The following is a 57,671-nucleotide window of genomic DNA, read 5'->3' on the forward strand; positions in this document are numbered from 1 at the left end:
CAGCAACAGTGCAAATAAACTGGGAAGGAAAAGACGTGTACAAGCTTAAGGATTCAAAACGACCTACGGGGCAATTTACGTTTGGATACCTTTACGATGGAACAATTGTATATCAATACCAACAAAATGGTACATGGACATTCACCACTGACCCTTATACACCACAGCCAAACCAACACGGTATTGATACAAAAACCATTTTAGACTATTATAATGGTATTCCTATCTATCAATTTGGAAATGGAACGAGACCTGATGGGGTGTTCGGATATCTTGAGGATGGGACGTACGTATATGAAAGATGGATAAATGAAGGTACTCCAGAGGAAAAGAAAGAGTATTATTGGTAATGAATAAAGATAATACAGATGATTCTCAGCTGTAAGAAAATCAGAATATAATAGACTTTATCACGGTTTATTTGATATAGGACAAAATTGTAATCATCATCGATTTCTAGAGATATACAAATACCTCAAATTTTGCTAATTTGCGATTTTACCTATCCAAATGGACTGTATTTTCTGTAGGTATCATGGCTGATTAAACCTACTAAGTATAAACCGTGATAAAGTCTAATATAAGATTGAAGTTATTCTAGTAATATTCTAATCTTTTCTATATGTTGTTCAGATTCTTTTTTGGGATTAATATGTAGGTAATAAACACCACGAGGTAGATTTTTGACATCAAGCTGTAATTTGCTACCATCACTAGACGAATCTATATTGTATAATTCTTGATTTGAGATTGACTTTAATACTTTGCCAGAACTTTCCTGATATAAATCTATATTTTCAATTTGTTCATTCAAATTTTTAGAGTTTTCAAATTGTATTGTAAGCTGATCACTAGCAGGGTTTGGATATACTTTGTAATAAGAGCAAGGATAAGAGTAATATGGTCCCGAAGGATAATTACCGGGTACTACGGGAGAGAGAGGAGAAACCCCACAGCCATTTTCGACAGAGACACGCAAATAATGAGACTGTCCACAACTACCTCCCGGAATACCTGTACCGTATGGCGTTGTTCCCGTTTTTACTAAATTATTATCTACATACCATCTGTAGATTGAACCGTTTAGGGGACTTGCATTGGCATCTATAGCTCCATAAGGAGCAACTCCTATAATTGTTAAGGAAGCGTTTGCTAAGCCAACCTCAAAATTGTTTGTACGCCTAGTTGAAACAGTATTTGAGCAAGGTGTACTAACTTGCACTTCTACCCACCCAATACCAGAGTTACTTCCTTGTTGTTGTACCGTTATTTGATTAGTTCCTTGTCCTGCAATGATAGATAGAGTACTACTGGTTATCCAATTATATGTGGCTCCAGAAATATTTTGCATACTAAATGTTCTTGACCCCGAACATAGTAAAGACAAAGACCCCGATATATTAGTTGACACATAATACTTGAGATTACTTGTTCCGTAAGGAGTATAATTCCATGCATGCCTCATGAGGGGATATCTGTTCCATTTTGATTGGAACACCCCTGAAGAGGATGTCGTGATAGCAGAATGGTCTCCAGAACCCCAAGAAACTTTACCAGGATATGTCTCATTGCAAACTTGCACATAACTTCCATCACTCATATAAATATCTTCGTCAGTGGTGTAATTATATCCTATCCAGAGTTCTGAACCACCTTCTACTATATTCCAAGCATAACCATGACAATTATACTTTCTCGATGAACTAAGTAATGGAGAACCACTCTTGATCTGTGTTGCGTTAGGGTATGCCAGTGCATAATAATCATCAATAGCTTGTCTGTCAGCATCAGATTCCTGTGCCATATTGTATGCAGTAACCGAAGAACCTTTGGGTGTATATATTACAGTTTGTGTATCTTGTGCATTGCAGAAAGCACATCCGAACAAAATTCCAATTGTAAAAATAAAATGTTTTTTCATATCTTAATATTTCCAAATAATTATATCTTTTCTTAAACTATTTATAAAGTTTTGATTTTCCTCAAAGTCCTTAAATTTCACATAAGTGCCATCACATTCCCTAACTTCACACAAAACACAATTATCAGGAAAATTCTCTACAACGAGAATATCACGTGATTTATATTTTTCCAAATACATCACACACCTACTACAATCTCCATAATCACCTTTTTGCATTTTCTCAGTAAACTCCTTTAACCAAGGAAGGTTTGTTACAGGGTTTATAACCCCGCACACAGTATCGTTGACAATATCTTGCTTTGAACAAGCAAATGATATCAATATTAATAGAGTGAACACTAATAATCTTCTAATTTTCATAGCTATGTTTGGTTATGATTTAACAGGTGAACCTTCGAATTTCTGTCAATAATTATGCCGTACTCGTTGGAGAAATTCCAACAAGTCTCGTATTAGCAACAAGCCGAGTAATGAGGGCATAAATTAGTTAGTTTGTGGCTGGCGCACAGTTGTTGGAGACAACTCCAACAAAGGCTGTAATAATTATGCCATACTCGTTGGAGTTTCTCCAACGAGTCTAGCGTTAGCAACAAGCAGAGTAGTGAGAGTATAAATTCTGCCATCGTTGGAGTTATCTCCAACGAGTCTAACGTTAGCAACAAGCCGAGTAATGAGGGCATAAATTAGCTGACTTGTGGCTGGCGCACAGTTGTTGGAGACAACTCCAACAAAGGCTGTAATACTAATATTTCAGACCGCTACAGATGTATATAATGGCATTTCGATAACCGATATATTAGACTTCAGCAGCAATTTTCTGGGGTCAAAACTATCTTTTATGGGTTTATACAAGCCAGTAGGTGGTAAACAAATACAATTAATCGTATAAATTTCCAGAAAATTCTTCATGGCTTGCACGGTGTTTCCGTGAAATACTTCTACATGAATTTTTGCTAAAGTCTTTGAATAGGTTTGACGAAGCTCAGAAATAGAAGCTTTGAAATCGGTCGTAAATACTTCGTCAAGGAAGGGTTTGGGTCTATACAAAATCATTTCCGTTATCGAATATTCCATTTCACGAGCCAATAGTAAGACTATTTCTACAGGATTTTCATCAAAAACCGATAGCGCCCACTCAATGGTCTGAAGAGTAGCATTGGTAAAATCTACAGGAATAAGGAGTCTGATATGTTTTTGCATAAACTTCAAGATTGTTTATGCAAACTTCCTCAAACAGTATTAGTGCTAGTTAAGAGTCGTATTAGAAAGGGATTAAAGAAACGTGGACGATTGTGGATTTCGGATGTTTGATTGATGGGCTTTAGGCTGTAAGCCGTAGGCATTAAGCAAAAATCTTTCAATTATTTCATGAGAAATGCTATTTAATTTTTGGCCTACGGCATAAAGCCTCGAGCTTAATGCAGGCAAAATTCCTAAAGTTTAACCTGTTAACTTTATCAAACACTTATCGTCTTTTTAGCTAAAATATGGGGAAAACGAATCGTAAACGTAGTCCCAACACCCACCTGAGAATCGACCTTTATTTGTCCATTATGCATTTTGATAACGTTTTTAGAAAGTGGTAAACCAATGCCGTATCCTTCAAAAAGTTGGGTATTTGAAGCTCGGAAGAAAGGGTTAAAAATCTGAGAAATTTCTTCTTCAGGAATACCTATGCCTTGGTCTTTTATTACCATAATCACCTCCGAATCAGTGGCTTTTATAGAAATCGTTACGGGCTTGTAATGGGAATATTTGCAGGCGTTTCCAATAATATTGGAAAATGCCACCAATAATAATTGCCTATTACCCATTATTTTCAGCCTTTTAGGGTCGTCAGGGACTTCGTTTAGGTCAACGATAATATGATTTTTGGGCGAAAGTTTATCAAATGTTTCTTTGACATCCCACAACAATTGATCAGTACGAACGATTTCACGAGTTGGTTTATCGCCCTGATAACCGCTTTGCGCCAAAAACAATAACGATTTGGTGATATGGTCTAAACGCTCGGCTTGCGCTAAAATATTTTGTATTGCTTCTTGATAAACCTCAGATGAACGCTCCTTTCTTAAAGCTAAATCAGCCTCGCCAATTATAACCGTGAGGGGCGTTCCTAGCTCATGTGAAGCATTACTGATAAAGTTTTTTTGGATTTCAAAAGCCGTTTCTAATCTATCGAGTAACTGATTAAAAGTACTAGCCAACTCCCCAATCTCATGGTTATTGGTAGGTTCTTCGAGTCGCAAATGAATATTATCGGTACTTATTTGGCGAACTTTGTCAGTGATTTTTTTTACTGGGTCAAAAATGTGTGTTGAAAAATAAATGGACACATAGAGTGTCAGCAACGTACCTAACCCAATGGCTATCAACAATACATTTCGTAGATACGCTAAATGGTGTGCAGTAAAATAATTTTCGGCAGAAACTACAACGATAGAAGTTTTATCACCTTGGCTATATTTTAGACCAGAGTACACCACATCGCCGTCCCTTAACGTAGCTTTTCCTTTTACATTTATCTGAATTAATAGCTCTTCAGGCAAATGGTATTTTGAAGCATAAAAGTCAAAACTTTTGTTGGACTCTAGCTGCATCACCATTTCCTTTTCTTTGTGCAGTTTTTCAAAAAACTGCTCTCGAATCATTTTATAAGCCTCCGACTTATTGGTATCTTTTTCTAAATAATATTTGCTGGCAATAATGGCACGGGTTTGTACACGTTTATCAAAATCAACATGGGAATATTTGTCAAAAGAATAGTACACCGCAGTCCCCAACAATAAGATGATAAGCAAGCAACTTGTAAAGAAGATGCTCGCCATTTTGGTACGTGTTTTCATGACTTGATTTTTAGAACATATCCCATTCCTACAACAGTATGAATAAGCTTGTTTGGTGACTGAGCATCAATCTTTTTCCTTAAATAATTGATATAGACATCCACCAGATTTGTCCCCAAATCGAAGTTTATGTCCCATGCACTTTCCAATAAATCCAAACGAGATAGCACTTTTCCTCGGTTACGTATTAGCGCCAATAGCAATCGATACTCAGTAGCGGTAAGCGTAATATTTTCGCTATTTCGAGTCACCACTTTTGAGTCATCATTAATTACCAAATCGTCGATTTGATAGATATGTTGAGGCGCTTGCGAATCATCAGAGCCACTTTGTTCGTTGCGACGAATTAAAGCATTGATACGCGCGTGAAGTTCTATAAACTTAAAAGGTTTTACCAAATAATCATCTGCTCCTGCATTGAGCCCAATAACAACATTCTCGGTTGTTCCTAACGCAGTCAGGAAAAGTATAGGCGTTTTTACATTATTTTGACGAATGGATTTACATACTTCCAAGCCATTTTTGTCGGGCAACATGATGTCAAGAATAATCAAATCGTATTGAAATGACGATGCCATCTGAAATCCTACTTCGCCAGTGAGCGAAACCGAAACTTCATATCCTTCTTCTGTAAGCCCTTTTTTAATAAATGTAACAACGCTGATTTCGTCTTCAATCAGCAAAATACGTTTCATAATTTTTGTTTTTGTATGTGGTGTTTGGCACTAACTAGGTAAAAGAAGTTATTAGTTAATCGTATATCTGTTAATATATTTTATTCATAATCAACAAGATACTATCAAAATTTATCACCGATATACAGGTACTATACGCACTCTTGTCACTAAAATATAGCTATTGGGTATCCATTTTTCTAGCTAAAACCCTAAAAATACCAAAGCACAAAGATAAGTTTATGCAAACGCAAAGCAAATAGTCTTCAATTATGCTTGCTGGAGATGCTCCAAACAAACTGTTTTTAACAGATAAGTCCAAGACTTAATATTGACTGAGTAATTTTTTTCAAAAAAAATTATCCCTTCACCCAACCATTTTATTCGCTATTCCATCTAGGTATAAAGTATTGGTTTGTGACTTGTGATAACGATGGCTCATTTGCAAATTGGTTGTATAGACAGAAATTAGAATTCATCAGAATTTGTAGATAAAATCAAAGACGCTAAGTACATTTACAAAATAATTATGATAAAAAAGCTGTCAAGATTTTAGCACATCCTAACTACAATGAACATTATTAGAAATATTTTTAACACACTTACTTCTACTAGAGCTGCTGGTGCATATCTATTACTTTTTGCGATTGCCATTGGTGTGGGTACTTTTATAGAAAATGATTTTGGAACAAGTTCTGCTCAAGCACTTATTTACAGAAGTCTTTGGTTTGAAATTTTGTTATTCTTGTTCAGTGCTTCTATTCTTGCCAACATTCAGCGCTACAGGCTGATACAGCTCAAAAAATGGGGCTCGCTTACTTTTCACTTGGCCATTATTGTGATTTTGATTGGGGCTGGTATTACTCGTTATTTTGGCACGGAGGGCATGATGCATATTCGTGAGGGACAAACTTCGAATACCTATTTGTCTGCCGAAACGTTCTTGATTTTTAAAGTTCAACAAAATGACAAATCATATTCTTTTGACGAGCCTGTCTTTTTCTCTTCTTTAGGAAATAACTCATTTAGTAATTCTTATCAAATTGGAAGTAATTTGGTAGAAGTCAATCTTGATAAATTTATTCCAAATCCTGTTCAAAAAGCCATAGATAGTCCCAACGGTAAAGCCATGATAAAAGTAGTGGTAGCTGGCGCTGGCGGTCGTGAGGAATATTTTGTAAAACAAGGTGAGCAAATGCAAATCAATGGCGTTGATTTCAATTTCACCAATCAGGTTTTACCAAATGCCTTTAATGTTTTCTTAGAAGCAGATACATTATCTTTTTCTGTTAATCAAACAGTAAGTCAAACTGTTATGGCAACCCAAAAGCAAGATACCTTACAAGCTGGCGGGAAATATCCTTTGCGTTTGCGCTCCTTGTATAGTGTGGGTGGAAGCAATTTTGTGATTGGAGATTTTGTCTCAAAAGGTATCGTTTCTATTGAATCTTCTTCGAAAAAAATCAAAAACGAAAGCATGGTTGGGCTAAATATGACCGTAAAAGTCAACGGACAAGCCCAAAGAGTGATGGTTACTGGTCGTAAGGGAGAAGCTGGTAAGCCACAGGTTTTGACATTTGGAAACACCAATGTGTCAATTAGTTACGGCTCAAAACAGGAAGTACTTCCCTTTTCGTTATTGTGTAAAGATTTTGAGCTAGAAAAATACCCTGGCACCGAAAACCCTTCTTCGTATGCTAGTGAAGTAAAGCTTATCGACCAAGCTAACCATGTGAATCAAGACACCAGAATTTACATGAATCATATTTTGGATTATGACGGCTATCGTTTTTTCCAATCTTCGTATGATAATGATAAGTTAGGAACTTATCTAAGCGTAAACCACGATTATTGGGGCACGCTATTCTCTTATTTGGGTTATTTCTTACTAACAATTGGAATGGTGATGACCTTCTTTATGAAGAATAGCCGTTTTGCGCAATTGATTAAAAAACTTCAAGAATATCAGAAATCTCTCATCATATTCTGCTTACTTTCCTTGAGTTCAGTTGGAGCCGTTTATGCTGATACTACTTCGCCAATTCCTGCCGATCATGCTACAGAATTTGGAAAACTATTTGTGCAAGATTTCAATGGTCGTATCAAACCAATGAATACGCATAGCAGTGAAATCTTACGAAAAGTTGCTAAAAAATCATCTATTGGCGATTTAAGCTCTGATCAGGTTTTGTTATCGATGTTGCTTTTTCCTGGACAATGGGAAAAGGAAAGTATCATTCAAGTACCTGACCATCCAGAACTTAAAAAAATATTGAAAACCGATGCCAGCACACTTAGTTATGTATCATTCTTTTCGGCAGATGGAAAATACTTACTGGAAGATGCTGTAAGACAGGCACAGGCTATGATGCCAAAAGATCAAGGAACTTTTGAAAAAGCGGTCATCAAACTAGATGAAAAGGTCAATATCATGAATATGGTCTTTTCGGGAACGTTAATCAGAATTTTTCCTCAAAAACAAGATAGCACCAATACTTGGTTGTCGCTGCCTGATATTATGCATATCGGACAAAATTCACCCAATAAAGTTACTGAAGCGCAACAACTATTGACTACCTATTTTCAAGCGCTCAATGAAGGTATTAATCGTAACGACTTTGGACAGGCGACAGGAATTTTGTTAAAAATAAGGGAATTTCAAAAAGTGAATGGTGGCGACTTGGTTCCTTCTGAAACCAAGCTCGAATCCGAATTATTGCTGAATAAACTAGATGTTTTTAACCGACTTCGAAATTTCTACGGAATTCTAAGTTTGGTTCTAACCTTTACCTTTTTATTTGTAACCGTAAAAAAAGTTAAAATACAGTCAAAAATCACTTCTATTTCATTTTGGATTGTATTCGTTGGGCTATTTTTTCATACTTTAGGACTTGGTTTACGCTGGTATATCTCTGGACGAGCACCTTGGAGTAATGGGTACGAATCTATGATTTATATTGGTTGGACTACGACTTTGGCAGGTATTTTATTTTCCAGAAAATCATTGGGAGGATTGGCCGCCACAACCACTTTAGCTGCCACCATCTTATTGGTAGCAAGCATGAGCTGGCTCGACCCCGAAATTACGCCATTGGTACCTGTTCTTAAATCCTATTGGTTGACCATCCACGTATCACTCGAAGCAGGAAGCTACGGATTCTTGTTATTAGGTGCTGTGGTAGGAATGCTCAATTTGCTATTAATGATTTTTGCCAACTCAAATAATAAAGAAAATATCCTCAAAACCATCAAAGAATTAACCGTTATCAGCGAAATTATTTTGCTGAGTGGATTAGCCATGATTAGCATAGGAACTTATTTGGGAGGTGTGTGGGCCAACGAATCGTGGGGACGCTATTGGGGTTGGGATGCCAAAGAAACTTGGGCACTCGTTACCATTTTGGTGTACTCATTCATCTTGCACATGCGATTTATTCCAAAATTACAGGGTTTATATGCTTTTAATTTTGCGGCTTTGTTTGGTTTTGGTACAGTAATTATGACGTATTTGGGTGTTAACTACTATTTGTCTGGCCTTCATTCTTATGCAGCAGGTGACCCTGTCCCTATTCCTCCTTCAGTCTATTACACAGTGATAGTACTGACCCTTTTAAGCATATTTTCTTACCTAAAATATCAAAAACTTTTTGGTAAAAAGTAGGTAGGACAAAACAACCAAAAATAGAAATCATCCCGAATTTAAGTATCCAAAACTTACCTTCGGGATGATTTCTATTTTGTGCAAAAGCATGTAAGATTCTTACGCCGTTTGAGCAACTGTATTACTGAATGATTCTTGTAATACTGCCGACATCAAACGCTCAAGCTCGGCTTGTTGGGCTTTGTTTTCAGCTTCTAAAGCACTTACCTTTTCTAATAAACCTTCCACCTTGGCTACAATGGCTTGTTGCTCGGAAAGAGGGGGAAGGGAAATTAGAGTAAACAATACCGTGTTTCTATCTATTGCAGCCCATAAAGCTATTTTAGATTTTTTGTCACGGGTGAATAAATAATTCACCCGCTAATTGAAACCGTTATTTAAGACACAATCCTATTGTTAACTATGGCGCTAAATTGGTGTTTAGGTTCACCTTAAGCATCTTGTCTAACCAGTCTTTTATACGAACTCTACTCCTCTTCAACCTTTGTTTTGGCTAAATAAGCCTTCTGACTTATTTCCATGATTAATTCATCAAGTTCATGGGCAGAAGTAATGATATGTTCAAAAAACATTCGCTTTTCGATTTCTGGCATCAATTTATTGTGTTCAAACATCTGAATAATTCCCATGATTCGTGCTAAGGGGGCTCGTACCAAATGTGACTGAATCCATGCTATCTCACTAAGATTTCTATTCTGTAACTCGATAGACTCGATGTATTTGATTTTTTCGGTAATATCGTTGGCTAATACTACCCGTGCTTTTCGACCTTTATAATTAATTGGGTTGGCTCGGATTTCGACTAAAATAATTTCACCATTTTTTTTGAGATGCTTAAATACTCCAACTGCAAAATACGGATTTACGACGCGTGTTTCTTTTACTTCTTCCATCAAAACAGGTATTTCCTCTGAAGGACGAATATCTGATATTTTCATTGATAAAAATTCTGAACGATTATAGCCATAATGTTTGATAGCGGCTAGATTGACATCCATAAAATCGAGCGTTTCCAAATCAAAAACCCACATGGGTTGCGGACTAAAGTCAAAAAGCTCGTTGTAGCGCTGTTCTGAATCGAGTAATTCTTGGCGCTTTTTACGGCGCTCAATACAATAAATGATACTTTTATATAGGGTGGTAGGACGTAAATCGTCTTTTATGAGATAATCATCAACACCCGAAGCGATTGATTTTACACTAAATGCTAAATCGGAGTTGCCAGATAAGATGATCACTGGAAAATCTTTGGAAATCAATAAAACAGCATCAATTAACGATTGACCACTTTTATCGGGCAAATACAAATCGAGCAGAATCATATCAAACTTTTCTTCAGGCTTTTGCAAAACTACTTGTGCCTGTCTGAAAGTTTGACAATGCGTGATTTGCGGCTCACGCATCATATCGTGGAGATAATCCTTAATAAGGATAAAATCTCCCATATTATCTTCAATGATAAGTACTTTGTAGGGAAATGGGTCTCTATGCATGATAACTTGGCGGTAATTGGACTAAGGATAGCCAAAAGTTCTCAATTTGGTTTACAGTTATTTGAAACGATTTTACATCTACAGGCTTAGTAATGTAGCAGTTAGCATGGTTTTCGTAAGCCATACTAACATCTTTGGGCGTCGACGAAGTCGTAAACATCACTACGGGAATATGCTTAATATGTTCAGTATTTTTGATAAATCGTAATACTTCATGTCCATTCTTCTTGGGAATATTTACATCCAATAGTACAAAATCTGGTAGAACTTCATGAACATATTTTCCTTTTTTTGTTAAAAAATCCATCGCTTCTTTTCCGTTTCGAACAACGCTCAATTTATCGACGAGGGATGAATGCTCAAAGGCTTCTTTAGTAAGAAGAATATCTCCTTCATTATCTTCAACTAATAGGATGTGTCCTTTTTTCATAGTGTTGCGTGTGGGTTATTTTTTTATTGAAAAGTAAAATGTACTTCCGTGGTGTTCGATAGATTCTACCCAGACTTTTCCGCCCAGCATTTCAATGATTTTTTTGACGATAGCCAAACCAATGCCTGTGCCAGGGTATTCTTCACGGGTGTGTAGACGTTGAAATATGATAAAAATGGTCTGAAAATATTCTTCTTCAATACCTATGCCATTATCTTTTACCGAAAAAATCCAATGAGTAAGCGTTTCGCTGGCTTCTATTTCTATGACAGGATTGATATCGGGTTTTCGGTATTTGAGCGCATTGCTAATCAAATTCTGAAAGATTTGTTCGATGCGAAATTTACTCGAAAAAATAACGGGCATCGAGCCAATCGTAATCTGTGCTTCATTATGTACAATCTCATGATGAAGTACACTTAAGGTATGGTTCAGCACTTCATTGATGTCGACCAACTGTTTTTTTTCTTCTATTCGCCCAACCCTCGAAAAGTCCAGCAAATCCAAGATAATCTGTCGCATACGCTTAGCGCCGTCTATGGCATACCAAATGTATTGCTTTCCTCGCTCGTCGAGAACTGCCTCGTATCTATGTTCAATCTGAGAAAGGAAATTGGTAATCATTCGGAGCGGCTCCTGCAAATCGTGCGAAGCCACATACGCAAATTGTTCTAATTCGGTATTAGACACTTCCAACTGTTTGATATATTCTTCTAGCTCAAGATTAAGTTTTTTTAGTTCTAATTCTTGTTGCTTTTGAATCGTTATATCACGCCCAATCCCTAAGACACCCATAATATCACCTTTTTCATTCTTAACGGGCACTTTGGTCGACTCTAACCACAAATCTGGTTTCCCTGGGGTCTGATGCAACTGTCCATAATTAAACAGTGATTCACCAGTTTGAAGAATATGTAAATCATGGTCATATCCGATTTTGCCTAGTTCGTTATCAAACAACTCCAAATCAGTTTTTCCCAAAACCTCTTGTTCGTTTTCTGCTCCCAAGAATAAATAATCTACGCGATTACTGATTACTTTTCGAGCCTTAGTATCTTTGAAATAAACTGTCTCGGGCAAATTATCTATTAGTGTGCGCAATAGTTTGCGTTCCTCTTTGATGAGCTGATGAGCATTTTTTTGCACAGTAATATCGCGGGCATATACGCTCATAATGTCTTGGGTAGGAAAACAACGAATCTCCACCCATTTGTTAATAGGTTCATAGAAAGACTCAAAGGTCACAGGTGTAAGATTTTTGCGAGCATATTCAAGATTGGTAAAAATCTCAGTTTCGATACTTCCAGCGAAAACATCCCATATTACCTTACCTACGACTTGCTCTTTTGAGATACCTGTAAGTTTGGTAGCCTGCGCATTCCAATAAGTCACAACCCACTCTTGGTTGAGCATCAAAAAGGTATCCCCTGTTGTTTCGAGAATATCATTTTTCTGAATAATCACCTCTTGGAGAGCTAATTCGTTGATTTTTGAATGATTTATATCTTGAATACTTCCATAAAGGCGCTCGCATTTACCGTTGATAAAGTCGGTTTCGCCAATAATTCTAGCCCAACGCTCGGTGCCATTTGGTAATATTATAATAAATTCTCCGTCCCATGGTTGTCCAGTTTGTATAGCTCTGTCGATACAGAAAAAGGCGCGTTCTCGATGTTCCCCCTCTTGATAAACTTCAACGAGTTTGTTGAGTGTGGTCAGTTTAAAATCATCTTGTGAATAGCCAAACACATCATGAATCGTATCTGATACAAATATGTATTGAGATTGTAAGTTAATCTCCCAGCTTACTATCTTAGACATCAAACTAGTTTTTCTCAACAATTGTTGGAGCTTTCGTTCCTCCGTAATATCACGACCAATGGCTAGTAAATGTTTTCCATCCATGCGCATGGTCGAGCGCCAAGCAATATTCAAAATTGCTCCTGATTTGGTCAAATATCGATTTTCAAAAGAGTACACTTTCGAGAAATCCTTTTCTGACCTAAAAGCTTCAAGCGTGGGATTTTGGTCTCCTTGAAAGATAAATTCATAGAATTTTTTGCTCAATAGCTCTTGCTCTGTATAACCCAACAATTCGCTAAATGCAGGATTAACTCTCTTGAAAAACCCATCCAAGCCCAATACACAAATCATATCAGGGGCAAAGTCGAATATATGTTTCAATTCTTCTTCAACTTGCTTCCGCTCTATTTCATTAATCAAAAGCTCCCCTAGCTTTTTGAACCAATCTAACTCAAATTCTGAAACTAAGCCTTTGGGCATTCCTAATGTTAGCACTCCCCAAAGTCCTTTAGGAGTTTGCATCACAATACCTATGACTTTTTTATCAGGTAGTTCAAAGGTTTCGCACATTTCTTCCTTTGAAGCAAATGCTTTCATAGCAAAATCTGCACCTGCTTTGGCATCGGGGAATATATAGTTTTGTTGACTCCCAAAGCGTATCATGTCATGAGTAAAACTATTGAGCCATATCTCAACATTTTTCAAGCCTAACTCATGGGTAATCAAAAGACTCAGTTCTGAAAGGATAAAATTGAGATTTTGGGGTTGTCTAAATAACGTTCGAACTTTTTCTTTGAACGCCTTTCTCAGTTCTTCATTTTTATAAATTGTTATATCACGTCCTATTGACAGCCATTGAATCAAATTGCCTGATTTGTCATAAATTGGTGTTACAGAAATACTTAACCAAAACTTTTCACCAGATTTTCTATAATTTAAAAGTGACAGTTGTATTGGCTGGCAATTTTCCGATGAGGTACGTAAACGATCGATTTGCTCACGATCTGTTTCTGCTCCAGTAAACATCATTGGGCTATTGCCCAGAATTTCGCTCAAAGAATATCCTACAAGGTCACAAAACGCCTTATTAGCAAATAAAATTTTAGGTTCGGAGCCTTCTTTGAAGGTATCCATGATAAGAATAGTATCGGTGGTATGTGCCACCACCGTCTCAAAAAGCTCAGGAAGATAGATACTGCTTTTCTCGGCAATAGTAATGATATGCAATATGTACTGAGTCTGGTTTTCTTCGAAGTAACTATTTTGAATTTCGACCTCAGTATTATTCAAACTTATATACACAGTATGGGTAGCCTTAGTAGAGACTGCCTCTTTCAAAGAGTACAAAGTTTCACTGAAATACATCTCGTTTTGAGAAAATAGAGGCTGTAATTCCTCAAAATTCTGTTGACGAATTTGTATTTCGGTTAATCCTCCTGTGTAGTTCAAATAAGCTATGTTTAGCTCTACAACCACAAAGTTATTTTGCTCAACTTTGAAAAGTAGGTAGGGTTTTGAAATATGCTTTATTATATCCAACATTCTGTGTCTATTTTAGTATAACCAATATTGTCCAGCCTCAATTTTAGAGAGATGGGTAATTTATTATTGAATACACTCAGGCAAATTTTCTTTCTACTAAAGCAAAATAGAATATATTACCTACTTTAAAAATGATTTTCGACAGAAAATTTTCTAAAATTTAAACAGCTTAAATATGATAACTATATTTTGTATATCACCTTAGCACTTTATTCTTCAATTCTTGTATAAAAGTTCATGAACTCTGATAACATCATACAATCTCTTGTAAAAATATAGAATTTTTTAAAGGAGTATTAGAATTAATTTTGACTTTCTTCCAATGTTTCTGTATCAAATTAGTTTGCGACAAAGACATCGGAAAGATTGTTATCTTGAATCTAATTGTATTTTCATGAAATATCTTACCTTTTCTCGGCTGGTATTAGCTTTTGTACCATTTACCTCTTTGGCTCAACTAGTTGATAAAACTCCTGCTCCTGTACCAGTTGTTCCTAGTGTTTACCAAGCCCAACCTTACGAAGACCCTCTGATAAATGGCATTAATCGAGAGCCCTCACGTGCCACAGCTTACTCGTATGCTACGGTCGACGATGCAATCCAAAAACCTCGTGAGCAAAGTGGTCGTTATATGTCACTCAATGGTGATTGGGACTTTGCTTTTGCTCTAAAACCTGGCGACGAACCTCAGGATTTTTACCAACAAAAAGTACAAGGTTGGAAAAAAATACCAGTACCTTCTTCTTGGGAAATGCAGGGTTATGACAAACCTATTTATAAAAGTGCCGTATATCCATTTCGTCCTGTCAACCCACCTTTTGTACCCAAAGACTATAATGGTGTAGGCTGTTACCAGCGAAGTTTTACTGTTCCTGCTTCTTGGAAGGGGCAAACGATCAATCTACATTTTGGAGGAGTAAGTTCGGCCTATAAAGTTTGGCTCAATGGCAAGTTTGTAGGATATGCCGAAGATTCATTTCTCTCTTCTGAATTCAACATTACTCCCTACTTGAAAGAAGGGGAAAATATTCTTTCCGTTTGGGTAATACGCTGGAGCGATGGCTCTTTCCTGGAAGATCAAGACCAATGGCGTATGAGTGGTATTCATCGTGAAGTTTTTTTACACGCCGAACCAAGCCTTCGTACTGCCGATTTCTTTTATCAAACCAAATTAGGGAAAGACTCCAAAGAAGCTCTTTTTAGTCTTCGTCCTCGTATTGATAATTTTACAGGAAAACCTATTTCGAAAAAGACGCTCATCAAAGCACAACTTTATGATAAAAAAAATGCACCAGTCTGGACAGATCCACTTTCTTGTACTGTCGAAAGTATTGTCAATGAAGTATATCCACGTTTGGACAATGCCAAATTTGGTATTTTGGAAAGTAAAGTAAACCAACCTCATCTTTGGAGTGACGAAGATCCCTATCTCTATACTTTAGTGATGTCGCTGGAGGATAGTACAGGTGCGATTTTGGAGGCGAAAAGTTGTAAAGTAGGATTTCGCTCAATTGATTTTTCTCCTAAAAATAGCAAATTATTAATCAATGGTCGTGAAACCTATTTATATGGTGTAAACCGACCAGACCACCATCCTACGAAAGGGAAAGCCCTATCAAGAGAAGACATACTAGCTGACATTCAGACTATTAAGAAATTTAATTTCAATTGTATTCGTGCTAGTCACTACCCTAGCGACCCGTATCTGTATGAACTTTGTGACGAATATGGCATTTTTGTGATTGACGAAGCCAATCTAGAAACACATGGTTTGGGTGGTAAACTCAGCAATGACCCTGCTTGGACTGGTGCGTATCTGGAGCGAAGTAATCGCATGGCAATGCGCGACAAAAATCACCCTTCTATAATTTTCTGGAGTTTAGGAAACGAAGCTGGTCGTGGTCCCAACCATGCAGCGATGGCAGCTTGGTTGCATGATTTTGATATTACTCGCCCTGTGCACTATGAGCCAGCTATGGGAAGTCCCAAATTGGAAGGCTATATGGATCCGAAAGACCCACGTTACCTCAAACCCAACGATCACTCGCATCGAACACAAAACCCTCTTGACCAGTATTATGTAGATATGGTCAGTCGAATGTACCCAGGCATCTACACACCAGAACTTTTGGCAAATCAGCCTAATGGCGATACACGACCAATTTTCTTTTGTGAGTATGCACATGCGATGGGAAATAGTGCTGGTAATTTACAGGAATTTTGGGATGTATTCCGTAAAACCCCTCGTGTGATTGGTGGCTGTATCTGGGAGTTTAAAGACCAAGGACTCGTAAAAACGGATTCTTTAGGTAAGCCTTATTATGCTTATGGTGGAGATTTTGGAGAAAAATATTTCGATAATTTTACGATAAAAGGTGTAGTAAATGCCGATGGAAGCCCCAAATCTGCCATGTTTGAGGCGAAAAGAGTTTTTCAGGGAATAGAAGTAACTTGGCGTAATTTGAAGGAAAAGCAAATTCAAATTCTTAATCGACACGCCAGTCGAAATGCATCCTATTATGATATGCAGTTACAAGTTTTTGAAGATGGTTATTTAGTAAAAACGGTGGCATTGTCAAAGTTAAATCTAGAAGCAGGTAGTTCTTCTCAAATGAATATCGCTCCGTATTTGCCATCCTTAAAACCTGAGACAGAATATCATATTCAGATTTCATTCTTATTGCCAGAAACCTTGCCTTGGGCTACTAAGGGTTATGTAGTCGCTAGTAATCAACTAGAAATCAAAGCTACTACAAAAAATATTGCTTCGAGCAACTCAAAAGCCAATCTCAAAATAGAAGAGAATTCCCAACAAATAATTGTTTCAGATAAGAGCTATAAAATCAGTTTCTCAAAAGAATCTGGTGCCTTAAATTCCTATTTACTCAATGGGAAAGAGCAAATTTTCGCCCCACTACTCCCCCATTTCTCTCGTCCATTAACCGACAATGACCGTCGTGGTTGGAAACCTCAGCGTAAAATGAAAGAATGGTATAACGTCCAATTGAAGGTAAAAGACCTAAAAACTGAAAAGTCGGATAAAGGCGTTTTAGTCACAACAAACTACAGTCTTGTAGGAGATAGTGCGAGTGTCAACATTCAATATCTCATTAACGCACAAGGTGTTATAAAAGTAACTTATCACTTTACTCCTCGTTACAAATTACCAAATCTACCAAAAGTTGGTATGCAAATGGGGGTTCGTCGTGAGTTTGAGCAAATTACATGGTTTGGTCGTGGCCCTATGGAAAACTATACCGATAAGCGCCAAGGGATGGATGTGGGTATCTATTCTCAACCTATTCAGGAGTTCATGGAAAATTATGTGGTACCGCAAGAAAATGGCAATCGTACCGATGTAAGATGGATGTTTTTGGGAAATAAGCAACAAACGGGTCTGTTGGTTACTGCCGACAGCCTGTTGAGTATGAGTGCTTGGCCATACACCGAAGCCAATATTCAAGCAGCTAAGCATACCTACAAATTGCAAGATGCAGGCTATATTACGCTCAACATCGACCTTGTGCAAATGGGTGTAGGAGGCAACGATTCATGGAGTGACGTCGCTGCTCCGCTGGAACAGCATCAGATTCCATCCAAAAATTATAGCTATTCATTCTATCTAAAACCAATGAGCTTGGGTAAAGAAAGTATTACGAATGTAAAAAAGAAGATAGTTTTTTAATGCAAACAATTTAACTGATGCAGTTAGAAAACTGAGGAAAAAATTAGTCCACGACTGAGTCTTGAACTAGTGATTGCATGGCAAGTCATTTTTTATTTTCCCTATAGATAAAAACTAAAAATTGCGAGATTATCGGATAATCTCGCAATTTTTAGTATTCAAATAATATTGATGCTAGTTTTGCCTTATGGATTCTATCTCCTACCACGAAAAAACTCGAAAATTTGGTCGGCTCGTCAGCGGTGAAAATGACCAAGGTATCGAGCTAATAATCAGTAAAAGTGCGATGCCAAACCAAAAGAACATAGTACTATGTTTTCTATAATCGCCGTCTTGCTTTTTGACTTTCGACGAACCAATTGTTAGTATAATTACAGCCGAAATCATGACTGTAATGTGTTCCATTCCAAAAAAGCGAATCTGTCGCTCATGCACTGCCTTTCCAAAATTATTCCAGAAATAACTAACAATCGGGCTTACGGCATACAAAACTACGCCGATTGTTAGTTGAATATGTGCTGAGATTACAGTTAATAGCCGAAGTTGATCATCTTTTCTTGAAAAAACCAGTTTGTCTTTTTTTCCAATATACGTACGAAAAACACTAGTTATTAAAGTTACTAGCACCACCCATCTCCAAAACGAATGAAAAGCCAAAAGAAAGGAATAAAGCATAATTTGAGCATTTATAAATATTAATAAAGTACAAAATTCGAAGAAAAATATTGAACATAACTAATAAGAATCAGGGTTTATTCCCAGATATATCAGTATATCCATTTGCTAGATTAAAAATGCTGGATTATCTTTGTCCAGAAAATTTAGACCAAAATTTTGAAGAAACAATACAACATAGCGGCTTTGCTTCTTGCTATTCTCCTGTTTATCAGGATGATGGCAGTACCATTGGTGTATGTTGATTACAATCTTCGTAAAGACTACATTATCAAAAATCTTTGTGAGAATCGTTTTAGACCCGACATGCACTGTGATGGTAAATGTTATTTGGCTAAACGTGTGGCAGCTGCTGACCAAAAAGAGACTTCAGAAAAAGGAATGGCTTTTGCCAGAATTCTCCTTGAAATTCCATGTATTGTACCTATAATTAATCATAATTTAGTACTCACAAATGATATTATTGAGATAAAAAAGAAACACTCTTTTCCTATCTACAGCAATAATTACACTTCTATCTATTTCAATTTTCTCCTCAAACCACCGACCGTGGCTTAATTCCTCATTTTATTGGATTTTCGGTAGTACTGCATGGCATCAATCTATGGAGTGATAGTACTGTATGAAGGATTTTCTGCTATTTCAGATTTGGGATTGCGGATTTCGGAAATAAGGTTAATTACCTTTATTTTTTAAGAAATGTAAAAGATTACACTTCCGAAATCCAACTTCCGAAATCCGAAATAAACGGTATCTGTTTTCGGAAAAATATGCCCCTCGTGCTATTGATCTTTCCAAATAAAAATCAGGTAAGATAAAATCCTACCTGATTCAACTTTCCATTTTCATACTAAGACATTTCGTTGCATTTGCTGAAAAACCAGCAAATAGGCACGAGTATGCCTTTAGTACTTTTTTCCAATTTTAAAGTTAAAACATTATTATGTATTTTTTACGTATCCTGTCGGTTATGCTATTCAGCACAATCGCATTCATCACTAATGCCCAAATCACAGGGAAAGTTTTTGACAGCGTTACTCATGAACCTTTAATCGGTGCTAATATTGAAGCAAATGGTGCTGGCACAGTTACTAATCAACAAGGTCAGTTTAGTTTAAAAAGTAGTCCAGCTAGTGTAACTGTATCTTTTGTTGGTTATAAAAAAACAACGATTTCCACGGCTAATCAAAAGAATATATCAGTTTCGCTAGAACAAGAAATACATGACTTACAACAAGTTATAGTTACTGCAAACCGTGAGGCAAGTTTACGAACCGAAGCCCCTATTGCCATTAGCAAATTAACACCGAAGCAAATAGAGGAAGCAAAACCTACGGCGATTTATGAAGTGGTGAACAAAACGCCAGGTGTTTTGATGGTAAACTTAGGTAATGAACAACATTCTATGTCGATTCGCCAGCCTATGACTACTAACGCCTATTATTTGTACATGGAGGATGGTGTTCCTATTCGTCCAATGGGTGTCTTTAATCATAACTCACTGTTGGAAATGAACCAGTTTACAGTAAGTTCAATCGAAGTCGTAAAAGGCCCTGTATCTTCTATATACGGACCAGAGGCTGTTGGTGGAGCTGTAAATTTTATCTCACAAAGACCTACTGCAGTACCAACCGCACGTGCTGGCCTTCAGTTTGACCAATGGGGATTCCGACGTGTACAATACGGTGCTGGCGCAACAATTGGCAAGTTGGGTGTGTACATAGGAGGATTGGTATCAGACCAAACTAACTCTTGGATGACAAGCTCTGACTACACTAAAAATGCCCAATACGCTCGTTTGGAATATCAAATCAATCCGAAAGCTCGCTTGATTTATACTTTATCGTATGCCAAATATAATTCGCAAACGAGCGGCAGTGTCGATAGTGTAGCGTTCTATAATCGCCAATATGTAAGTACTACAGATTTTACCTATCGTAAAGCGTACTCACTACGCACTAGATTGACTTTTGAAAAAGATTGGGCAAAAGGTTCTCAAACATACATAACCGTTTTTGGGAGAGACAATGAACATGGTCAAAATCCAAGTTATGGTATTCGCTGGACTTCGGGAGCTACTACCGCAAGAGGCGAAATCAACTCTAATAATTTTAGAAGTTTGGGCTTGATTACGCAACACACTCAGAAATTTGATTTTCTTAATTCAAAACTAATCGCAGGAGCAAGTATCGACTATTCTCCAAATGACTACTGGTCATATCAAATCGACTTAGCAGCCAAATTGAGAGCAGATGGAAAATCAGTAGAGAAATATACCATTACAAAGGAGCGTCCAGATATTAAAATTGCAGATTATAACGCAAAAATCTATAATACAGCGGCCTACTTACAATATGACTTTGAACCAATTCAAAAATTGCATGTGTCGGCAGGATTGCGCTATGACAATATGACCTTTGATTACGTAAACAATTTGGACATCGATAAAACCACTGGCTTAGGCATTGGGGGTGGTAAAACCTATACCAATGTAACGCCTAAATTGGGATTAACTTATGACCTTGGCAATAGCAAAGGAGTTTATTTCAACTACTCGCAAGGCTTTGCACCTTCTGGCTTAACGGCTATTTTCCGCAAAAGACCAACTCCTGCTGCAAACGGCGATTTGTTTTACTACAACCTTATTCCTGCAACATTCACCAATACTGAAGTTGGTGGTTGGGCTTCGTTGTTCAAAAACAAAGTATATATCGACGCCTCGATTTACCAAATGGACGGACGCAACGAATTGTTGAGTATTCGTCAACCTGATAATTCAACTGACTATCAGGCAGCAGGTAAAACCGAACACAAAGGAATAGAATTGGGTATCACCTACCGCCCTAGCAAAGACTTATCTATTCGTGGTGGTGGAACTTACTCCATGCACCGCTTTATCGAATTTACGTTGAGCCAAAAAGCTACAGATGCGATCAAAGATGTAAACGGAATGGATATGCCTTCGGCACCCCGTTGGATGTGGAATACCGAGGTTAGTTACTATCCTACGTGGTTTAAGGGCTTAAGAACCGCTTTAGAATGGCAACATGTTGGACAATGGTATCAAAACCAAATCAATACCGTGACTTACGGTGGATATGATTTAGTCAACTTCCGTGTTGGTTATCGTTGGAAAGGCTTTGAGGTATTCACCAACATCATGAATGCCACTGATGCACTTTATGCCACCAATGCTACAAGAGGTAACGCTTCTACCGACCGTACTACCTTCACTCCTGCGGCACCACGTACTTTTGTGATGGGAATTCAATACAGTTTTATCGGAAAATAATTCATAAAGTGTTTGGTTACAGCGGATAAACTTGTAACCAAACATTTTCTCAATCTAAGAAAAAATGTCACAATCAATAACTTCAGATTTTGAGGGTAAAAACTCAAAAAGTCAAAAGACTGGATTCAAAAAATGGATTCAACGCAATATGTACCGTTGGCATCGTATTATTGGAATCATAGCGCTTGTTCCAACCATATTTTGGACAGCTTCGGGCGTAATGCATCCGTTTATGTCTCATTGGTTTAAAACCAAAATTGCCAATGAATTTTACAAAGCTGAAACTACTAAACAAGACGAGGTAAAACTAACCGCTGGACAAGCTCTCACACAAAACCAAATTACTTCTTTCAAAAATATTCGTTTCGTCAAGTTTAATCAGAAAAGTTATTATCAAGTAAAGAATTTAAAAGGTAATTTATTGTATTTCAATACAATAAATGGAAAGTCATTGCCAAATGGCGATATATTATTTGCAGAGCAGATTGCACGTTTTATGTTGGCAGACTCTACAAGCAAAATAAAAAGTATTGAAAAACTAACGGAGTTTACCGAAGAATACCCTTACGTAAACCGAATTTTACCAGCCTACAAAGTATCCTTTGATAGACCAGACAAAATGGATCTTTATGTAGAAACGGAACAAAGTCGCTTTATCGTTTTTAACGATGCTAAAAGAAAAGTTTTTATCAAAATCTTCGATATTTTCCACAACTGGGATTTTCTGAATGCTATTAGTAACAATACCATTCGAATCATTGTGATGATGATTTTTTTAACAATAATCATTGCGTCAGCTGTAGGTGGTTTGGTAATTTATGGCTTTATGTGGGGTAAATTTAAGCCAGCAAAAAAGGAAAATCAGGTAAGTATATTTAGAAAATACCACCGTTCTATTGGACTCTGGACTAGTTTTGTCACTTTTACTTTCGCCTTTTCAGGAATCTATCATGCAACAAGGAAATTTACACCCGATGAAAGACTGAAATACGTAAGCGAACCAATCATGCAGACAAAAGCGATAGCCCAAGATTCATTAGTGAACTTAAAAGGCGTCAGTAATATCTCTTTGGTAAAAATGAATGAACAGATTTATTGGCAACTCATCAAAAAGAACTGGGAGACCAAAGAAACGAGCTTTGAATATCTCACCGTTAATGAGCATAAACCATTGAAGGATGGTTTTAAAGTCTATGCCGAATATCTTGCTAATCAATTCTCAAATCGTGAGGCAAAAGGTGGTGAAGAATGCTGTGAAATGATGGATAACAAATCGTCTATGTCCTTGAGCGAGGCAGGTTTGAAGGAGGTCAAAATTATCACTAAATTTGCAGGGGAATACGGCTTTGTCAACAAAAGATTACCTGTTGTAAAATTAGCATACAACACGCCAGAGCACACCACTTATTATATTGAACCTGCCACCAATCGTTTAGCAGCCAAAGTGACCGATGCTGACCGCCGTGAAGGATTTTCATTTGCTTTCTTACACAAATACAATGGTTTAGAAAGCCTAGGAAAAGATATTAGAGATGGCGTTATGACTTTAGCAGCCTTTGGAGTACTGGTGGTAAGTATTTTTGGTCTTGCCATTTTTATTAAAACTAAATAATTTTCATTTATCGGCTATCTGTTGACTGGTAGCCGATTTTTATGGACATCAACAATCATGCGTATTTATCGAAATATTTATAGTGTTCACAAATGGTTTGGCTTAGTAACTGGTATTTTCTTATTACTCTTAGGCGTAAGTGGCTCACTATTAGTCTTCAAAGACGAGCTAGAGCACTTTCTAGATCATGAATCTACAAAGGTAGTTCCTACAGGTAAACCTCTTTCTTTAGATACTCTTTATCAGATAATTGTCAAAGAATATCCTCGATTAGATGGGGCGTCATGGATAAACCCTGTGGCTTCGCCAGATGAATCGTATAAGTTTCGTTTATATCTGAACGATGCCAAATTGATGACTTATGATTTGGGAGGACTGAATATCAACCAATACACGGGAAAAATCATCCGAACAGGGCGAAGCGATACTTTTGTAACAGGGTTGATGGATTGGCTATTTCAATTTCATTTTTCTTTCCATTTAGGAATGCCAGGAGCAGCGCTAACAGCCATTATGGGGATTTGTATGCTTATTTCGATTATTACGGGCTTGATTGTTTACCGAAAATTTATTTGGAAAGTACTCACTTTCAAAGTGCAAATCAAAACCAAAAACTGGCGTACTATTTCCTCGGATTTACATCGAATTGTGGGCGTTTGGGCCTTGCTTTTCAATATAGTCGTGTTTTTCACAGGCTTTTGGATGAATTTATTTGCTTTTGAAACAGAAAAGTGGAAGGTAGAAAAGGAATTAGCTCCCGAAAATACCCTTGTAAAAGTTTCAATCGACAAGATGTATCATGAAGCCCGACTAAAAATGCCAGATTTAGTCCCTAATTATGTGTATTTCCCAACACAACCCGAAAAGAAATTTAATGTTAGAGGAAATATCGCTGGGCAAAATGCCTTATTTGCTGGTGGTAATTTTATAAAATTTGACGCTCAAACAGGTCAATTTAGTAGTATGGGACGGTTTGAAGAGATGGAATTTTGGGACAAAATCGAAGCACTATTTTATCCACTCCATGTAGGCAACTACGGAGGTATTTTACTCAAAATACTTTATGTTATTCTAGGACTCAGCCCCGCCCTATTGTCAATTACAGGATTTTTGCTGTGGTGGAGAAAGATGAAAATGTGATTAGCTTTATTTTCGAAAACCATCGAACATAGCTCTTAGAATTACCAATATTATGGAAATTAACAAACCAATAAAAACTGAAGAAGAGTATGAGTCTGCATTAAAAAAAATGGAGACTATTTTTCACGCTAAGCCTAATACAAAGGAGGGGGATTTACTTGAGTTATTATCAATTTTAGTGCATGAATACGAGCTAAAGCATCATAAAATTGAAGCACTATCTCCTATAGAAGCGCTAAAATTCGAAATGGAGGAAAAAGGGTTAAATCAAATCAGCTTAGCAAAGCAAATAGGAATGAGTAAAAGTAGTATATCCGAAATACTTAATGGTAAGAAGCCAATGAGTGTACGATTTATGAAATACCTCCATCAACATCTTGGTATTCCAGCACATATCTTACTCTCCTAGAGTGAGATGAGTAAATTGAGATTGATTGGATAAGTGATTGTATTAGCATTGCGTCTCTACGGAAAAAATACATATTAAACCACTCATCCACTCAATCATAACTCACTAAATCTTAACCGTCAAAGACAGTTGTACATTACGTCCATCCGAAGGCCAAATGCCTGGACCAGGATAGAATAGCGGTCTTTTAGTAAAATAATGCTCGTTTGTAATATTATTGATATTCATCTTCAACTGAATCATGTCGCTTAGTCTCAAAGCTGCATTCAAATCAAGAATTCCATACGATGGGACCAAACCAATAGCTCCACTTGCATTTGGCGTGCGGGTATTTAGGGCATCGGCGAATGTCTCAGAAGTATAGCTATACAAAAGCGTTGAGCTAATAGCCCCTATGTTGAAAGTTAGACCATTGCGTGTAATTACCGTAGGAACACTCTCAATCTTATTGCCTACCACAGAAATATTTGTATTACCCGTTTTCACCTCTCCCGAAACATATTTTCCATCCATGAATGAGGTCGAAGTGAAGATTGAGAGAGACGATTTTTTACTCAAATTCCAATCCCCTTGAATAAAAATCTCCAAGCCTTTTGTCTCAGAATTTCCAATATTAGTTCGATAAGTAATAAATGTACCTGTCTCATCTGTTATTCCTAGCGTTCCAAAACGATTATCATATCTCAACAAAAATCCTGTCACATCCCATCTCAAAAAGCCTTTTCTACCTCTATAGCCCAACTCCACATTATACCCTTTGGCATCCTTGATATTTTGATCGACTTTCTCATAAATAGAACTTGGTACCAGGTCTTTAAAAATCATTGGTCTGTACATTTGCGAGAATCCTCCATATACTTCACCTAATAAACTTGGCTTGTAGCTAAAGCTTGCTCCCAGCAAAGGATATTGGTGCTTGATAGATACAGGAATTTTATTTTCTGGATAATAGGTAATCGTACCACTCATACGGCTCTCTCCCATTTCAACCCGTGCCCCTGCATTCACTTTCAGATTTTTCAGAACATAAAAACTATTTTCTGCATAAATAGCTATGTTATTGGTAGCAAAATGCAAGTCTCTTCCCCAAACGGGATCAACTAAAGTTAAGTCATAATCATCGCCAGTTGTGCCCTTGCCCAATTGCGTACGATGCAAATCGTTGGTCATTACCTGAACACCACTTGCCAAATTGCTTTCCATTTGACCTATTTTGTAATGACTCAATACACGCAACTCATTGGTAAAACTATTAAAACGGTCAATATCTACCTGACGATTAGCGTATTGTAGAGTCGCACGGTTTAGTGTATCCTGAATGGTCGCTAGTTTATCAAACATCACGCTATTTCTCGTTCCAATAACTGCCGAAGAAGTAAACTCTACAGTGGTATTAGCACTCAAACGATAAGTTGCTCTAAACGACGGGACATTAATTGTAGGGCTAAAATAGTTGCGACTACGAGTTGCCTGAGTCGGATCAGTTGCAAACATTGCATCCGTTAATGGCCCTGGAATACGGTATAAATAGCTGGAACGTGCCCATTCCAAACGAAAATTCCATTTTTCGTTTGGTGCAAACTGTACCACAGCCCCCTGAGCATTCATGTTGGTATGCTCATAATCACGATATCCGTCTCGTGATTTTTGAAGAAAATAAGTATAGTATTTCCATTTTTTAAGCGTTCCTCCCAACGATACATAATTGCTCAGAAGATTATACGAGCCTGCTGTCGAAATAGCTTCTAATTCAATGGCTTTATGATCACTAGCTTGCTTACTCACATAGTTGAGCATCCCGCCAAACTGTGCGCCATATTGCAAAGCACCCGTTCCACGAACCAATTCAATACGTTCTACACTTTCCATGGGCACACTGTAATGGCTTGCAGGATAGGCATACATATCCGAATTGGTAATAACGCCATCTTTACGAATATTGAACTCCCAACCTCGGTGTGGGTCGAGTCCACGCGTCGAAATATTGACCTGATTCCCCGTTCCATCCATATCATACACAAATACACCAGGGACTTTGGCAAAAATCTGACGACCTGTTTTGTCGGTAATACTGGCGTTCAATTTTGATACGTTTAGGACTTCGTTTTTCTTACCTTCCATGATATACGTACCAGTAATTCCAGAAAGGCGTCCTATGTCCTCGTGAAGACTTTTTCCTTCTACTGTAATAGTTTGTAACTCTTTAGATTTAGTAGAATCAGCCGTTTGAGCATTGGTTTTTATAGCCCAACATGATATAAATAATGTAGTTGTAAAATATTTTAAATTCATTTCTTCTCTTCAAAACGTAATAGTTCACTTATTAGATAAAAGCATAACTCTCGGCTCAATTTATGAGTCGAGAATTAAATAAAATTTCATATTAATTATTTTGTATTTAATTAATCTATAAATACTGAAAATATCTTATACAAAACCTTAATTATAAGATTTATATATAATTAAACTAACATGATTTATATATTAAAAATACAAATTAATTATAAGTATAACTAAAAACACGGAGGTTTGAGAAGTTTCAAATAGTAGAAAAAATGATACAAAGTAGAATAATAAAAGGTTTTTTTTGTATAAATAAAGGAAGCACTTTTAGATAAGGAAACAGTAGAAAAGGTAATGTTAGGTAAATATTCTACTACTAAGTTTTTACAGAGTTCTAATGCTTTTTGGATTGGACTAGAAGTTGGTGTTTGTCCATTTCCCAATTTAACTTCTTGCACAATTTGTTTAATTTTTTGAGTGGCTTTTTCATTCAATTGTAATACAGTAATCAAGCTATCATTTCTGTAGATTTTTTCCACTACACTATAAAACTTTCCATCGTGCTCTACCAAGGCTCTTCCTTCTACCCTATTATGAAAGTCAAAAGTATAAGGCAAAATCATTGGCATACCAACTTCTATTCGTTCAGAAACAACATCTTCCTGTTCAATTTGTGGCGTTTCATGAACCATCAACAAAGCAATACTTTTACTAAAAATAGAATTTAGTAATAATACCAACAGAAATATGCTTGTGAGTGCTCTCAATATTTTTATAGAAATTTTAACAAAAATAACATTTTAAACAATCTTCACCAATGATTCAAATCATTAACTTTTCTATTTTCAAAGTGTTCGTTATATTTGTACAAATATAACGAATATGGAATGAAAAAGCTTAAATGGTTCGTATTTGCGAGTTCGATACTTATAATACTGATGGCTTTTGTCTCGACAGAGCTCATTCCGAGAGGCGAATATCTGTTAGAATATCCCAAAAACTTTGGAAATAGATTTTCTATTCCAAGCGATAACCCAATGCAAAAAGAAGTGGTCTACCTAGGACGAATGCTGTTCTATGAGCCACTTTTATCTGCCAATAACCAAATTTCATGTGCCAGTTGTCATCAACAGAAATTAGCATTTACTGATGGAAAAACTCTGAGTGTTGGCGTCAGTGGAAAAACCACCAAACGCAATAGTATGTCACTCGCCAATTTGCTTTGGGTTCGGCAATTATTTTGGGATGGTAGATCATCAAGCTTGGAAGAACAAGCCATGGGACCACTTACGCATCCTGATGAAATGGCTCAAAGTCTAGCTGTCTCATGCCAAAAACTTGAAAAGACTAAGTTGTATCCAGCACTATTTTTAGAGGTTTTTCATACAAAAAAGATTACACCCGAACTCATTACAAAATCTATTGCTCAATTTGAAAGAACCCTTATTTCAGCCAATGCCAAATATGACCAATATTTGGCAGGAACAACATCACTTAACTCTCATGAATCCAATGGATTAAAACTATTTTCTAGCTTACCTCAACCTGAAAATGGCATTCGTGGCGCTGGCTGTGTACAGTGCCACGGGGGCGCCAAAACCTATATCGAATTATTCCATAATAATGGTCTTCCGATTGATGAAAGAGATTTGGGGCGTTTTGAAATTACACAAAACACCATTGATAAGGCAAGGTTCAGAGTTCCAACTTTGAGGAATATTGCCCTCACAGCACCCTATATGCACGATGGCAGATTTAAAACACTGGAAAATGTGCTCGACCATTATAATGAGCATATCGAGAATGTTCCGAATTTAAGTCCTTTTTTGAAAAATAATACGAACGAAAATAACGGAAAAAGTCTTGCATTAACGGTTCAGGAAAAACAAGATATTATTGCCTTTTTACATACACTCACCGATTCAAGCTTTATTCAAAATCCCGCTTTTGCGAATCCTCATAAAACACCAAATCCATGAAAAAATCATTATTTATCCTATTTTCAGTACTACTCTCCTACTCTATTTCTGCCCAAAAATTAAGAATTTTCGGGGAAGTACAGCAAGAAATCAACCTCGATGCACAAGCGTTGAGTAAATACCCTTCTGTTAATTTTGAAGCAAAAGACAAAGACCAAAGCAAAACTTATAGCGCCGTGGGTGTTTATGAGCTATTCAAAGTCGCTGGCGTTACATTGGGAAATCAATTACGAGGTGAAAGTCTATCAAAATACGTCGTTGCAAAGGCTTCTGATGGCTATGAAGTGGTTTTTGCCTTAACCGAGTTTGACCCTGAGTTCACTGATTCACCTATTTTAATTGCACCCAACGAAGGGACTTTTAGATTGATTGTTCCAAAAGAAAAACGCCGAGCCAGATGGATTCGAGAATTGGCTTCTCTAGAGATAAAATTCTCTAAGTAACAAGAAGTTATTGGTTAATAGTATATCAGTTATTGGATTGAACTCATAATCAGATGGATACTATCAAAAGGCACTACTAATTTAGTCTTTCATACTGCTTATACAATTCTCTGCTTTTTTTGCTCAAAAAGAAATCGGTACCACAAACGGTACCGATTCTACAAAATCAATCATTAGTTTATAAATTTCTCCAAGGCTACTCGCCAAGCTTCTAATTCTGGTTTGCCTGGTTTTCTTTTTCCAAAAATCAAGGCAATTTGTTGGAAATTTTCATCAAATAATTCCAAACTTGTAACTATGCCATCGTTGGTTGGTTTCTTCACGAGCCAAGCTTCAGCAATATGATCTTCACGCAAATGTAGGTTGAATTGTGGATCCAGTACATTGAACCAAGGTCCCATAGATACCAACTTTTGCACCAAGCCTGTATGAATTTGAATACAGCCTTTGCTCGACACAAAAATCATAATTTCGGTATTAGTACTTGATACTTCTTCTAGCACCTGTTTTACTTGCTCTACCGAAACTTTTTGTGCGTATCCTTCAGGTGCATAAGCCAAAGCTTGCTGACGATTTACCCCAAATTTTTGTAATAAAGGAAAAAACTGGTGGGTATCTTCCAATTTTAACCAAGCTTCCTGAAATGCCTCAACATCCAAATCAGGATTAGCTGGCGGAGCCGTAAATTCAATTTCAGGAATTACCTCCAACAATTCTGATTGTTCAGTATCCCGAAAAGTAGAAACAATGTCTTGGTATGCCGTTACATTGCTACTTTCTTGCAAAAAGATTTTATGAACAGCATTTCCATTTTCATCAAAAAACTGAAAACTTTTATTTTGAGACTCAACAGCAAAACCAAATTTCCAATGGCTCATAAACAAACGTAGGTCGATATCTTCGCCTAGTACCAACCCAACGTGGTTGTTGAATGAGACCTTTTCGTATTTTCCTTTGCGTTCGTGCACACAGCTTTCGTTACGAGTCAGCGCCATCACATATCCCAACGAAGGAATTTGTTTCATCAACTCTCTAAAATCACCACTCAGTCGTACCACACCTTCACCAATAGAGGTGGCTAGCAGTTCTGCCTCTGAAACACCTAATTGTTTGGCGGCATCTCTTATTCTAACTTTAGGATTTTCGTTTTGAAAATTTTGATATATCTCTTTGAGAGAAAGGGTTACACTTGACATATCCTTGCTGTTTTATGATAAATATTTTCTTGAAATGGAATAATAAAGGGATAATCCAATTGGCTATCCTGAAATAATTTTACTTGAATCCCAAAGGTTTCATGTATAGCATCGGGTTGTAAAACCTTTTGTGTGACGCCGTAATCCACGATTTTTCCTTTTTTGAGTAATAGCACCGAATCTGCAAATTGCATCGCCAAGTTCAAATCGTGAAGAATCGCCACTACGCAAAAACCTTTATGCGTTAACTCTTTTACGGTTGTCAATAATTGTTGTTGATGAAATAAATCCAAACCTGTTACAGGCTCGTCCAAAAACAGATATTTGGGTTGCTCTGACCTGTAATTTTTATCAAATAACGATTCGTAGTCGAGCAATTGCGCCATGACTTTTGCCAAATACACACGTTGTTGCTCGCCTCCTGATAATGTATGCACAGTACGATTGGCAAGATGGGCGATACCTGTTTGGTTTAAACAATATTCCACAATAGCTCGATCTTGGGCGTTGGGTCGAGAAGTAAAATGCGGGTACCGACCCATCATTACCAAATCATCCACTTTGAATTCAAATGCTAGGGTATTTTGTTGTGCTAATACCGCTCTTATCTGGGCTAGTTCATCCGAGCGATAAGTATTTAGATTACGATATGCCAATCTAACTTTACCTTCTTGATAAGGCAATTCTTTACTCAATACTTTCAGTAAAGTAGATTTTCCAGCGCCATTAGCACCCATGATTGCCAAGAGTTTTCCACTAGAAAAGTTAAAACTCACCTGACTCAAGAGTTGTCTTTTGTTAATGCTATAATTGATATTTTGAACTTCAATCATGTTGTAAAGGGTTTGGGCAAACAGGTATCGGCTTTCGGCAGTGGGCTTTTGGAAAAAGCATGTCTTTGGTTATTAAAACATTCTAACACTCTTTGCCTTGTGCCTGTTGCCTAAACAATCTAATTCTGCATGAATAATTATTCCTATGACATACGTTGTAGATATTCTGCTGATTACAAGCGTATTCCAATAACTTATATACTATTAACTAATAACTCAATTTCTCCTATCGACGATTTTTGATAAGTATCGCGATAAAACTTGGCGTTCCAACAATGGCGGTGACGATGCCAATAGGCAACTCGGCAGGAGCAACAATAGTCCTTGAAATCAAATCGGCTAAAGTCAATAAAATAGCGCCCATCAACGCCGATGCTGGCAAAACAATTCGATGGTCGGGTCCCACCAGCATTCGGGTGATATGAGGAATAACTAAACCTACAAACCCGATTGTACCACAAAGCGCCACGGAAATTCCAACGCCTAATGTTGTCAATAAAATCAATTGAATTTTCAAACGTTTGGCATTGATTCCTAAATGTTGTGCTTGACCTTCGCCTAAAGCAAAGGCGTTAAGCGATTTTCCCAATCTTGGAATAGCAACCAAAGGCAAGAAACACCCTATTGCGCCTACTTGAAGCGTTTCCCAAGTCGCACCACCCAAACTTCCTAGTCCCCAAAACTGAATACTTCGTAACTGAGCATCGTTTGCCAGATAAGTCAACAAGCCTGTAATAGCTCCACAAAGAGCATTGATGGCGATTCCTGCTAAAAGCATATTAGAAACAGAGGCTTTTCCGTCGACTTTGGATAGTTGATATACTCCGAAAGCGGTTAAACAAGCGCCTATAAATGACATAATAGACATCCCAAACAGACCGAGCATTTGCCATTCACTCAACCAATGAAGTTCTAACACAATCATTGATACTGCAAATAGCGAAGCCCCCGACGAAATACCAATCAGACCCGGGTCGGCTAATGGATTCCGAAAAAGACCTTGAATGGAAGCTCCTGTCATGCCCAATATCGCTCCTATCAAAATCCCCATCAATACCCTAGGCAAGCGAATTACAGTAAGGATTACACTGGCTTGGTCGTCGACAGCACCACTAACGAGTCCTAACTTTTGACCTAAAATATAACAAACATCACGGAATGAAATTGCTACTGCACCCAAGCCTGCTGCCCACAAACTTACAGTGATTAGTACCAATGTCAGACCAAGAAGAATGAGTCCATTTTTGGTAAAAGAGCTAGTTTTTCTTGTCAATAGGGTGTCTACAAACCGTACTTCAGCCGAATTATTCATAGATTTAAAGGTTAATTTTTTTATTCAGCTCCAAAACTGCCAAGCCTACTCTCGGACCAAAACCTGTTAGCATTGCTCCGTCCATGGTGATAAATTGCTTTTTCTTTCCTGCTGTAGTTTGTGCTACGCCAGGAATTTTTAATAATCCTACTGTGCCATCAATGCTTTCTAAACCTGAATCAAATAATAAAATATAATCAGGATTAGCTGCTACTAGCGCTTCGGGAGTGAGTGGTTTGAAATTCTCAAAATCATTGACAGCATTTTGTGCTCCTGCCAATTCTATCAAACTTTTCACAGAAGTACTATTACCTGCCACCGACAACGCTCCCATGCCTCGTGCATAGATAAACAAAACTTTGGGCGGAGATTTAAGTTTTTTAACTTGTTTCAGAGCCACATCAATTTGCTGCTTTAATCGTTGTGCTTCGGCTTTTTTTCCAAAATATGACGCCACTTCATCTATGAGTTTCTTTGTACCTTCTACGGTATAGATTTGGGTAAACATCTGAACTTTTACTCCCGCCGATTTGAATTGCGATTCTACTTCTGGTTTCAGGAAAGAACTTCCCTTTTCATCCTTTGTCCCAATTACAATGGTAGGCTGTAATGCCAAAGTTGCTTCAGCACCTATACCACGGTTGTGTCCTACCTTTGGGAGTTTCTCGATTGAGGCAGGATAATTGGAGGTTACATCTGTGCCAACAATCTGGTTTTGTAAACCTAAGCCAACCAATATCTCTGTAACAGCGCCACTGATAGATACGATTCTTGGTGTTTTTGATTGTGCGAAAAGAGAAATATTGCAAAGCAATAAATACCCTAAAATGAGTTTTTTCATAACCTTTTTTAAGTGAAAGTTCTTTTACACTTGATATCTTTTCTTCCTTAAACTACTGTGCTTTTTTCACCAATTTATATTCAATATTTGGGTAGCCTCGTTCGCCACCATCAGCGGAAGTAAAGTTTAAGAATTTCAATTTATAGACATTTCCTGTAGCATCTTTTACAACATAGAATCTATCTGTTTTTACACCAACTGTTCCTGTAGTGGCTCTCCAATTAGCGCCAATTATCGAACGGTTATTGCTAAACGTAACCGAGCTAATATTACTTTCGGCGAAGGCATGATAACTTACGGTACTAGTCAACACCTCTGCGGCTTGCACGCCCGCCAAATGGTTAATAAAGACTTGATCGGAGAAATAATAAGGAATGTCTGCTGTTGCTGATAGTGCTGTTTTATACAAAGCTCCCGTCCATTGAATATCCCATTTTTCTTTGGCTGGCTCTACCGAAACAGGACTTGTGCTATCGAAAGAGGTGTACACAAACTGCAATGAAGCATCTTTAGCAATCGTCATAGTTTGATAGCTTGTTTCATTTAGTTTGGCATATTGTAAAGTATAGCCTCCTGATGTATTTCTCAATACACGTAGTTTGATCAAGTCTTTCTTTGTGGTAGCTCCGCCTGTGCCTCTATTCAAGATATAGACTTTATTGTCTGCATCAGTTGCCGAAACCGATGCTATCACCGTTTTAGAAATATCTCCTGTCACATCATCTACCAAGGCAAAATGAGCTGTTTCATAACCGAGTGTCAAGTTTTTGCCAACGGTATCGGCAGCACTTACTTGATTTATATCTGTCTTGGTTGTTGCAATAGCTGTTGCAGCAGTCAGGTTATTAATTTTTACGGAAAAAGTATTTCCTGTATAAAACCCCAAATCCCAAGCAGCACGAGCCACAGCAGTTTGGCTATTGTTACTAAAGTCTACCCAAACAGAATTGACTGCCGATGAGCCTCCAGTTCCACCATTGAGTTTGAGCGTTGAGCCATCAGACACAATTGCTGTAAATTTCACGGTCAATTCTGCATTAGTTCCAACCAAAATTGAGTTGGTCGTTGAAGCAATTTTTACAGCAAGTGACTCCGAGCCACTCAGAAAAATACCTGCTTTTTTAGTTAGTTTAAAAGATGTCTCGCTACTTCCCGCTGGGATTTGTAAAGTAATTTGGTTATTACTTGCGGCAGGTTCTGTTGTAAACTCAGTTCCATAAGTAAGCCCTGTTGCTGCCAATTGTAAAGTAACAGAAGTCGCAGATTCTACAGCTCTCGAAAGCTTTACTTTGATTACTGATTCTGTTGTAGCAGCATCAATTCCTTGTTGTGTTGCTTCAAATTGTGCCAAATTATCGGGTAGAGCAATCTCTGTGTCTTTGCATGACGATACCACCAAAGCACCCCCTAAAAGTAATGCTCCTAATAATTGAGAAAAATACTTCATTGTTTTCGTTTAATTTATGAGAATGAGTTACAAAATTTTATTGATGAATCTGATAAGTTATACCTGCAAAATAGGAGCGTCCATAACTCATTGGCACGGGTCCGCTCGTACTATGCGCCGAGCCTGAGGTCATACCTGTATTGTTTAAGCGTGTAACATTCGCTAGATTCTTGACTCCAGCGTTAAGCTGAAAGCCATGCTTCAGTTTTTGGGTAATGGTAAAATCTACCCAGTGAAAACTTCCTATCTCGGTCAACTTTGCAGTAGCATTCCCTTGTGCATCAGTGCTGGCTTGATAGGCAGGTTGCTTTCCTGTAAACTTATAAAACAAACCCAATGTAGTACCTGAGCCTAGTGTATAGCTTACATTGGTATTTACTTCTGGCGACCATAAAAAACTTTCCATAGCCGTATTCGCCAAGCTCTCGTCACTCAACAGTTGATTGTATCTGCCAATGTATGAAAGCCCCAAGCTGGCGCGTAATTTTTGAGTTGCCAACGTTTGTTCAATTGTAAAACCTGTTGTTTTAAATCTATCGATATTTATCGTTTGCGAAACACTTGGATTCGTTGGATCAGTACCATAGCTTATCAAATTTCTAAAATCATTATAAAATCCCGTCAACGTTGATTTATGTTGAAACTTCCCAATATTGCCTATTCGAGTCAGTGAGGCATTGAAGCTGTCTGAGTTTTCTGCTTTCAAATTAGGATTGCCTTTGATTGAATGACTTGCGTCAAAGAAATTAAAATATAGTTCTCTCAAGGCAGGAGCTCTAAATCCTTGAGCATACGCCATACGCCAATCCCAATGTTGACTCAATTTTATCTTCATATTCAACGCAGGTATCAATGGGGGAGCGGCATATACCGAATTTTTGATTAGTCTAAAACCAGGGCGAATCAGCACAACTGAGTCAAGATTAATTTCTGGTGCTACAAATAGTGCATAGTCATTGATACTGGGCGAACCCTCAATTCTGGCTCCGCTAGCTCGGTCTGCATTGATTTCAAAACCAGCTTGTAAATTCAACAACTTCGACCATCTATAATATGCGGTAGCACGCATCATAGCGTTATTAAATTTTGAAATATCTTGTTCTCCTGCCCCAAGCGAAAGCGTTCTTTTACCCGTATTCAAATCCAAAATTGAGGTTTGTGTTTTGCGCTGATAGTCGGTATATGCTGCTAAGAAATTTACCGTCAGTTTTTCATTTGAGTGCCAATTTCCTTGAAATTGGTGCATTAGTCGCGTCGTCAAAAAGCGCTGGTCACGTGCTTGATTCGTGTTGATGTTGACTGTTCCAAGATTGACAATATCTTCGTCAAGACCATCTAATCGATAATAGAATTCAGCATTTTTAAAACGATAACCCAACTTGGCATTCGCTAGCATTTGTGTTTTAGGCAACCATTCTTTATTTCTTCCTGTTGAACTACCTTGCCAGCCACCAAAACTTTGGTTGGTCAAACCTGCCGAAAAGGATAGAGCCTTATGTTGCCACGTTCCAGTAATACTTTGGAGATGTACGCCATTCCAAACATCTCCCACATTTTTACTAAAACCGTATTCATTTGCCACCGTTTCTTCTTGGACTTTAGCTGACAGACTCCAATGATTCGTATTTCCTTTTTTCGTAATAATATTGATTACCCCAGCCAAGGCGTCTGTTCCATAGTTGACCGACATGGGACCTTCCACTATCTCGATTCTTTCGATGCTGTTAATATCTATCTGATTCAAGCTTTCTCGTGTATCTCCACGGTCAAGCATCGGAACTCCGTCTAATAATATCTTGACATTTCTACCCGACATACCCATCAACTGAATATCCGTTGTACCTAAAGCCATATCATTCGAAAATCTGAAACCTATTTCATTATTCAAAACTCCCATCACATTGGTAGCTGCCCGCTGTTCTATTCTTGCTCTATCGATAACTCTTACTTGATAAACAGAATTACGGAGCGTTTGACCCTGTGGCTGTCCCGTTACAACTACTTCGTCAAGGTTCTTTACCGAAGGTTTTAAGGATACTTGGATTTTCATAGGCTTCTTCCAATCGAGTGCATTCTCGACAGTTTCATACCCAACTGAGCTGATTTTAACCCGTTCCATTTGTTTTTGAGTAACCTTTAAGCTAAAACTTCCATCCGATTTACTCAAAGTTCCTTTGCCAGATTTTAGCAATAGGATAGTAGCTCCTTCAATAGGCAATCCTTCTGTATTGATAATTTTTCCCTCTACTATTATTTCTTGGGCAAATACTTGCCAGCTTGCTGCCAAACATAGCAACAATAACACAACACACTTATATCTCATGGATTTGATGCTAATTCAAATAAGTAATATTCTTAAATACTTTTATTATTTTTATTTAGACTTAATATAAATAATTATACAAAGGTATGTAAAAAAGAATTGAATTGTCAAGTATTATTTAGAATCATTTTAAATAATTTTTCAAGTAACCTTATTCACTAGTTAAATATCGGTTCTATCTAATGGTCAAAATGACCATTAGATGAAAATAGTCTTTTGACAGATTTCTACGATTCCCATAAAAGAAGAGACACTCATCTAATGGTCAAAATGACCATTAGATAGAAATAGTTTTTTGGTAGGTTTCTACGATTCACCTAAAAAAAGAGAAGCTCATCTAATGGTCAAAATGACCATTAGATAGAAATAGTTTTTGACAGACTTCTGCAATTCACCCGAAAGGAGAGAAGCATATCTAATGGTCAAAATGACCAATAGATAGAAATAGTTTTTTGACAGATTTCTACGATTCACCTAAAAAAAGAGACGATCACCTAATGGTCAAAATGACCAATAGATAGGTGAAAATTTTCTTCATTATTTTGCATAAAAAATCATGCAAAATAATTATATTTGCATATAATTACATGCAAAAGAAATGATACAAGACCAACTGCTTAGATTTATCAGAAGGCGTAATGCCTTGTCGATTGCTACGCTTGAACGTGAAGCAAATTTACCTAAAGATACTATAGCAAAAGCACTTAAAGGTGAAAGAAAACTAAGTGATAAACACGTAGAATCTTTATTGCCAGTTTTGACAGCTTATGGCTACTCACCAGAGTTATTCGAGAAAGCCAGAGTTGTATCCGTTATCAATCACAAAGGTGGAGTAGGCAAAACTACAACTACTGGTTATTTGGGTGAAGCCATTGCCAAAAAAGGCTTTAAGGTATTACTTATCGACCTTGACCCACAAGGCAATTTGAGTCAGATTTTTGACGTTGATATCCAAGATGAAAAACAGGTGTACACTAGCTTGGTTAAACTTCAAGACCTACCAAGTTATCAGGTAGCAGACAACCTTTATATTTGTCCATCAGATATTGAGTTGTCCAAAGCTGAAACCGAGTTAATCAATAAAGTAGGAGGAGAGCAACGTCTTAAAATTCTCATTTCGAGACTGAGTGAAAACTACGATTTCATTTTGATTGACTGCCCTCCGTCATTGAATATCCTTACGATGAGTGCCATGCAGGCATCTAATAGTTGCTTGATTACCTTGCTTCCTGAAATGTCCGCCTTGAAAGGCTTGAATACTCTTTTGGAACGTGTTTCAGAAGCTAGACAAATCTTTAACCCGTCTTTGCAGGTGGATGGAATTGTATTTACCATGGTTCGAAACAATACCGTTCACAATGGAATCAAAGATTTAGTTCGTGAAGAATTTAATCATGTTCGTATTTTTAGTAATGAAATTCGACACTTGATTGCTTTTCAAAAAGCCCAAATTGAGCAAATTCCTATCAGGATGTACGACAAAGATTCGGAAGCTGCAAAATGTTATGATACCTTCTGTGCCGAATATTTAACCTTATTCTAATTATGGCAAAAGATTTTAAAAGCACCTTGAAATCTAAAGCAAGGGAAGCTATTACCAACTCTTTTAGTTATGTCGAAAAAATCAAAACCAATATCACGATTCTCGACGAACTAAGAGACTTTATTCCACCTCTATTACCTCAGGAATATGAACAATTACGTTCAAACCTACTCAAGGATGGTTGTAAAGACCCTCTTTTAGTATGGGAAACAACTAAAGAAATCATTGGGACAGGGTCGGCAGAAGAAGCCGCTTATGTGTTGGTAGATGGGCACAACCGTTACAATATTTGTAGCGAGTTGGGAATTAATTTCAATGTTCAGTTGGTGCCTTTCGACTCTATTAAAGAAGCCAAGGAATACATGATTGACCTTCAATTGGGTCGTCGTAATTTGAATCCTCAACAGGCATCCTATCTTCGAGGACTCCGTTATCAAACCGAAAAAATTAATGTTGGTTTGAACTTCAAAAAGGAGCTATCTAATGGTCAAAATGACCAATTGATAGCTGATAGTTCTCAAGAGAGTTCTACAGCTAAAAAGCTTGCGGAAGAATATAATGTTTCAGAAAAAACCATTCGTCGTGATGCAGAGTTTGCTGCTGGTCTAGAAAAATTTAGTACTCAATTAAGAAATGAAGTTCTTTCTGGAAAAGCAAAAATTGAAAAAGCTAAGGTTCAAAAACTATCCAAGCAAGTAGTCGAACAACCAATTGAAGATCTTTCTCAATTCGAAGCAATTGTATCTCAAACGCAAATATTAAATTCTGAGACAACAATAGAAGAGCCAGCCATTGAGATTTTGTATGAAGATGTTTTGGAAAAAATAAGAATCGCTTTCGCCTCTAGAAGCAAGATAGATTTGGACGAAGCTCAAAAATCTTTCAATAATTTTAAGAAAGTATTCTAAAAATGAAGGTCTATAAAATGGTCATTTTGACCATTTTATAGACCTTCAAACTTTAAAAAAAAGTATTTGCGTTAAGTCCGTTTGCTAAAGCTTTTGCTTGAAAATCTTCTCTTATTTTAGCAAATTTTGTTGGATATAATTTCTCCACTTTCTCGAACATATATCCTTGAAAAATTCCCCCTTTATCAAAGTTCACCAAAAACTCTTGCACATTATCCAACTCAGGATACAACTGATAATTTGCTTGGGCAAGCTCAGCTAAGATATTCGGATTTTCAGTTACATTATCATTTTTAAGCTGTAACATCAATTGCGCAATCAGAGCTTGCTCATCCTGAACCAAGGTTTGTACGAGCCCCAATCGCTCTTGAAAATAATCTTTTTGTAAATCAACTTTCAATCTCTCCAACTCATTTTGCAACTGATTCGCTTTTTGAATCTCCATAGGAGAGAGACCTTTGGGTTTGACTTTTATCTCTTTTGTCACCACTTCATTTCCCCAATCAGCGTCTTTGATACGATTAAAGATATAGCCTCCGACACTTTTTATTTTTTCGCCCTTGTCTATTTTTGCTATCACATAATCAATCGAACGCTTTACTTGCTCTTCAGAATAACCATCTAACCACTTTTTGAGGGTATTTTTAGCAATTCTGAAGCGTCTGACGTTTTCGTATAGCTGGTCTAATGTACTGGTACGTTCTTCTGCTTGAATGAGAGTGGATTCAATTACTTCGCTAGGAGTGATTTCTTCAATAAAATCCTGTGTTCTTGAAGCTACTACAATACTACCATTCGTTGATTTGATGACTTGTCTGGTGAGCTTTTTCGAAATTTGCTCTAATTGCTTTGGTGCTTTCTTTTCTTCTAAATGAAATATAACAGCATCCACTGCACGACCGACTTTTTCTTCCTCCAATTGCGTTACAACCAAGTCAGTATATTTCTCAAAATCATTGATCGTCTTCTGCAAAATCTTCTGTTTGAAATTTCCATACATCGGATATTCATTATCCTGAATCGCCAAAATTTCTCGCAAGCGTGCTACCGAATATCGTGCCCGACGGTTTCCCAAATTAAATTGATGCTTCAATATCAAGTACATCTTTACCGATGTCGGACTTTGCACATTTGCAATATTTCGAATATCGATGGTTAGGTACTCCCTCTGGAGCTCCAACAAATAGGGTTTTAGTTTGGGATTAAACTTTAGGCGAATACGATTTTTTTCACTTTTCTTAACAGGTTCGCTTGTTTCATCAATTAGGTGAATAGTCGTTTTATAAATCTCGCCATCTTCTTTTTTTTCATAGATGACAAAGCGTTTATTAAAAAGACGCTCTGCCGCATCACGAATAGCCTCGTAGTATCGACCATCATCACTCAAAGAATATAATTTGATAATGTCTTGTGTACGGATTTCGTATTCCGCAAAATCATCGTCGTCGGGCAATACCATCGTGAGCATGGCCATAAATACACGAAACTCATGGATGTCCATTTTAGAGGTAGCTTCCACAAGCCCTGCTTTACCACCTTGCATTCGGATGATATATCGGTCTTGATAATCTTGCTTTTTACGTAAAGCTGGTGTTCGTTTCTTTGTCATTAATCAGTTCAGAGTTTAATCAACAACACATTGATATTTCAGTATCTTCTAGAGAAATCCAGAAAGTGCTTATTATCAAGAGTAATGATCACTTTCTATAACAAATATACAAAGAATTAACTATAACTATAACTCCGTCGAGTTATAGTTATAGTTACTCGTGAAAATGGTTATAGTTGTCCGTGATTTTGGTTATGGTTACTCGTGATTATAGTTATAGTTACTCGTGATTTTGGTTATAGTTGTCGTGATTTTGGTTATAGTTACCCCTACAATAAACTGTAAATCAAGTAGTTACAGAGCCTTTAAACATAAAAAAGAATAAAAAAGAATAAAAACAACAAAAGAAGATGTTGCTGTTTTTATTAAAGTTTTTGTTTATTTTTTTTAATCGACTCTAAAAAAAATAGTCCTTCTTTGATTTCTTAAATGAATAAAAAAATAGTGTGAATATGAAAGGTAGCTAGTTCGATTTTGTTAAATAAAAAAGGCATTCCGTGAAAATGGTTATATTAAATCGTGATTTTGGTTATATATAAAAAGTGCTTAATTTTTGAAATAACGAAGATTTTAAGCCTAATTTCGTGAAATCGGTTATATAAAAATGATAAAAAATAGCCCAATTTTTTGGATTATTCCAGAAAAATTGGGCTATAATATGAATGATTAATGGTGTATTTGGGACTGTTGATTGCGGAAATATTAAAAAACACCTACTTTTTTATAAAGTTGATGATACTTCCGCAATCCAACAGCCGCTATCCTAAAGGGATAATGCTTCAATACATTGGTAAAGTATCTACTATTTGTATTGAATTTTCTGGATAGGAGAGAAGATCATATCCTCGACACCAGCAATCTTTAAGCCCACACGTGCGTACACATAATTTTGATCTGGATTGATGGTTGGAACGTTAACAGACATTTTGATACCTGTTAGATTAGTCACATTAGCACCAGATAGGTTTGTGGCTGCGATATTTGTGCTACCAGCCACGAACTGCGTCTTGTTGATATAAAGACTCACACGCTCAATACTTTTGGCGTTAGCGTCCGTTATAACCTTACTGAGGTCGAAGGTAGTTGAGACTACTCCAGCTTCATTGGCGAATTTGGCATTCTTAATCAAGTAATATGGAGTTACTTCTATGTCGATGTTTTGATTATCCTTCAAATCAACATACAAAGTATCAGACGAACTACCTTGTTGTGCTTTGGTCATGAACGGTCCTTGACCTTTAGGAATAATCAATTTGTATTTTCCTGCAAACAATAAAGAAGAAAACGTACCTTCTTGCGAAACGGTTACATCGATAGGCGCTAATTTTCCCCAACCTGGTTCCCAAAGCTGCATACCTACTTGGCTGTATTCGAGATTTAAAGGCTCGCCTCCATACACGATGCGACCTTTGAGTGTAATTGATGGTGCTACGTAGTTATCCTTTGAACAGGCAACCAAAAGTAGTCCGGCAAGCACAACGAAGTATTTTAAAATTTTCATATTGAATTAAATTGAATGTCTATTGATTTGGGTTTCTCACAATTTTAGGGTTGTTACTGATGATATCGTCACCAATTCTTGAATAGTAATTACCCATCAAGAAACGATCAGCACCAGTTACACGTGTCAATTTCACCACCTTGAAAATCCATTTGTCATGGTTGGCTGTGTTTGGCGCATAGATACGATACGGCCAAAGTGAGTACGGCTGAGTATTACGTTTTGTCGCTTTATCAAGTTCAGAATTTAACTCAGTAGGGGAGATGCTATTCCCATCTTGAATTAGGTGAGCAATTCTCCAACGTTTCATATCGTAAAGCGTATGACCTTCAAATGCTAACTCCACACGACGTTCGTGAGCGATACGGTCGAAGTTGATATCGTTGGCTGTAAGCGCTTTGGTTAGACCAGCACGAGCACGAAGCGAGTTCATGTATTGAGCAGACAAGTCTTTTTGACCTAACTCGAATGCTGCTTCTGCTGCATTGAGTAATACCTCTCCAAAACGATAGCGAACAAACCACATTTCAGATTGCACCCCACGCTGACCCGAACCAACTGCTGGGTCAAGGTATTTTCTTAAATAAAAACCTGTTTGAGCAGTAAATTCAAAGCCATCAATAGGTCCGTCAAATCCTACTACTTGTTCTGCTAGCGTTTTACCCGGTAGTACCTTTTGTGCACCACGGTCTGTACCACTGATAATAGAACCATCCGCCAATTGATAACCAGCCCAAATATCTACTGCTCTACCCTTAAATTTACTTCCAGGAAGAATAACAGTACCAGCCAAACGAGCATCACGGTCAGCAAAAATGTCGCTAATACCCGAATAATACACAGGAGTACCGTCGCTGTTGGTTGTTGGAAGTGGCGCATAAGTATTGTCCAACTTTTCGAATGCTTGAACAAAGTTCAAAGAAGGGTTAATACGTCCGCCTTCTTCTTCCTCAGCTCCATAACGTGGTTGGTTTACAACAGTGAAATTGTGAGTTTTACCAGATTGTAGTTTAAAATCTTCTACAAAAATCACCTCAGGGTTATTTGCTTTATCATAGAAAATAGAAGCAAAGTTTTCAGACAAATCTGGTTTTTTGTTGTACAAACTATAAGCACCAGCTTTTCCAGAAATCAAATCTTGAGCATAACCTAGGGCTTTGTTGTAATAACCAGTAGCCAAACTACTTGGAATCCCAACTTCACCACCTGAGAGTGTCACAACAGGTGTATTAGTTCCATAGCGAGCAATAGATGCTGCATAAAGGGCAGCACGAGAAGCCATGGCTAATACGGCACCTTTGGTTGCTCTTGATTTTTCCGAAGTACTTGATGGAAGTTTATCTTTGATATCATCGGATTCTTTCAAGATAAAATCATAGACTTCCGATTCTTTAGCACGAGGATTACGCAAATACGTTGGGTCGCCACTAAAGTCATAAGTAAGAGGTTCAAGAATTAACGGCACACCGCCCATTCTTTTTACCAATTCAAAGTAATACGAAGCTCTCAAGAATCTAGCCTCTGCCAAAAAGCGGTCTTTTGTGGCAGCGTCAAGGGCAGTGGCATTATTACATTTTTGGATAAAAAGGTTTAAGTCACGGATGTAACCGTAATCCCATGCTCCCCAAGCACCGTAGTCCCAACCTGTGTTTTGGAAGTTTCCATACTGTCCTGCTTCAGACCAAAATGCTTCGTTGAAGTCAGAGATAGCTGTCCAGTTTTTTACAGTACCAAGGTCAACATATCTGTTATATAAATCGCCTAAAACAGACAGCGCTTGGTCTGGACTAGACCATACTTGTTGTTCTGTTAAAATATTGGTTGGTTTTCTGTCAAGGAAGGCATCATCATTACACGACCAACAAATTCCAAGACTTGCCAAAAGAATACTATATATCGTTTTTTTCATTTTCGGATTCAAAATTAATTAGATAGAAAGGTTAAGACCGATGTTAACAAACTTGCTTTGAGGATATTGCAAACCATTATCGTCAGCAATTTCTGGGTCAACACCATACTCCTTCAGATTGTCGAAAGAGAACATATTGTATGCGTTGATATACACACGTGCTCTTTGAACTTTGATTTTATCTAAGATTGATTTTGGTAACTGATAGCCTAATTCTAAGGTACGAGCACGTAAGTAAGTTACGTTTTGTAACCAGAAGGTAGAGTTACGGTTGTAATTGCTATGTCCACCGTTGTTGTATCTGAATGCAGGGAAGCGACCTGGAATCCATTCGCTGTTGATATTGAATGGATCAGCACGATGCCATCTGTCTGTCAAAAGTGAATTGAGTGCACCTTCGTTTTGGTATGCCCATCTTTGTTCCCAGTTTTGGTTCCAAGAGTACATGCTACCACCAGAGAAGTCAGCTGTTAGAGAGAAACCTTTCCAACCTACTGATACGTTAAAGCCAAAGTTTATCGTTGGCTGACCTGTAGTGGTGTAACCAATTGGGCGAACATCGTATTGGTCGATTTTACCATCATCGTTGATGTCTTTGTAAATCAAATCACCAGGAAGTAGCGTACGGTTTCCTTGACCATCGATGTTTACAGGATAAGCATTGATTTCCTCCATAGTTTTGAACTGACCAGTGGTTTCGTAGCCCCAGAAAATGCCTGTGTAACGATTCTCGATTGAGTTACGGTAATTATCCCAAGAGTTGTTGAAAATTGGTTTGTACGTTTCAACCGTTTTGCTTCGAGCGTAAGAAAGGTTTCCACCGATACTGTAGCTAAAATCTCCTTTTTTGTTATTGTATTGAAGGGCAATTTCACCACCTGATTGGGCGTCACTATTTACGTTTTCGTCTGGAAGGCTATAACCTAGTTCGCTTGGTACTAAGATGTCATATTTGCGACCTCTCAAGCCTGTTCTTAAACGATGGAAATAATCTACGCTACCTGTCAATTTTGTGCCTAGCAAAGAAAAGTCTGCACCGATGTCGGTAACCTTACTTTTAAACCAAGAGATGTTTGTGATTGGTTGACCCTTGTCACGGCTAGTAACTACTGGCGTACCACTCAAAATAACAGTTCCTGCGTTGTAGTTATAACCAGTTAAGTAGTCATAAGCACCAATACCAATGTTATCATCACCCAATACCCCGTAAGAAGCTCTTAACTTTAAATCATCCAAAATGCTTTTTGAACCTAAAATATTTTTCATGAAAGGTTCATCTGTAATTCTCCAACCAATTGAAGCAGAAGGGAATACACCTACACGTTTGTCTGGAGTAAATTTCCAAGAGGCATCACGACGAGCAGAAACTTCAACATAATATTTGTTAGCAAAGTTGTAGTTGAAACGACCGATATAACCAATTCTAGCTTCCTCGTTGTCTGTATCGTTGTAGGTATCCATTGTTGTGAAATACACTAGTGGCAACACGTTTGTTTTTGGCACCGAGTGAACCCACTGGTCTTGGTATCTTTGCTCTTGACGTTCTGTTACAAATACTCCTCCTACGTTATGTTTTCCGAAAGTATTATTATAACTTAATTGACCTTGATAGATATTACGCATTACTTTGCGAGTACCTCTTTCACGCCAAGGGTTGGTACTACCACCAGTTACTTTATAGCTATTGTCTGTTGGGTTATAGGTATACGCTTGATACGTATATTCATGTCCATTCATAACACGGTCAGCAATGTAGTAAGAATACATACCTCTGGCTGTCAAACCTTTCACGCCCGGAATTTGGTATTCTCCTGTAAAATTGGCTTGCATTACACGCCAGTCTTCACGCCAGTATCCTCCTAGTTTTTTGTTGTTATAAGCCCAGTTAGTTTCGTTGTGCTTAATATCGTTCAAATACTCTGGATTGTCATTTGCATAAGGACGTTCGAAAGGACGGTTTCTCAAAATGGCAAATCTTGGTAACCAGTAATCATCTGCCCCAGGGATACCCGGTTGGTCACGTGTTTCGATACGACCATTGATTTGTACGCCCACTTTCAAACGATTTGAGATTTGAGCATCTACGTTACTTTGGATATTACTTCTTTGGAAAGTAAACTCGCGACCTAATACCGAACTTTGAGCTAAACGTGTAGCAGATAAGTAATAAGTAATTTTGTCTGAACCACCAGTTGCACTGATATTCAATGAATTAAGTGGAGCATTTCCTTGAATGATAAAGTCTTTCCAGTTAAAAGTTTGGTAACCATATTCTGTTCCAACCTTATATTTTTCAAGTTCAGTTTTTGTCATAGCTGTTGTAAAAAATTGGTTTACATCAGCATCTACTTTTCCTAACCACCACTGATAAGAGTCATTTACAACACTTGGGAATCGCGACCAGTTTTGCCATCCAGTGTAGGTATCTACATTAATGGTATTTTTAGAACCAGCTTTTCCTCTTTTGGTAGTTACAACAACAACCCCGTTGGCAGCACGAACCCCATAGATAGCCGCAGAAGCATCTTTCAACACAGAGATACTTTCGATGTCGTTAGGAGCAATGTTGTTAAACTGACCAGCATCTTGTTGAATACCATCGATTACGTAAAGTGGATCACCCATGTTACGAATTTGGATGTTGGCACTCGCACCTGGACGACCATCAGCCATACGGAAAGTTACCCCTGGGATTTTACCTGCCAAACCCGCACTTACTGTTGATCCCCCGTGTACTTTTTCAATATCTTTTGAAGTTATTACCGAGATAGCACCTGTCAAAGATTCTTTCTTTTGAGTACCGTAACCAACTACTACAACTTCATCGAGACTTTTTACATCTGCTAAAAGTTTTACCTCGAGAAATGTACGATTGTTGATAGCTACTTCTTGACTAACAAAGCCAATAGAAGAAAAAATCAAGGTCACATTTTGATTACTTACGTTGATAGTAAACTCCCCTGAAGCATTGGTACTTGCTCCTTTGTTGGGTGTTCCTTTCACAAGAATGTTTACTCCAGCGATTGGTTCGCCTTTTTCATCAACAACCTTACCTTTTACCGTCTGATCGGCGATAAGGCTACTGACATTACTTGAATTACTGGTTAAAAATCCCGCAGTTGTCTTTGCTGTAACATCCTTGACGCCAATCAAGTTGAGCAGCAAACAGGCCACGGGGATTTGTACCACAGATTTTTTCATCCATGGTGATAGTAATAGTCTAGATTGATTCATAAATTTGAAAGATTTGTTCGTATTGTTTTAGTTTTCGAGCAATAAAAATCCACAACTGACGCCAATCAGTTGAGTATGAACAAACGACCAGTCAGGGATGGGACAAGCATCCTTGACTTTTTTTTGAGATTGAAATACACGTTATCTTATCATAGTTGTTTCATGTAGTAGAGAGAAATTCTTGCTTTGATTAGGGGAGATATTGATGCAATAGTGAACTTCTCTCGACTTAGTAGGTTTATACTCTATAACCTCAGAGTTTAAGGGTTGCTTAGTACTAGTGCTGAATGATGAGTTGTGACTTATAGCGTAAATTTTTAATTATCAATATTTTACACTCAAAATCAATCAACAATTATTCGACACTATTACTTATCTTATATTCATTTAAAGGTAATTTTCTTTAGCATTGTACTGCACACTATCTTTTCTTGGCATATTCGGAAGGACGAATTCCAAATTGTTTTAAAAAGCTTCTACCAAATTGCGCTTGCGAATTAAAACCCGTCATGCTTGCGATAGTTTGTATTTTATAATCACTTTGAACTAATAGCTCTGCTGCTTTTTTGAGTCTTGTAACAATAATCAATTCGTTGGGAGAAAGATTGGCTACAGCCTTAATTTTTCTATAAAGCGTTGGACGACTCATATTCATGGTTTCGGCCAGTAAGTCCACATCTAGCTGATTGTTGTCTATATTTTGGAAAATGATTTCCGTAATCTTTTCTAAAAATGCCTCATCTGATTTGCTATGTGCTATATTTTTGAGGTGCACTAGCGGCGAATTAGCAAAGTAATCTTTAACCTTAGACCTGTTAATCAATAAGTTACTAATTTGCATTAGTAAATAATCTAAAGAAAATGGCTTTTCGATATAAGCATCTGCACCAAGTTCAAGACCCACAATTTTGGCTTGAAGTGTATTTTTAGCGGTCAACAAAATCACAGGAATGTGTGAGTATTGTTGGTTACTTTTCAGATGTTTACAAAGTTCAAAACCATCCATAACGGGCATCATGACATCCGATAGTACTAGCTGAACAGACTCAGACTCTAGGAGTTCTAATGCTACTTGACCGTTGTTGGCTCGTAATATATGATAATCTTCTTCAAGTTTTTCGCCAATAAACTGGGCAATTTCATAGTTGTCTTCAACCAAAAGTATGGTTGGGCGCTCATCCTGAGCAGTTTTTTGAGCAACATTTTCGGAATATGGCGAAACAACTTCTTTCCTAATATCAAATTCATAAGCATGATGAATGGGTAATTCTAGCAGAAAAATGTTCATGTTTCTCGAATCTACCACCTTCAATGTTCCTTCATGAAGTTCTGCTAAAGAACGAGCCAATGCCAAACCAATCCCTGTTCCTCTTTGATTTTTTACATTATTCATTCGATAAAATGGCTCAAAAATGCGCTGACGATAATCCTCTGGAATAAGCACACCATCGTTTTGAACCTCAATCGAAAAATGAGTTTCATCTATCGAGTATAATTTTATAATTGCCTTATGTTCAGCGTATTTTACAGCATTGTCAATAAGGTTACTGATGATTTTTTGAAATGCCTCACGGTCGACAGATGCCCAAAAATCTTCATTGGGTAGTTGTAGCTCAAAGCTTATTTGCTTGAATGTTGCCATGGGATAAAACTCCTCAAAGCGTTCTTGTAAAAACTGACTGATATTCATTTTTACAAAATTCAAACTAAAACCGTTGGCCTCTGTTTTACGAAAATCCAAGAGTTGATTTGTTAATTCTAACAATCTATCTGTATTTTTCTCAATCACTTGCAAGCCTGACGACAACGCATTATTCTCAACATTTTTTTTCATTAAATCCTCCAGTGGCGCTTTAATAAGCGTCAGTGGTGTACGGATTTCATGAGTAACATTGGTGAAAAACTCAATTTTGGCGGCATAAATTTCCTTTTCCTTTTCAATTTCAAGCATATCAATTTTACGCTGATTTTGCTGATTGATATACTCATGGTACATTTGAATACCAAAGTAAATAGCCAACAAAATTACAATACTGTAAAGTATATACGCAATTCCGCTTGCCCAAAAAGGAGGGCTCACCTCAATTTCGAGCACGGCCATCTCTTCACTCCAGATGCCACTACCATTCGAAGCTTTCACCTTAAACGTATAGGAGCCCGGGGCAAGTTTGGTAAAATATACCTTTCGGTTAGTTTTTAATAAATTCCAGCCTTTGTCCAAGCCATCGAGCATATACATATACTCGGTGGTTTGTGGTGAGGTATAGCTTAGGGCGGCAAAGTCTAAACTAAAGGTGGATTGTGTATGGTCTAAATTTATGCTTTTAGTAAACGAAATCGAGCGCTCGAGCGGAGAGTTTTCCTCTCCAATCTCTAACTCTTGATTGTCTACTTGAATACCCGTCAGGTATACTGGGGGCACAAAAGCATTTTGCATAAAAGTATCAGGTGTAAAACTATTTAGACCCTTTACACTTCCAAAGTACATTCGTCCTTCATCGTCTTTGAAGGCGGAGCTATAGTTAAACTGGTCGCTCAAAATTCCATTTGATTTGGTATAAGTTGCGAGCTTATTGCGTTCAAAATCATACGCACACAAGCCTTTAGAGGTACTTATCCAAAGTTTATGATGTTGATCTTCCAATATTTTGTAAAAAACATCACTCGGAAAACCATCTTTTGTTCCAAATCTTCTGAATTTTCCTGTTTTTCTATCCAGTAAATTCAGCCCATTTTCGGTTGTAACCCACATACGATTGGCATGGTCGATAAAAATGCCATTGATAGCATTACAACTGATAGAGGTAATATCTTTTTCACTTGAACGAAAATTAACTACACGATTGTGTTTAAAATCTATACAGCGTAGACCCTCTCGAGTTGTACCTGCCCAAATATTTCCTTCTTGGTCCTCTGTGACTGTAATAAAATGCCCGTAGGTAGTTCGGTCACAAAGAGGCGTAAAGTCTTGTGTTTTTTCGTGAAAACGAAACAGTCCGTTGGAGGTTGCTACCAAAATCATATTTGACCTTGTTCGGTAGAGTGTTTCCACAAAATTGCTTTTCAAGCTTCTAGGTCCATTTCCTGCTACAAAATGCTTTACCACTTTTCCAGAAGGAATATCTAGAATATCTAAGCCAGACTCAAACGCACCTACCCATAGCTTATCACCAACAGTCATTAGCCCATGAATATTAGAGTGGGAAAGACTATTGGGTTTTCCGTCAGGCTTAAAATGGGTAAACTGACGAGTTTTGAGGTTGAGTTTATTCAAGCCATTGTCTTCAGTTCCAATCCACAGATTTCCAAATTTGTCTTCACAAATTTCTCTTACGGCATTTCCTGTAATACTATTATTGGCTCCTTGGTTAAAATATTTATCAAATGCCACGTGTTGTGTAGGCAAATAATTGATACCTCCAAAGTATGTTCCAATCCAAATCCCACCTTCACGGTCTTTCGAAAGTGTGTACAGCGCATTGTCTGAGATGGAGTAAGGATTACTATATTCGTGTTTTAGATTGATATATTTTCGAGATTGTAAATAATAAATATACAATCCAGACTCTGTGGCAATCCAATATTCATCTTCGGTGCGATGCATAAAATCGCGTACATAGATGGCTGTTTTATTGGAATTGTAAGTCAATATATCTTCATAAGTCCTAGTCTTGGTATTAAACAATTTTACTCCTTGACTTGAGGTACCAATCAGAATTGCGTTTTGCTTGGTATCATAAATTTTGTCTATCCAATGAGAAATTGCAGGAGCAGATTTCTCAAACATATTATACTTTTTCAACGATTTGCTGAACGCGTTATATTCCCACAAATTGCCGTCTGTGGTCGCTAACCAAATCTGTTGTTTATTGAGGATAAAAGAAGTAATATCTATTCGTTCTTTTCCTGTATCTAATTTTTCTGTCTTTTGTGTTTTAGGGTTATAAATCTGTAAGGTGTAATCCTTAATAAACCAGACATTTCCTTCGTCATCTGTTTTGATAGTGCGAATAAAATGCTCTTTGGTATCTGGCAATACACTAAATTGTTCTGTAATGGTATTGTACTGATAAATTCCTGCGTAAGTTCCTACCCAAATAGTTTGTTCGTCTCCCTCACAAACCGAAAAAACAGTATTGTTTCCTAAACTTTTGGGGTTGTTCTCTATTTTCCTGTAAACCTTAAAAGAGTATCCATCAAAACGATTGAGTCCGTCTTTGGTACCAAACCACAAAAAGCCTTTACTGTCCTGCATACTGCACATTACGGAGTTGTAAGAAAGATTATCTTCTACTTCATAATGACGAAAGCTGAAAGACTGAGCCAGCAACTGTTGGCACCATAAAACAAATAATACTATTGTAAGATTAAGTTTCAATTTACTGTGTTTTTTGTCTTGTAAAGATAAATTTAATTCCTAGATGCATAAAACTGTAAATATACTTAATTTAGGTGTAGAGGCTATTTTGAGAAGATTTGAATAAAATTTGAACAAAAATGAACAATTTAAAATCCCAAATTTATTGTCATTTTGCTCAAACTTCGTGGCTATTTGTCAGCAGATCAAATAGCCACGAAGTCTGTTTTTTATTTATGGAGTTTTCCCTCAAGCATTTTGATAAAATATCCACCTACTACCGAGCGAGCTTGGAAGCCAACTTGCTTGGCATTTGTAGTTTCATGCCAGTCAGATAATGGAACTCTTGAGGTTGTTTCGTTAGCAAATTTCCAAATTGGATGAATCAACGCTTGGAAATCTTGTTGCGAATCAGCCATCGTTGCTGTCCACATAATCCAGTCAGACTTGGTATATGTTTTTCTAGAATCTAAAGGCAAACCGTATTTTTCTTGTTTGTTCAAGTAATACTTAATTTCTTTTTGCATTACTGATTTTGGAAATACATTTAAGCCCAAAAGCCCATCCCAAACCAAGTTGTATTTTTGAGACCAAGTACCTTTTTTGTCGAAAGTCAAAGCATAGTGATCTCCATCTTCTGCCATTGTCTGCCATTTGCTTGCCATTTCTTTTGCAATAGCATGATATTTAGAAGCTGTAGCTTTGTCGCCAATCATTTCTGCCATTTTTGCATAAGATGCAATGCCCATAATAGCCTTAGCTGACAAGTTGATATTACGAGCCAAGTGACCAGCAAAATCGTCTGTACATAATTGGTTAGCTGGGTCAAAACCGTATTCTTCCAAGTATTTTACCCATGTCGATAATGTTGACCAGTGTTTTTTGGCGTAATCACCATTTCCATCTACAATACAAGTTGCGGCAGCTAAGGTAATCATGTTTCCACATTCTTCAACTGGCATATCTTCTCCATAAGTCTGACCATTAGCCAATGGATATGTACCTACATCGTGTGCTGCGAAAGGTTTTGCCCATTTTCCAGATTCAGAGTATTCGAAAATGAATTCTAATAATCCTTTCATCAAAGTATTGTTGTACAACAAGAACATCGGTGCTGACGGATAAGTTACGTCAACTGTACCAATAGAACCGTTTGAAAAGTTTTCTTTCGAGAAAAACAACAAGGTACCATCTCCACGGTCAACAGTTTTGTGCGCTGCAATTGCTTGACGATAAGCTAGTTCACACAAGTCTGCATATTCTTTACCACCTACTTTTTGTGCATCTTGATACAATTGTTGATCGAATGCTGCTGTTTTTGCCATCAATCTAGTGTAATCTTTTTCAGCCTCATCTAACATTTTTTCTGCTGTCATCGAAGCATCTCTACGCCACCACGCACGCAAGTTTTTACCAAAATATTGAACTGCGTAAATATCATCATAAGCCAAAATCAAGTGATTAGATTTTGAAGTTTGACCAACAGTACCAAAATCAAATGTACTTTTCAAAACTCTTTCTTGAGGAGTTCCTGTGGTAAAAGTAGCATTTTTTGCTGCTACATACGCATATCCCCAGTCGATACGGAGGTCATCGCCACGTTTTCCTAAGATTTTTTGCTCAACTGAACCAGCCGACATTAATTTCAAGCCACCAGCGGTATTTGGTAGTACTTTCGTTGCTACTTCCTGAGAAGTCATATTCACGGCTAAGTCTGCCGAAACATCCATTTTCACTTTTACTTTGTGAGAACGACCGTCCTTAGCGCTTGTTTCGAAGGTTACATACGAAGCTGGGCGAGCCAAAACCTCTAATTCGTCCATCAATAGGGGAGAGGTAAAAGTAGCTTTTATCTGTACACCGTTAGCATCAAATGTATAAATTGTGTTAGTAGCTTTTACCTGAACACTTGTTTGAGTTGCCGCTGTTACTGGTGTTGCTGGAGGTAATTCTTCCTGAATACCTACATCGACAAAACCACCCCCAATTGGGTTGATACAATGTACTGCAATAATATTTTTTCCAGGCTTAATAGCTTTTTGTGCTGCTGGAGAAAGTTTATATTGCTCATAACCAGCAATATAACAAGGGCCACACTCGTATGCTAAAACGCCATTGATGAAGATTTGAACATCGTCGTCATTACTTACTTGTAGTCTTAATTTCTCAGCATTGAATTTTGCAGGAAGTTCTACTGCACGACGATACCAGATTGTTTTTGTTTTCCAATCGGTATTTGGACGCATTGGATTGCTACCAGCACCGTCACCAAAAGGAGCTGTACCTGTTTTCCAAGCATTGTCGTCGAATGATTCTTTTTCCCAACCAGCAGCAGGCTTATCCAACGTGTATTTTGCTTGATATACTTTTTCTGCGGCTGTAGTAGCGTAAGTTTTGTAATTGATTTTAGGCATTCCTAAAAATTGAAAAGCTTTGCCATCAACTTCGACAATACCTTGAAGAGAGTGATTTTTGCCAGTCCAGTGTCTTGTTACTGACTCATTAGCTTTGTCTGAAACAGACCAAATACTAAAATAAGGGTCATTCGCAATGAGTGGAACAGCAGGTGGACGCAACTGTTGAGCTTGCGTTGAAATGCTGAAAAGGCTCAGAAGTGCAACAATTGATTTTTTCATGTGATAAAATTGATTCATGATATAGAGAATTGGGTGGGAAAGAAATCTCATGTTTGGGATAAAACACTTGATTTCTTTCAAACTCTCTACTATTATTTGATTAAAGGAAATGCTACAACTCTTAATTTACTACAACCATACGGAATAAGTGTGATGGTTTGTTCTTTGTTATCGACGGCACCCTGATAGAATCCGTCGCGGGTGGTAACGGGAATGCGGGCAACACCGTCGTTATTGATGATCCAAGCTGGAATTTGTTTGGCCGAAAGTTTGATTTCTATCGGAGCATTTTGAGCATTCCAAACATAACCTTGCGGCATTCCTTTGGTAGTTACTTGTAAAAATTTGCTTGGTTTTTCAGCTACTGAAGTAGGAATGCCGAAGTTCCAAGCACTTTTTGGGAGAATTTCATAAAAAGTACCTTCTTCTTTAATTTCCTTTTTATTCCATTCTTCTTCGATTTTTAAGGCATAAACCAGTGGGCCTTTTTCGACAACTCTTGAATTATGTGCCCATACGCTTGTACGAACTTCACTAGGAAAATGTAAGGTAATTTTGTCTCCATTTTGCCACTGACGTCGAATTTTTACAATTTCGCCAGCTTTTCCTTTTTTGAATTCCTTACCGTTGATACTAATGGTAGCTTCTTGACACCATTCGGGGATGCGGAACTCCCAAGGGAAAGTGACGGTTTTGGCGGACTGCAACTCAAAATTAATTTGATCTTCAAAAGGGTAGTTAGTGCTTTCGTTTATAGTAACCTCTACGCTATTTCCCACTTTAGCTTTTATACTTGATGGTCCATAAAGTAAGCTCGCTAGACCATTTTCTGGCGTTGCATACCAAAGATGACTTACAAATTTTGTCCAGCCTTGGTGCATATTTGAAGTACAACACGTGTATCCAGCGTAAGGACCAAATACGTTATTCATACCGCGATAAAATGGTAATGAGAAATCATAAGTACCACGTCTAACTTCCACCTGATTGGCTGTCTGGAAATACTGACGAGAGATATAGTCATCTGTTGTTTGCGTAGGTAAAGCATTGTAAGTCATGCGTTCAAGTGCTTGTGCATACATTGGGTCACCTGTAATACCTAGGACATTTTCAAGCGAAAACATGGTTTCGACAATAGCACAAAGCTCTACACCTTGAGAAGGTTCATTTCCATGCAAATCTTCATCTCCTGAAAACATTCCGTGAGGTAAACCATGCAAAGTCATGATGTCTTTCCAACCTTGACTCATCGCTTTGAGATAATAGTCGGTTTTTTTACTTTGATAATAAATAGCTGGTAATTTGATACCCATCCCCACATTTACCGCATGACGATCCATCCAACTTTCACCCGTTTGATTGGCTGAAGCCTGCATAACCCAGTTTCTTTCTGCCATGTACTGTGTCCATGGAGTGGTTTGTTGGTAGAGTATATCAGCAAGTTCTAGTAAAGATTTATCCCCAGTTTGATTGTAGAGCCAATAGGCAGACATGATATTGTCGCCCCCACGAGCACGAGCCCAATCTGTCCATTTGTTGAGCGGACAAGCCTTGATGGATTGTAATTGATAGTGAAAATATTTGGTCATGAACGGAATGACACGAGCATCTTTGGTTGCTGTATAGTATTGTTGCAACACCTTAAGCATTACCATTCTTGGCCACCAGTCGGCACCTTGTTCGCAAGAACTTATGGATTTTCCTTCTCTTTCTTCGTTGGTTAACGGTCCAAAGAAACCATTGGGTCTTTGTGTGGAAAGTGTCCAATCTATATATTTTTGAACCTTTTGAGTGAGGGTTTTATCTTCGAGTAAATAGGCTAGTGGCACAGCGCCATCCAACCAATAAGGGGTTTCTTCCCAAGCATCACCTTTGCCACCTAACCATCCATTGTCGTTTTGGACTTTAGGGAAATATTCGTCCAGGTGACCTGTTGCCCCTTTTTTCATGACTTCGAGCTGTTGACGAAGCCAACCTTGTGGCTTTACAGCTCCTAAAGGTAATTCGATATATTTGAGAGGAGCCAAAGGCGCTTTATTTCCTTGATATTGTGCTTTTTGAGCCAAACCAGACCAAGCGCATAAAATAAATAAAGTTAGAAGTAAACGGTTTTTCATCATATTCATAGTTG

General features: G+C 37.6%; 37 protein-coding genes. 12 read left to right on the top strand and 25 right to left on the bottom strand.

The window, feature by feature from the left end:
- On the top strand, nt 1-350 hold a 350-nt coding region (locus GVN22_RS09135; protein WP_166550724.1), incomplete at its 5' end, for a hypothetical protein.
- 242 nt (nt 351-592) lie between these two features.
- Here GVN22_RS09135 and GVN22_RS09140 read toward each other — a convergent pair.
- The 5 genes from GVN22_RS09140 to GVN22_RS09160 form a co-directional block, all read right to left on the bottom strand.
- Nucleotides 593-1,921, bottom strand: a complete 1,329-nt coding sequence (locus GVN22_RS09140) for a T9SS type A sorting domain-containing protein (RefSeq protein WP_166550725.1) — start codon at nt 1,919-1,921, stop codon at nt 593-595.
- Between the two features lie 3 nt (nt 1,922-1,924).
- Nucleotides 1,925-2,284, bottom strand: a complete 360-nt coding sequence (locus GVN22_RS09145) for a hypothetical protein (protein ID WP_166550726.1) — start codon at nt 2,282-2,284, stop codon at nt 1,925-1,927.
- Between the two features lie 390 nt (nt 2,285-2,674).
- Nucleotides 2,675-3,124, bottom strand: a complete 450-nt coding sequence (locus GVN22_RS09150; protein ID WP_166550727.1) for a hypothetical protein — start codon at nt 3,122-3,124, stop codon at nt 2,675-2,677.
- Between the two features lie 257 nt (nt 3,125-3,381).
- Nucleotides 3,382-4,770, bottom strand: a complete 1,389-nt coding sequence (locus GVN22_RS09155; protein WP_166550728.1) for a HAMP domain-containing sensor histidine kinase — start codon at nt 4,768-4,770, stop codon at nt 3,382-3,384.
- The gene (locus tag GVN22_RS09160; protein WP_166550729.1) at nt 4,767-5,465 is read right to left on the bottom strand and encodes a response regulator transcription factor; all 699 of its coding nucleotides are present in this window, start codon (nt 5,463-5,465) and stop codon (nt 4,767-4,769) included. Before GVN22_RS09160 ends, GVN22_RS09155 begins: the two co-directional genes overlap by 4 nt.
- 550 nt (nt 5,466-6,015) lie before the next feature.
- Here GVN22_RS09160 and ccsA point away from each other — a divergent pair.
- Nucleotides 6,016-9,105 carry a cytochrome c biogenesis protein CcsA gene (ccsA, locus tag GVN22_RS09165; protein WP_166550730.1) on the top strand — a complete coding sequence of 1,030 codons (3,090 nt, stop codon included), beginning with the start codon at nt 6,016-6,018 and terminating at the stop codon, nt 9,103-9,105.
- 99 nt (nt 9,106-9,204) lie between these two features.
- On the opposite strand, the gene GVN22_RS09170 is transcribed toward ccsA, so the two are convergent.
- The 4 genes from GVN22_RS09170 to GVN22_RS09185 all read right to left on the bottom strand — a co-directional run bounded on the left by GVN22_RS09170 (nt 9,205) and on the right by GVN22_RS09185 (nt 14,373).
- Complete coding sequence (locus GVN22_RS09170; RefSeq protein WP_166550731.1) at nt 9,205-9,462, bottom strand: hypothetical protein; 258 nt, start codon at nt 9,460-9,462, stop codon at nt 9,205-9,207.
- A 110-nt stretch (nt 9,463-9,572) separates the two neighbouring features.
- Nucleotides 9,573-10,598 carry a PAS domain S-box protein gene (locus tag GVN22_RS09175; RefSeq protein ID WP_166550732.1) on the bottom strand — a complete coding sequence of 342 codons (1,026 nt, stop codon included), beginning with the start codon at nt 10,596-10,598 and terminating at the stop codon, nt 9,573-9,575.
- Complete coding sequence (locus GVN22_RS09180; RefSeq protein ID WP_166550733.1) at nt 10,591-11,028, bottom strand: response regulator; 438 nt, start codon at nt 11,026-11,028, stop codon at nt 10,591-10,593. Before GVN22_RS09180 ends, GVN22_RS09175 begins: the two co-directional genes overlap by 8 nt.
- A 15-nt stretch (nt 11,029-11,043) precedes the next feature.
- The gene (locus GVN22_RS09185) at nt 11,044-14,373 is read right to left on the bottom strand and encodes a PAS domain S-box protein (RefSeq protein WP_166550734.1); all 3,330 of its coding nucleotides are present in this window, start codon (nt 14,371-14,373) and stop codon (nt 11,044-11,046) included.
- Nucleotides 14,374-14,767: 394 nt separating this feature from the next.
- Between GVN22_RS09185 and GVN22_RS09190 the strand changes: the two genes are divergently transcribed.
- Nucleotides 14,768-18,058: a glycoside hydrolase family 2 TIM barrel-domain containing protein gene (locus GVN22_RS09190; RefSeq protein ID WP_166550735.1), complete on the top strand. Its 3,291-nt coding sequence runs from the start codon at nt 14,768-14,770 to the stop codon at nt 18,056-18,058.
- A gap of 201 nt (nt 18,059-18,259) precedes the next feature.
- Here the strand turns inward: GVN22_RS09190 and GVN22_RS09195 are convergent, their stop codons facing one another.
- A complete protein-coding gene (locus GVN22_RS09195; RefSeq protein ID WP_166550736.1) occupies nt 18,260-18,733 on the bottom strand; it encodes a hypothetical protein in 474 nt (157 codons plus the stop codon).
- A 159-nt stretch (nt 18,734-18,892) separates the two neighbouring features.
- Between GVN22_RS09195 and GVN22_RS09200 the strand changes: the two genes are divergently transcribed.
- The 5 genes from GVN22_RS09200 (at nt 18,893) to GVN22_RS09220 (ending at nt 25,186) form a co-directional block, all read left to right on the top strand.
- Complete coding sequence (locus GVN22_RS09200; RefSeq protein WP_166550737.1) at nt 18,893-19,291, top strand: hypothetical protein; 399 nt, start codon at nt 18,893-18,895, stop codon at nt 19,289-19,291.
- A 385-nt stretch (nt 19,292-19,676) separates the two neighbouring features.
- Nucleotides 19,677-22,025 carry a TonB-dependent receptor gene (locus tag GVN22_RS09205; protein ID WP_205690832.1) on the top strand — a complete coding sequence of 783 codons (2,349 nt, stop codon included), beginning with the start codon at nt 19,677-19,679 and terminating at the stop codon, nt 22,023-22,025.
- A gap of 64 nt (nt 22,026-22,089) precedes the next feature.
- Nucleotides 22,090-23,637 carry a PepSY domain-containing protein gene (locus tag GVN22_RS09210; RefSeq protein ID WP_166550738.1) on the top strand — a complete coding sequence of 516 codons (1,548 nt, stop codon included), beginning with the start codon at nt 22,090-22,092 and terminating at the stop codon, nt 23,635-23,637.
- 57 nt (nt 23,638-23,694) lie between these two features.
- Complete coding sequence (locus tag GVN22_RS09215; RefSeq protein ID WP_166550739.1) at nt 23,695-24,777, top strand: PepSY domain-containing protein; 1,083 nt, start codon at nt 23,695-23,697, stop codon at nt 24,775-24,777.
- 52 nt (nt 24,778-24,829) lie between these two features.
- Nucleotides 24,830-25,186, top strand: a complete 357-nt coding sequence (locus GVN22_RS09220; RefSeq protein WP_166550740.1) for a type II toxin-antitoxin system HigA family antitoxin — start codon at nt 24,830-24,832, stop codon at nt 25,184-25,186.
- 105 nt (nt 25,187-25,291) lie between these two features.
- Here the strand turns inward: GVN22_RS09220 and GVN22_RS09225 are convergent, their stop codons facing one another.
- Together GVN22_RS09225 and GVN22_RS09230 are read right to left on the bottom strand one after the other, a co-directional pair.
- The gene (locus GVN22_RS09225; RefSeq protein WP_166550741.1) at nt 25,292-27,478 is read right to left on the bottom strand and encodes a TonB-dependent receptor domain-containing protein; all 2,187 of its coding nucleotides are present in this window, start codon (nt 27,476-27,478) and stop codon (nt 25,292-25,294) included.
- Nucleotides 27,479-27,699: 221 nt separating this feature from the next.
- Nucleotides 27,700-28,236, bottom strand: coding sequence for a hypothetical protein (locus GVN22_RS09230; protein WP_166550742.1), 537 nt, complete (start codon nt 28,234-28,236; stop codon nt 27,700-27,702).
- Between the two features lie 120 nt (nt 28,237-28,356).
- Here GVN22_RS09230 and GVN22_RS09235 point away from each other — a divergent pair, with 120 nt between their 5' ends.
- Both GVN22_RS09235 and GVN22_RS09240 read left to right on the top strand, forming a co-directional pair.
- Nucleotides 28,357-29,448 (top strand): cytochrome-c peroxidase, encoded by a 1,092-nt coding sequence (locus GVN22_RS09235; protein ID WP_166550743.1) that lies wholly within the window; start codon nt 28,357-28,359, stop codon nt 29,446-29,448.
- Complete coding sequence (locus GVN22_RS09240) at nt 29,445-29,891, top strand: molybdopterin-binding protein (protein WP_166550744.1); 447 nt, start codon at nt 29,445-29,447, stop codon at nt 29,889-29,891. Before GVN22_RS09235 ends, GVN22_RS09240 begins: the two co-directional genes overlap by 4 nt.
- Before the next feature lie 173 nt (nt 29,892-30,064).
- Here the strand turns inward: GVN22_RS09240 and GVN22_RS09245 are convergent, their stop codons facing one another.
- From GVN22_RS09245 to GVN22_RS09270, 6 genes are all read right to left on the bottom strand, one after another.
- Complete coding sequence (locus GVN22_RS09245) at nt 30,065-31,087, bottom strand: hemin-degrading factor (protein WP_166550745.1); 1,023 nt, start codon at nt 31,085-31,087, stop codon at nt 30,065-30,067.
- On the bottom strand, nt 31,075-31,920 hold the full coding sequence (locus GVN22_RS09250; RefSeq protein ID WP_166550746.1) for a heme ABC transporter ATP-binding protein: 846 nt from the start codon (nt 31,918-31,920) through the stop codon (nt 31,075-31,077). The genes GVN22_RS09245 and GVN22_RS09250 overlap by 13 nt, the downstream gene beginning before the upstream one ends.
- A 226-nt stretch (nt 31,921-32,146) precedes the next feature.
- Nucleotides 32,147-33,232: an iron ABC transporter permease gene (locus GVN22_RS09255; RefSeq protein ID WP_166550747.1), complete on the bottom strand. Its 1,086-nt coding sequence runs from the start codon at nt 33,230-33,232 to the stop codon at nt 32,147-32,149.
- Between the two features lie 4 nt (nt 33,233-33,236).
- Nucleotides 33,237-34,073: a hemin ABC transporter substrate-binding protein gene (locus GVN22_RS09260; protein ID WP_166550748.1), complete on the bottom strand. Its 837-nt coding sequence runs from the start codon at nt 34,071-34,073 to the stop codon at nt 33,237-33,239.
- A gap of 52 nt (nt 34,074-34,125) precedes the next feature.
- A complete protein-coding gene (locus GVN22_RS09265; RefSeq protein ID WP_166550749.1) occupies nt 34,126-35,520 on the bottom strand; it encodes an HmuY family protein in 1,395 nt (464 codons plus the stop codon).
- A gap of 37 nt (nt 35,521-35,557) precedes the next feature.
- Nucleotides 35,558-37,843, bottom strand: coding sequence for a TonB-dependent receptor (locus GVN22_RS09270; protein ID WP_166550750.1), 2,286 nt, complete (start codon nt 37,841-37,843; stop codon nt 35,558-35,560).
- 598 nt (nt 37,844-38,441) lie between these two features.
- On the opposite strand from GVN22_RS09270, the gene GVN22_RS09275 reads away from it, so the two are divergent.
- Nucleotides 38,442-39,386 carry a ParA family protein gene (locus GVN22_RS09275; RefSeq protein WP_166550751.1) on the top strand — a complete coding sequence of 315 codons (945 nt, stop codon included), beginning with the start codon at nt 38,442-38,444 and terminating at the stop codon, nt 39,384-39,386.
- Between the two features lie 2 nt (nt 39,387-39,388).
- Nucleotides 39,389-40,294, top strand: coding sequence for a hypothetical protein (locus tag GVN22_RS09280; protein ID WP_166550752.1), 906 nt, complete (start codon nt 39,389-39,391; stop codon nt 40,292-40,294).
- A gap of 52 nt (nt 40,295-40,346) precedes the next feature.
- Here GVN22_RS09280 and GVN22_RS09285 read toward each other — a convergent pair whose 3' ends face one another.
- From GVN22_RS09285 to GVN22_RS09315, 7 genes are all read right to left on the bottom strand, one after another.
- Nucleotides 40,347-41,903 (bottom strand): replication initiation protein, encoded by a 1,557-nt coding sequence (locus tag GVN22_RS09285; protein WP_166550753.1) that lies wholly within the window; start codon nt 41,901-41,903, stop codon nt 40,347-40,349.
- A gap of 802 nt (nt 41,904-42,705) precedes the next feature.
- Nucleotides 42,706-43,404, bottom strand: coding sequence for a DUF3823 domain-containing protein (locus GVN22_RS09290; RefSeq protein ID WP_166550754.1), 699 nt, complete (start codon nt 43,402-43,404; stop codon nt 42,706-42,708).
- Nucleotides 43,405-43,423: 19 nt separating this feature from the next.
- Entirely contained in the window at nt 43,424-45,313 is a 1,890-nt protein-coding gene (locus GVN22_RS09295) for a RagB/SusD family nutrient uptake outer membrane protein (RefSeq protein ID WP_166550755.1), read from the bottom strand.
- An 18-nt stretch (nt 45,314-45,331) separates the two neighbouring features.
- Nucleotides 45,332-48,547 carry a TonB-dependent receptor gene (locus GVN22_RS09300; protein ID WP_240915595.1) on the bottom strand — a complete coding sequence of 1,072 codons (3,216 nt, stop codon included), beginning with the start codon at nt 48,545-48,547 and terminating at the stop codon, nt 45,332-45,334.
- A 421-nt stretch (nt 48,548-48,968) separates the two neighbouring features.
- Nucleotides 48,969-52,925, bottom strand: a complete 3,957-nt coding sequence (locus tag GVN22_RS09305; RefSeq protein WP_166550756.1) for a hybrid sensor histidine kinase/response regulator transcription factor — start codon at nt 52,923-52,925, stop codon at nt 48,969-48,971.
- Nucleotides 52,926-53,134: 209 nt separating this feature from the next.
- The gene (locus GVN22_RS09310; RefSeq protein WP_166550757.1) at nt 53,135-55,540 is read right to left on the bottom strand and encodes a glutaminase family protein; all 2,406 of its coding nucleotides are present in this window, start codon (nt 55,538-55,540) and stop codon (nt 53,135-53,137) included.
- Between the two features lie 92 nt (nt 55,541-55,632).
- The gene (locus tag GVN22_RS09315; RefSeq protein ID WP_205690833.1) at nt 55,633-57,666 is read right to left on the bottom strand and encodes a beta-L-arabinofuranosidase domain-containing protein; all 2,034 of its coding nucleotides are present in this window, start codon (nt 57,664-57,666) and stop codon (nt 55,633-55,635) included.
- Nucleotides 57,667-57,671: the final 5 nt, after the last annotated feature.

This window comes from Cellulophaga sp. BC115SP (assembly GCF_009905545.1).
GTDB classification, from domain to species: Bacteria; Bacteroidota; Bacteroidia; order Cytophagales; family Spirosomataceae; genus Flectobacillus; species Flectobacillus rivi.

Bases quoted from the DNA above. Each gene is read 5' to 3' on its own strand.
- GVN22_RS09140 (WP_166550725.1), bottom strand. From the start codon at position 1,921: ATGAAAAAACATTTTATTTTTACAATTGGAATTTTGTTCGGATGTGCT.
- GVN22_RS09145 (WP_166550726.1), bottom strand. From the start codon at position 2,284: ATGAAAATTAGAAGATTATTAGTGTTCACTCTATTAATATTGATATCA.
- GVN22_RS09150 (WP_166550727.1), bottom strand. From the start codon at position 3,124: ATGCAAAAACATATCAGACTCCTTATTCCTGTAGATTTTACCAATGCT.
- GVN22_RS09155 (WP_166550728.1), bottom strand. From the start codon at position 4,770: ATGAAAACACGTACCAAAATGGCGAGCATCTTCTTTACAAGTTGCTTG.
- GVN22_RS09160 (WP_166550729.1), bottom strand. From the start codon at position 5,465: ATGAAACGTATTTTGCTGATTGAAGACGAAATCAGCGTTGTTACATTT.
- ccsA (WP_166550730.1), top strand. From the start codon at position 6,016: ATGAACATTATTAGAAATATTTTTAACACACTTACTTCTACTAGAGCT.
- GVN22_RS09175 (WP_166550732.1), bottom strand. From the start codon at position 10,598: ATGCATAGAGACCCATTTCCCTACAAAGTACTTATCATTGAAGATAAT.
- GVN22_RS09180 (WP_166550733.1), bottom strand. From the start codon at position 11,028: ATGAAAAAAGGACACATCCTATTAGTTGAAGATAATGAAGGAGATATT.
- GVN22_RS09185 (WP_166550734.1), bottom strand. From the start codon at position 14,373: ATGTTGGATATAATAAAGCATATTTCAAAACCCTACCTACTTTTCAAA.
- GVN22_RS09190 (WP_166550735.1), top strand. From the start codon at position 14,768: ATGAAATATCTTACCTTTTCTCGGCTGGTATTAGCTTTTGTACCATTT.
- GVN22_RS09195 (WP_166550736.1), bottom strand. From the start codon at position 18,733: ATGCTTTATTCCTTTCTTTTGGCTTTTCATTCGTTTTGGAGATGGGTG.
- GVN22_RS09205 (WP_205690832.1), top strand. From the start codon at position 19,677: ATGTATTTTTTACGTATCCTGTCGGTTATGCTATTCAGCACAATCGCA.
- GVN22_RS09210 (WP_166550738.1), top strand. From the start codon at position 22,090: ATGTCACAATCAATAACTTCAGATTTTGAGGGTAAAAACTCAAAAAGT.
- GVN22_RS09215 (WP_166550739.1), top strand. From the start codon at position 23,695: ATGCGTATTTATCGAAATATTTATAGTGTTCACAAATGGTTTGGCTTA.
- GVN22_RS09220 (WP_166550740.1), top strand. From the start codon at position 24,830: ATGGAAATTAACAAACCAATAAAAACTGAAGAAGAGTATGAGTCTGCA.
- GVN22_RS09225 (WP_166550741.1), bottom strand. From the start codon at position 27,478: ATGAATTTAAAATATTTTACAACTACATTATTTATATCATGTTGGGCT.
- GVN22_RS09235 (WP_166550743.1), top strand. From the start codon at position 28,357: ATGAAAAAGCTTAAATGGTTCGTATTTGCGAGTTCGATACTTATAATA.
- GVN22_RS09240 (WP_166550744.1), top strand. From the start codon at position 29,445: ATGAAAAAATCATTATTTATCCTATTTTCAGTACTACTCTCCTACTCT.
- GVN22_RS09245 (WP_166550745.1), bottom strand. From the start codon at position 31,087: ATGTCAAGTGTAACCCTTTCTCTCAAAGAGATATATCAAAATTTTCAA.
- GVN22_RS09250 (WP_166550746.1), bottom strand. From the start codon at position 31,920: ATGATTGAAGTTCAAAATATCAATTATAGCATTAACAAAAGACAACTC.
- GVN22_RS09255 (WP_166550747.1), bottom strand. From the start codon at position 33,232: ATGAATAATTCGGCTGAAGTACGGTTTGTAGACACCCTATTGACAAGA.
- GVN22_RS09260 (WP_166550748.1), bottom strand. From the start codon at position 34,073: ATGAAAAAACTCATTTTAGGGTATTTATTGCTTTGCAATATTTCTCTT.
- GVN22_RS09265 (WP_166550749.1), bottom strand. From the start codon at position 35,520: ATGAAGTATTTTTCTCAATTATTAGGAGCATTACTTTTAGGGGGTGCT.
- GVN22_RS09270 (WP_166550750.1), bottom strand. From the start codon at position 37,843: ATGAGATATAAGTGTGTTGTGTTATTGTTGCTATGTTTGGCAGCAAGC.
- GVN22_RS09275 (WP_166550751.1), top strand. From the start codon at position 38,442: ATGATACAAGACCAACTGCTTAGATTTATCAGAAGGCGTAATGCCTTG.
- GVN22_RS09280 (WP_166550752.1), top strand. From the start codon at position 39,389: ATGGCAAAAGATTTTAAAAGCACCTTGAAATCTAAAGCAAGGGAAGCT.
- GVN22_RS09285 (WP_166550753.1), bottom strand. From the start codon at position 41,903: ATGACAAAGAAACGAACACCAGCTTTACGTAAAAAGCAAGATTATCAA.
- GVN22_RS09290 (WP_166550754.1), bottom strand. From the start codon at position 43,404: ATGAAAATTTTAAAATACTTCGTTGTGCTTGCCGGACTACTTTTGGTT.
- GVN22_RS09295 (WP_166550755.1), bottom strand. From the start codon at position 45,313: ATGAAAAAAACGATATATAGTATTCTTTTGGCAAGTCTTGGAATTTGT.
- GVN22_RS09300 (WP_240915595.1), bottom strand. From the start codon at position 48,547: ATGAATCAATCTAGACTATTACTATCACCATGGATGAAAAAATCTGTG.
- GVN22_RS09310 (WP_166550757.1), bottom strand. From the start codon at position 55,540: ATGAAAAAATCAATTGTTGCACTTCTGAGCCTTTTCAGCATTTCAACG.
- GVN22_RS09315 (WP_205690833.1), bottom strand. From the start codon at position 57,666: ATGAATATGATGAAAAACCGTTTACTTCTAACTTTATTTATTTTATGC.